The 57671-nt window shown below is 71.3% G+C and carries 12 protein-coding genes (1 of these 12 running past the window's edge); 3 read left to right on the top strand and 9 right to left on the bottom strand.

Annotated elements, in window-relative coordinates:
• The 8 genes from HNQ61_RS10110 to HNQ61_RS10075 all read right to left on the bottom strand — a co-directional run.
• Window positions 1-364 carry the beginning of a non-ribosomal peptide synthetase gene (locus tag HNQ61_RS10110; RefSeq protein ID WP_170040267.1) on the bottom strand. 9311 nt of this gene lie to the left of the window's left edge, so 364 of the gene's 9675 nt are visible here — the first part of the coding sequence; the start codon lies at window positions 362-364; its stop codon lies off the left edge, out of view.
• A gap of 100 nt (window positions 365-464) precedes the next feature.
• Window positions 465-13367 carry a non-ribosomal peptide synthase/polyketide synthase gene (locus HNQ61_RS10105; protein ID WP_170040269.1) on the bottom strand — a complete coding sequence of 4301 codons (12903 nt, stop codon included), beginning with the start codon at window positions 13365-13367 and terminating at the stop codon, window positions 465-467.
• A 1230-nt stretch (window positions 13368-14597) separates the two neighbouring features.
• Entirely contained in the window at window positions 14598-25181 is a 10584-nt protein-coding gene (locus HNQ61_RS10100) for a non-ribosomal peptide synthetase (RefSeq protein ID WP_170040271.1), read from the bottom strand.
• Between the two features lie 2 nt (window positions 25182-25183).
• Window positions 25184-31690, bottom strand: coding sequence for a non-ribosomal peptide synthetase (locus HNQ61_RS10095; RefSeq protein WP_170040272.1), 6507 nt, complete (start codon window positions 31688-31690; stop codon window positions 25184-25186).
• A gap of 184 nt (window positions 31691-31874) precedes the next feature.
• Window positions 31875-41783, bottom strand: coding sequence for a non-ribosomal peptide synthetase (locus HNQ61_RS10090; protein WP_183685622.1), 9909 nt, complete (start codon window positions 41781-41783; stop codon window positions 31875-31877).
• Between the two features lie 766 nt (window positions 41784-42549).
• Window positions 42550-43743: a pyridoxal phosphate-dependent aminotransferase gene (locus HNQ61_RS10085; protein ID WP_170035820.1), complete on the bottom strand. Its 1194-nt coding sequence runs from the start codon at window positions 43741-43743 to the stop codon at window positions 42550-42552.
• Window positions 43744-43828: 85 nt separating this feature from the next.
• The gene (locus tag HNQ61_RS10080) at window positions 43829-45202 is read right to left on the bottom strand and encodes a pyridoxal phosphate-dependent aminotransferase (protein ID WP_170035819.1); all 1374 of its coding nucleotides are present in this window, start codon (window positions 45200-45202) and stop codon (window positions 43829-43831) included.
• Window positions 45203-45748: 546 nt separating this feature from the next.
• Complete coding sequence (locus HNQ61_RS10075) at window positions 45749-47041, bottom strand: M20/M25/M40 family metallo-hydrolase (RefSeq protein WP_184430729.1); 1293 nt, start codon at window positions 47039-47041, stop codon at window positions 45749-45751.
• 3613 nt (window positions 47042-50654) lie between these two features.
• Between HNQ61_RS10075 and HNQ61_RS29545 the strand changes: the two genes are divergently transcribed.
• Both HNQ61_RS29545 and HNQ61_RS10065 read left to right on the top strand, forming a co-directional pair.
• A complete protein-coding gene (locus HNQ61_RS29545) occupies window positions 50655-51650 on the top strand; it encodes an AAA family ATPase (protein WP_170035817.1) in 996 nt (331 codons plus the stop codon).
• A 224-nt stretch (window positions 51651-51874) separates the two neighbouring features.
• Window positions 51875-54085 carry a S8 family serine peptidase gene (locus HNQ61_RS10065; RefSeq protein WP_170035816.1) on the top strand — a complete coding sequence of 737 codons (2211 nt, stop codon included), beginning with the start codon at window positions 51875-51877 and terminating at the stop codon, window positions 54083-54085.
• A 532-nt stretch (window positions 54086-54617) separates the two neighbouring features.
• On the opposite strand, the gene HNQ61_RS10060 is transcribed toward HNQ61_RS10065, so the two are convergent.
• A complete protein-coding gene (locus tag HNQ61_RS10060; RefSeq protein WP_170035815.1) occupies window positions 54618-55706 on the bottom strand; it encodes a hypothetical protein in 1089 nt (362 codons plus the stop codon).
• Between the two features lie 259 nt (window positions 55707-55965).
• Between HNQ61_RS10060 and HNQ61_RS10055 the strand changes: the two genes are divergently transcribed.
• Window positions 55966-57666: a DEAD/DEAH box helicase gene (locus tag HNQ61_RS10055; protein WP_170035814.1), complete on the top strand. Its 1701-nt coding sequence runs from the start codon at window positions 55966-55968 to the stop codon at window positions 57664-57666.
• Window positions 57667-57671 lie beyond the last annotated feature (5 nt).

Genomic DNA, 57671 nt, shown 5'->3' with positions numbered 1-57671 from the left:
GCTGGATGCCGCTCCCTTCCACCGGTGCGATGCGCTGCTCGGGCACGCCGTCCACCTCCGCGAACGTGGTGCGCAGGGCCTCGTGGCGGGCCACGATGCCGTCCAGCGCACGCACCAGCGCCGCCCGGTCCACACCGCCCCGCAGCCGCATGCGCACGGGGATGTGGTACGTGCTTCCCAGGTCGCCCAGCTGCTCCACGAACCACAGCCCCTGCTGCGCAAACGACAGCGGCAGCCGCTCCGTGCGCGGCACCGGCTGGATGGGCGCCAGCTCCGAATCACCCCGCACGAGGTCGCGGGCGCGCGCCATCTGCAGAAGCTTGCGGCGCTCGGCCAGGGTCAGTTCGGTCACGTCGGACTTCATCGGTTGGGCGTCCCGTTCGGTCGGGTGGATCGCAAAGGCATGAACGTTCCCCCGGCCGGGCATGCGGCCGGGGGAACGTGTTCGTTCTTGTCGCGGAGCATCATCCCGCGCCGGACTCGCGGAGCATGGCCATCAGCTGCGCCATCTCTTCCGGGTCCACCTGGGCCAGCTGCGCGTCCAGGATCTCCTGCGCAAAGTCCTTGAGGACGGGACGCGTGAACAGATCGCCCAGGGCCACCTGCACCTCCAGCACCTGCCGCACGCGGGACACGACCTGCACGGCGGAAAGCGAGTGCCCGCCGAGTTCAAAGAAGTTGTCCCACCGGCCCACCCGCTCTACCCGCAGCACCTCCGCCCAGATCTCCGCGAGGGCCTGCTCCGTCTCGTCGGCGGGGGCCTCGTACGCCCGCGTGGCGTACGCATCGCCCTCGGGGGCGGGGAGGGCGCGGCGGTCCAGCTTGCCGTTGGGCGTCCGCGGCCACTGCTCCACCCGCACGTACGCGGCGGGAACCATGTACCCGGGCAGCGACTCGCCCAGGTGCGCGCGGAGCGTTTCCGCATCCACCGCATCGCCCAGCCAGTACGCCACCAGCCGCGGTTCGCCCTCCGCGTCCTCGCCGACCATGACCACCGCCTCGCGCACGGCATCGTGCGCCGCCAGCCGCGCCTCGATCTCGCCCGGCTCGATGCGGTAGCCGCGCACCTTGACCTGCGTGTCCAGACGGCCCAGGAACTCCAGCGTTCCGTCCGCCCGCCACCGCGCCCGGTCGCCGGTGCGGTACAGCCGCGCTCCCGGCTCACCAAAGGTGTCGGGGATGAACTTTTCCGCCGTCTGCCCCGCCGCGTTCTGATAGCCGCGCCCGACGGGCGTTCCGCCGATGTGTACCTCGCCCGCCACGCCGATCGGCACCGGGCTCCCCGTGCGGTCCAGCAGGTAAATGCGCCCGTTCGGGATCGGCCTGCCGACGGGCACCGGCTCCGTCAGGTAGATGGACAGGTCCGGCGCGAGGCGATGGTACGTGACGATCCCGGAGCACTCGGTGGGGCCGTACAGGTTGACCAGTTCTGGCCGCGGCTCCGGCAACTCCATCAGCTTGCGCGGCTGCACCGCCTCGCCCACCAGGACGGCCGTGCGCAGACCCGCCAGCGCGCCATCCGCGTCCGCTTCCACAAGAGCCTGGAATGCGGAGGGCGTGCAGTTCACCAGCCGGATGCCGCCGGACGCGATCTGCCCCACGATCCCCGCCGGGTCGAACGGTTCGGCGGCAAGGTGCAGCTGCCCGCCCGCGAAGAGCGGAGCGAACAGGTTGCGGTACGTGCCGTCGAAGCTGAACGACATCACGAGCAGCACGGCGTCGCGATCGGTGATCCCGAACTCGCGGCCGTACCAGTGGATCAGGTTCAGCGCCTTGTGGTGGATGGACGGAACGCCCTTGGGCCGCCCCGTGGAGCCCGACGTGTACGTCACGTATGCCGGGTGCTGCGGCGTGAGGCCGCCGCGATCCAGATCCGTCTCCGGCGCGTCCGCCCACGCCAGCGCGGCCGCGTCCAGCTCCAGCACGGGGACGTCGCGGCCCAGCGCGGACAGAGTGGCGGCGACGTTCGCCATCACCGAGCCCTGCGCCAGAACGGCCGCGGGGGCGCTGTCCGCCAGCATGTACTCCAGCCGCTCGCGGGGGTAACCCGGATCCAGCGGGACGAACACGCCGCCCGCCTTCATGATCCCCAGCAGCCCTTCCACCATCGCCGTGCTGCGCTCCACGCTCAGCCCCACGCGCACGTCCGGTCCCACGCCGCGCGTCCTGAGATAGTGCGCCAGCCGGTTGGCGCGGCGGTTCAGTTCGCCATACGTCATCCGCTCACCGCGGGCGGAGACGAGGGCGACGGCGTCCGGCGTGCGCGCCGCCTGCGCCTCGAACAGCTCGTGGATGCACGAGTCCGCCGGGTAGGCGGCTTCCGTGCGGTTCCACTCCTCCACCACCAGGGCGCGCTCGGCGTCGGGCAAGAAGGAAATCTGGTCGAGCCGCTGCGACGGGTCCGCCGCCATTTCGCGCAGCACGCGGCCCAGGTAGCCCGCCCAGCGCTCCACGGTGGCCGGATCGAAGAGCGCCGTCGCGAACGTCACGCCGCCGGCGATCCCTCCGTCCGCCTCCCACAGCGTGAGCGACAGATCGTACTTGGACTGCACCTGCACGGCACCTCCGCGCACCCGGCCCGCCGCCACCCCCGCCAGCGACACCCCGTCCCCATCGGGCACGTTCTGCCAGGTGAACATCGCCTGGAAGAGCGGGTTGTGGGCAAGGCTGCGCGCCGGGTCCACCAGGTTCACCACCTGCTCAAACGGGATGTCCTGGTTCTGCTGCGCCTCCAGCGCCCGCGCCTTGGCCGTCTCCAGCAGCTCCGCCACCGTCCGCGGCCCGGACACGTCCAGCCGCAGCGCCAGCGTGTTGACGAACAGGCCGATCAGCCCCTCGATCTCCTGGCGCCCGCGCCCGGCCATGGGAGTGCCGATCACGACGTCCTCCTGCCCGGAAAGGCGGCTGAGCAGCACGGCCCACCCCGACAGCAGCGTCATGAAGAGCGTGGTGCCGTGGCGCCGGCTCAGCGCCTTGAGCGCCGCCGTCTCGTCCGGGTCCAGCACCATCCGCACACGCGCGCCGGCGGGCTCCACCCGGGCCGGCCGCGCGCGGTCGGTGGGCAGCTCCAGCAGCTCCGGGGCGCCGGTCAGTGTGCGCGTCCAGTAGTCCGCCTGCTCGCGCAGCACGTCGCCCTCCACCCAGCGGCGCTGCCACGCCGCGTAGTCCGCGTACTGAAGCGGCAGCGCGGGCAGGCCCGCGTCACGCCCCTCGCGGAAGGCGGCGTAGAGGGCGGAAATCTCCCGGGTGAGCACCTCCATGGACCACCCGTCGCTGACGATGTGGTGCATGGTCAGCATCAGCACGTAGTCCTCATCCGCCAGCCGGGCCAGCCGCCCGCGGATGAGCGGCCCCCGCTCCAGGTCAAAGGGCGCCTCCGCTTCGGCCACCATCAGCCGGTGCAGTTCGGCGTCCGCGTCGGCCGTGCCGGCCAGGTCGTGCTCGCGAAGCAGGAACCCGGCGTCCGGCGGGGCGATGCGCTGCTCCGGAATGCCGTCCGTCTGCGCGAAGGTGGTGCGCAGCACCTCGTGGCGCGCCACCACCGCGTCCAGCGCGCGCAGCAGCGCCCCGCGGTCCAGCGCCCCGCGCAGGCGCAGGCGGTGGGGGATGTGAAAGGTGTTTCCCTGATCGGACAGCTGCTCCAGGAACCACAGCCGCTGCTGCGCGAACGAGAGCGGGATGGCGCCGTCGCGCGGGATTCGCTCGATGGACGGCAGCGCCGTACGCGCGGACCGTCCCGCCTCCAGCGCAAAGTCGCCGAGCACGGGCCGGGCGAACACCTCGCTCAGCGCGATCTCCACGCCCAGCGCCTGCCGCACCCGCGACACCACCTGCACGGCCAGGAGGGAGTGCCCGCCCAGCTCGAAGAAGTCGTCCTGGCGGCCCACCCGGTCCACGCGCAGCACCTCGGCCCAGATCTCCGCCAGCGCCTGCTCGGCGTGTCCCACCGGCGCCTCGTACGCGCGGGCGGACGAAGCGTGGTCGGGCGCGGGAAGGGCACCGCGGTCCACCTTGCCGCTGGGCGTGAGCGGCAGCGCGTCCAGCCGCACGAAGGTGGCGGGAACCATGTAGTCCGGAAGGCGTGCACCCACGTGCGCCCGCAGCGCGGCGTTCTCCACCGCGGCGTCCGCCAGGCAGTACGCCACCAGCCGCCGGTCGCCGGGCGCGTCTTCGCGGACGATGACCACCACCTCGCGCACGCCCGGATGCTCCCGAAGCCGCGCCTCAATCTCGCCCAGCTCCACGCGGAAGCCGCGCACCTTGACCTGGAAGTCGTTGCGCCCCAGGAACTCCATCATTCCGTCCGGCAGCCAGCGGCCCAGGTCGCCGGTGCGGTACAGCCGCGCCCCCGGCTCCGTCCCGAACGGGTCGGGGACGAAGCGCTCCGCGGTCAGCGCCGGGCGGTCCAGGTAGCCGCGGCACACGCTGTCCCCGCCGATGAACAGCTCGCCCGTAACGCCCACCGGGACGGGGCCGCCGGCCGCGTCCAGCAGGTACACGCGCGAGTTGGCGGTCGGGCGGCCGATGGGCACCGTGGCGCGCGCCTGCTCCGGCCCGCAGTGCATGGCCGTCATCGCCGTGGCGGCCTCGCTGGGACCGTACGTGATGTGCAGCGCCGTCCCCGGCAGCCGCTCCAGCAGGCGGGTGAGCCCGATGCCGGGAAGCGCCTCGCCGCCCACCAGAAGCTGCCGCAGCGACGTGCACCGCTCCAGCAGCGGGTGCTCCAGCATCACCAGCAGCATGGAGGCGTTCATGTTCATCGTGGTCACGCCTTCGGCGCGGATCACGTCCACCAGGTAGTCCGGATCGCGCTGGCCGCCCGGACGCGCCATGGCCACCCGCGCGCCCACGCTCCAGGGGAGGAACATCTCGCGGATGTGCCCGTCGAAGCTGAGCGACGTCTTGCACAGCACCACGTCATCCATCCCCAGCGTCCACTCCCGCGCGCCCCAGACCAGCCGGTTCACCAGGCAGCCGTGGTGGTTCATCACCCCCTTGGGCCTGCCCGTGCTGCCGGAGGTGTAGATGCAGTAGACCAGGTGCTCCGGATGAACATCCGTGCGCGCCGGGTTGGTTTCCGGCCGGTCCGCCCATGCGTGCGCGTCCGTCTCGATGCGGATGACGGGGATGGCGCTTCCCTCCGTCAGTCCATCCACCAGCGACTCGGGGACGCCGGACGAAAGAAGGGCGGCGGGATGGCTGTCCTCCACCATGAAACGCAGGCGGTCCGCCGGGTAATCCGGGTCCAGCGGCACGTACGCGCCGCCCGCCTTGAGCACGGCCAGCACGCCGGCGGCCATCTCCAGCCCGCGCTCCATGCACAGCCCCACCAGGACGTCGGGACCGACGCCGAGCCCGATGAGGTGATGCGCCAGCCGGTTGGCCCGCGCGTTCAGTTCCGCGTAGGTGAGCGTCCCGTCTTCTCCGTTGACCGCGATCGCATCCGGCGTGCGCTCCACCTGCTGCTCGAACAGCTGGTGCGTGCACAGCTCGCGCGGATACGGCGCGTCGGTGCGGTTCCACGCCTCCAGCACCCGCGTGCGCTCCTCGTCCGGCAGGAGCGCCAGGCGATCCACGCTCTGGTGTTCATCCGCGGCCATCTCCCGCAGCACGCGCCGCAGGTAGCCCGCCCACCGCTCCACCGTCTCCCGGTCGAAGAGCGCCGTGGCGTACTTCAGGCTGCCGACGACGCGGTCGCCGGCTTCGCGCAGGGTGAGCGACAGATCGAACTTGGCCCGGATGTCCACCATCTCCGCGCCCACGCCGCCCACGTCCAGCCCCGGCAGCGAAATCCCGCCGCCCCGGGGCGTGTTCTGCCAGGTGAACATCACCTGAAAGAGCGGGGCGTGCGACAGGCTGCGCGCCGGGTCCACGCGCTCCACCACCTGCTCAAAGGGGATGTCCTGGTGATGCTGCGCGCCCAGCGTGCGCTCCTTCACCCGCTCCAGCAGCGCGCCCACGGCGGGCGCGTCCGTCATCTCCACGCGCACGGCCAGCGTGTTGACGAAGAAGCCGATGAGCCCTTCGATCTCCCGCCGCCCGCGGCCGGCCGCGGGGGTGCCGATCACCACGTCGGCCTGCCCGGAAAGCCGGCCCAGCACGGCCGCCCACCCCGCCATGAGCGTCATGTACAGCGTGGTGCCGTGCCGGCGGGAAAGCGCCTTGAGCCCCGCCGTGAGTTCCGCGTCCAGCTCCACCCCCAGCACCGCCCCCGCGTGGTCCGTGCGCGCCGGGCGCGGGCGGTCGGTGGGCAGGGCCAGCAGTTCCGGCGCGCCGCCCAGCGTGCGCGTCCAGTACTCCTCCTGGTCGCGCAGCACCTCGCCCTCCACCCAGCGCCGCTGCCACGCCGCGTAGTCCGCGTACTGCACCGGCAGCGCGGGCAGACCCGCGTCCCGCCCGTCGCGGTGGGCGGCGTACAGCGCGGCGAGTTCGCCGCTGAGCACCCCCATGGACCATCCGTCGCTGACGATGTGGTGCATGGTCAGCAGCAGCACGTGGTCGTCGTCCGCCATGCGGATGAGCCGGCCGCGGATGACGGGCCCGTGCTCCAGGTCGAACGTCGCGGCCATCTCCCGCCCCGTCACCCGCCCGAGCTCCGCCTCCGCGTCCTCCCGCCCGCGCAGGTCGTCCTCCGCCACGCGCATCCCGGCGTCCGCGGGCGCGATGCGCTGCTCCGGGATGCCGTCCACCCGGGCGAACGTCGTCCGCAGCGCCTCGTGCCGGGCGACCAGGCCGTCCAGCGCGTGCAGCAGCGCCTCCCGGTCCAGCGCGCCCCGCAGCCGCAGGCGCAGGGGGATGTGGTACGCCGCGCCCATCCCGCCCAGCTGCTCCAGGAACCACAGCCGCTGCTGCGCGAACGAGAGCGGAAGACGGTCGTCCCGGTCCGCCCGGTCGATAGGCGGAAGCTCCGACCGCGCCGCCGTTTCCAGCTCGCGCGCGAAGTCGCTGAGCACGGGCCGCGCGAACAGCTCGCCCAGTTCCACCTCCACCCCCAGCACCTGCCGCACGCGGCTAATCACCTGCACCGCCAGCAGCGAGTGCCCGCCCAGCTCGAAGAAGTGGTCGTGCCGCCCCACCCGCTCCGTGCGCATCAGCTCCGCCCAGATCCCGGCGACGACAGCTTCCGTGTCCGTGACCGGTGCCTCGTAGCCGCGGATGGCAAAGGCGTCGCCCGCGGGCGCGGGGAGCGCCTTGCGGTCCAGCTTGCCGGTGGGCGTCAGCGGCCACGCGGCCATGTGCACGAAGGCCGCGGGAACCATGTACTCCGGAAGCGCCTCGCCCAGGTGCGCGCGCAGCGACTCCACGGGCGCGGGCTCGTCCGCGACGTAGTAGGCCACCAGCCGCCAGTCGCCGGGCGCTTCCTCGCGCGCCACCAGGGCCGCCTCGCGCACGGCGGGGTGCTGCACCAGGCGGGACTCGATGTCGCCCAGCTCCACCCGGAAGCCGCGGATCTTGATCTGGAAGTCGTTGCGGCCCAGGTACTCCACCGCGCCGTCCGGCATCCACCGGCACAGGTCTCCCGTGCGGTACAGCCGGGAGCCCGGCTCGCCGAACGGGTTGGGGATGAAGCGCTCGGCCGTGAGCGCGGGGCGGTTCCAGTAGCCGCGCCCCAGCGCCGTTCCGCCGATGAACAGCTCGCCCGCCACGCCCCGCGGCACCGGCTGGCCCTGCCCGTCCAGCACGTACAGCCGCGTGTTGGCGATGGGAAAGCCGATGGGCACCACGTCGCCCGTGGGCGGCGCCGGCGCGCAGTACCAGTACGAGACCTCGCCCCCCTCGGTGGGCCCGTACCAGTTGAGCAGCGCGGCGTCGGGAAGCAGCTCGCGAAAGCGCCGCACCAGCGCCGGCGGAAGCGCCTCGCCGCTGCAGTACACGCGGCGCAGCCCGGTGCACGACGCCGCCCCCGGCTCTTCCATGAAGAGGGGGAGCATGGAGGGGACGAAGTGGATGTCCGTCACCGCCTTCTCCTGTACGGTGCGCACCAGGTACGCGGGGTCCCGGTGGCCGTCCGGCCGGGCCAGCAGCAGCCGTGCGCCGGTAAAGAGCGGCCAGAACAGCTCCCACACCGACACGTCAAAGGCGTACGTGGTCTTCTGCAGCAGGATGTCGCCGGGGCCCATGCCGTGCTCCGCCTGCATCCACAGCATGCGGTTCACCACGCCGCGGTGCCCCATCATCACCCCCTTGGGGCGCCCGGTGGAGCCCGACGTGTACATCACGTACATCAGGTGATTCGCCGTCAGCCCGCCGCGCGGGGGATCCGTGTCCGGCCGGTCCGTCCAGGCCGCGGCGTCCGCGTCCAGCGAAAAGACGGGAACCGTCAGCCCCGCGAACCGGTCGCGGAGCGCGGACTGGGTGAGGAGCACGGCGGGGGCGCTGTCCTCCAGCATGTAGCGCAGCCGGTCTTCCGGGTATCCCGGGTCCAGCGGCACGTACGCGCCCCCCGCCTTGAGCGCGGCCAGCAGCCCCACCACCATCTCCGGCGACCGTTCCACGCACAGCCCCACGCACACGTCCGGGCCCACGCCGCGCTCCGCCAGAAAGTGCGCCAGCCGGTTGGCGCGCGCGTTCAGCTCGCGGTACGTCATCGTTCCGCCGTCCCACGCCAGCGCCACCACCTCCGGCGTGCGCGCCGCCTGCGCCTGCACCAGCTCGTGGACGGCGGCGTCCGCGGGGAAATCGGCGTCGGTGGCGTTCCATCCCTCCACCACCTGCCACCGCTCCGCCTGGGAAAGCATGGGCAGCCGGTCCACGCGCCCGTCCTCCGCGGCGGCCATGGCGTGCAGAATGCTGCGCAGGTAGCCGGCGTGCCGCTCCACCGTTTCCCGGTCAAAGAGCGCGGTGGCGTACTCCACCTGCCCGGAAATGCGGCCGTCCACTTCGCGCAGGGAAAGCGTCAGGTCGAACTTGGAGCTCCCCGCGGCCGACGGGCCCTTCACCCCGCCCAGCGTGAGCCCGGGGAGTTCCAGCGCCCGCGCGCCCGCGCCCCCGCTCTGCCAGGCGAAGAGCACCTGGAAGACGGGCGGATACGCCATGCTGCGCGCGGGCTGCACCCGCTCCACCACCTGCTCAAAGGGGATGTCCTGGTTCTGCTGGGCCTCCAGCGCCGCCGTGCGCGCCCGCCCCAGCAGCTCTCCCACCGTGGGCGCGCCGGACAGGCCGATGCGCAGCGGGAGGGTGTTGAGGAAAAAGCCGATCAGCCCCTCGATCTCGCGCCGCCCGCGGTTGGCCGACGGGGTGCCGATCACCACCTCCGCCTGGCCGCTGAGCCTGCCCAGCACCGCGGCCCAGCCGGCCAGCACCGTCATGAAGAGGGTAGTGCCGTTCCGCCGGCTCAGCGCCCGCAGCGACTCCGCCAGTTCGTCGTCCAGCTCCACCGGAAGCACCGCGCCGGCAAAGTCCTGCCGCGCGGGGCGCGGGCGGTCGGTGGGCAGCTCCAGCAGCTCCGGCGCGCCGTCCAGCGTGCGCGTCCAGTACGCCGCCTGCCCCTCCAGCACCTCGCCCTCCACCCAGCGCCGCTGCCACGCCGCGTAGTCCGCGTACTGCACGGGGAGCGCGGGGAGGCCCGCGTCCCGCCCGTCGAGACGGGCGGCGTAGAGCGCGGACAGCTCGCCGAACAGCACCCCGCCGGACCAGGCATCGCTGACCACGTGGTGGCGGGTGAGCAGGAGCACGTGGTCGTCCGCGGCCAGGCGCACCAGGCGGCCGCGGATCAGCGGCCCCCGCTCCAGGTCGAAGGGCGTATCCGCCTCCTCCGCCATCACCCGGCGGAGCCCGGCTTCCGCGTCCGGCTCCCCTTCCAGGTCGTACCGCACCAGGTGGAAGCCGGCGTCCGCCGGGGCGATCCGCTGCTCCGGAAGGCCGTCCACCTCCGCGAACGCCGTGCGCAGCGCCTCGTGCCGGGCCACGAGATCGTCCAGTGCGCCCGCCAGCGCGGCGGCGTTCAGCGCGCCCCGCAGGCGCAGGGCCGAGCGGATGTGATAGGTGTTCCCCAGCCCGCCCATCCGCTCCAGAAACCACAGCCGCTGCTGCGCAAAGGAAAGGGGAAGGCGGCCTTCGCGGTCCGCGGGCTCGATGGGCGGCAGCTCCGCCCGCGACCCCGTCTCCAGCCCCCGGGCGAAGTCGCCCAGCACGGGGCGGGTGAACAGCTCGCCCAGCGCGACCTGCACCCCCAGCGCCTGCCGCACGCGCGAGATCACCCGCACGGCCAGCAGCGAGTGCCCGCCCAGCTCAAAGAAGCTGTCCCGCCGCCCCACCCGCTCCACGCCCAGCACCTCGGCCCAGATCGCGGCCAGGATCTCTTCCACGTCCCCGGCGGGCGGCTCGTAGGCGCGCACCACGTAGGCGTCGCCCTCCGGAGAGGGGAGCGCCCCGCGGTCCACCTTGCCGTTGGGGGTGAGGGGGAGCGCGTCCAGCCGCACGTACGCCGCGGGGACCATGTAGTCCGGCAGCGTCTCGCTCACCCGCGCCCGCAGCACGTCGGCGCCGACCTCGCCGCCCACCACGTACGCCACCAGCCGCTGCTCGCCCGGCGCGTCCTCGCGCACCAGCACCACCGTTTCGCGCACGGCGGGGTGCCCCAGCAGCCGCGCCTCGATCTCGCCCAGCTCCACGCGAAAGCCGCGCAGCTTCACCTGGTGGTCGTCGCGCCCCAGGAACTCCAGCGTTCCGTCCGGCAGCCAGCGCGCGCGGTCGCCGGTGCGGTACATGCGCGCGCCCGGCTCCCCCGCGAACGGGTCCGCCACGAAGCGCTCCGCCGTCATGTCCGGGCGGCCCAGGTAGCCGCGCGCCAGCTGCGCGCCGCCGATGCACAGCTCGCCCGCCGCGCCGGTCGGCACCGGCTCGCCGCGGCCGTCCAGCACGTACGCGCGCGTGTTGGCCACCGGCCGGCCCAGCGGCAGGCGGTCGTGCAGCGCCTCCGGCCGGGCGCGGGCCGCGGTGACCGCCACCGTCGTTTCCGTGGGGCCGTACATGTGATACAGGGCCGCGCCCGGCAGCCGCTCGTAAAAGCGCTGCGCCAGCGCGGGCGAAAGCACCTCGCCGCCGCACATGACGCGGGTGAGCGTGGTGCACGAGCCCGCGTCCGGGTGCTCCAGCAGCGCCTGCAGCAGCGTGGGAACGCAGTGGATCACCCCCACGCCCTCGCGGGTGATGATCTCCACCAGCGCGGCCGGATCGTTCGCGCCCCCCGGCCCCGCCATCACCACGCGCGCGCCCACCGCCAGCGCCCAGAACAGCTCGCGGACCGAGACGTCGAAGCTCAGCGAAATGCGCTGCAGCACCGCCTCGTGCGCGCCCAGCGACCAGGTGCGCTGCGCCCACGCCAGCTGGCTGGCCACGGCGCGGTGCGGCACGACGACGCCCTTGGGCGTGCCGGTGGAGCCGGAGGTGTAGATGACGTAGGCCGCGTGCTCCGCCGTGAGCGCGCCGCGCGCGGGGTTGGTGTCCGCCTCCGACGCCCACGCCGGAGCGGGGGCATCCAGCTCCAGCACCGGCACGCCCGCGCCTTCCACGCGGTCGCGCAGGGCCCGCTGCACCAGCACCGCGGCCGGCGCGCCATCCGCCAGCATGTACGCCAGCCGCTCCGGCGGATACGTGGGGTCCAGCGGCACGTACGCGCCACCCGCCTTGAGCACCGCCAGGAGGCCGACCATCGTCTCCAGGCCACGCTCCGCGCACACGGCCACGCGCGCGTCCGGCCCCACGCCCAGCGAGCGGAGGTGGTGCGCCAGGCGGTTGGCGCCCGCGTTCAGCTCGCCGTAGGTGAGGCGCCCGCCTTCGTAGACCACCGCCGTGGCGTCCGGCGTACGTTCCGCCTGCGCTTCAATCAGTTCGTGGATGCACGCGCCGCGCGGGTAGTCCGCCTCCGTACGGTTCCACTCCTCCAGCACCCGCGCGCGCTCCTCGGCGGGCATGATGGCCAGTCGGTCGACGCGCTGACCCTCGTCCGCCGCCATCTGCTCCAGCACCCGCCGCAGGTAGCCGGTGTACCGCTCGATCGTCTCCCGGTCAAAGAGCGCGGTGGAGTAGGTGATGCCGCCGGCGATGCCGTCGTCGTACTCCCACATGGAGAGCGACAGGTCCAGCTTGGCCGTCGTCAGCCGGTCGCCGCCCATCCCCGACACCGCCAGCCCCGGCAGCCCCGGCCCGCCCTCCCCGGAGGAGGTGTTCTGCCAGACGAACAGCACCTGGAACAACGGGTGGTGCGACAGGCTGCGGACGGGATCCACCCGCTCCACCACCTGCTCAAAGGGGATGTCCTGATGGTGCTGGCCGTCCAGCACCCGCGCCTTCACCCGCGCCAGCAGCTGCGCCACCGTCGGCGCGCCGGACAGGTCCACGCGCACGGCGAGGGTGTTGACGAAGAAGCCGATCAGCCGTTCGATCTCCCGCCGTCCCCGCCCCGCCGACGGCGTGCCCAGCATCACGTCCTCCACACCCGCGAGCCGGCCCAGCACCACGGCCCAGGCGGCCAGCAGCGTCATGTACAGCGTGGCCCCGTGCCGCCGCGACAGCGCCTTGAGCTCCGCCGTCAGCGCCGCGTCCAGCATCATGTCCACGCGCGCGCCCGTGTGGTCGATCTCCTGCGGGCGCGGGCGGTCGGCGGCCACCTCCAGCAGCTCCGGCGCACCGGACAGCGTCCGCGTCCAGTAGTCCGACTGCTCGCGCAGAACGTCGCCCTCCACCCACTGCCGCTGCCACGCCGAGAAGTCGGCGTACTGCACCGGCAGCTCGGGAAGCGCCGCCTCCGTCCCGTTCGCGTACGCGCCGTACAACGCGGACAGCTCGCCGAAGAACACTCCGGTGGACCAGCCGTCGCTGACCACGTGGTGCATGGTCACCAGCAGCGCGTGATCGTCCTCCGCCAGCCGGATGAGCCGGCCGCGCACCAGCGGACCGTGCTCCAGGTCAAAGCGCGCGCGCGCTTCCTGAAAGGTCAGCCGGGCGAGCTCCGCATCCGCGTCCGCTTCGGCGAGTCCGCTCAGGTCGTGCTCCTCCAGGCGGAATCCGGAGTCCGCGGGCGCGATGCGCTGCTCCGGAACGCCATCCACCTGCGCGAACGTGGTCCGCAGCACCTCGTGCCGGGCCACGATCCCGTCCAGCGCACGGCCCAGCGCCGCCCGGTTCAGCGGGCCCTGCAGGCGCAGGCGCTTGGCGATGTGGTACGTGCTGCCCAGGTCCCCCAGCTGCTCCAGAAACCACAGCCGCTGCTGCGCAAAGGAGAGCGGAATGCGCTCCTCCCGCGGCGTGCGGCCAATGGACGGAAGCTCCCAACCCTTGCGTTCGAGGTCGCGGGACAGAGCGATCTTCAGAAGCCTGCGGCGCTCGGCCAGCGTGAGGTTGGTCAGGGTCGGATCGGAGCTCATGAGCGCTGCTTTGAGGATGGGTTGTCGTTCCCGGCCGCACGCCGCGGGGGGCGTGGGCGGGGGAGCCGGGCGGGTCCGGTCCGTTGCCGCGACCGGGTGTTGGCGTCGGGGAGCACGGGCGGGCGAACAGGCCGCTCACGGCGGCCTGCCCCGGTCGCGGGGCGGTCTGGGCCAGAAGCAGATCAGCGGGGACGGCGGCGGGAATCCCGTTGCGCGTCCCCGCTCGTCGCGACCCGCCTTCGCATGGGGCTCGGCAGGTGGGTGCCCGCGCGCCTGGATGGCCGGGCGTACCGCGCCTGCCTTGTGTCGTGTGTCTAGATCCGGCGCCAAATGTCAGCGGCCGGGGCGCGCGCGTTTCCGTCGTTCGCGCCGCCTGTTTCCCCCGCTGCGCCGGTCCCCGCGGGTGGCGCGGCAGTCGTGGCAGCCGTCCTGCTCGTGCGTTCGCCTGCCTCGGCGCACAGGGGAGTGCACCGTCGGCCGCGCAACCGGAAGAGGGGGCCACCCTGGAGGAGTGGGTGGATGGAAGCCCAAGTATAACTGGCGGATAACATTACTTCAACCGTCCCCCGCGGCGCGCGGGGCCAGAGCCCGCGCGGCTCCCCGGTCCCCCCGCGCGCGCCGGACCTTCTCCGCACGCGCCAGATGCCGCCTGCCCTCCGCGTCCCCCGCCGGGCAGCCCGAGCGCCTGAAACGAGGCGGAGCCTGCACCTGCGCGGAATTCCGAAGTGCATATACGTGGCGTATAATGAGCGGTAGAAGCGCCGTCTTTCAGGGATCGCGATCAGGTGGATGATGTGCCGGAGCCGGCGTTCGCGCCGTGCGCCGTCATCCCGCCCGCGCTCGCCCCGAACCCACGGAATCGCGAGCCCGGGATGGACGACGCCCCGCGAACACGGGCGAAGCTTCCCCCGCACGGAAGCCTCGCGCCCCGTGTGAGTTCTCCCCCTCTCCGTGCGGCAGTTTTGCACGGGGAGGGGCGGGGGGGAGGGGCCTCCCGGCCTGCCGCCGAACAAGGCTTTCCGCAACAAGCTGCACTCGTCGGTTCAGCGGTTCAGCGGATCGTCGGACATCCGATGTTGGACCACACGACAAAGGGCCGGACCCCGCCACGGGGTCCGGCCCTTTGTCCTGATCCTCACTCCGGAACCGAACCCGGAGCCGGTCTCCCGGGGGAGACGCCAGCGAATCCGCCGTTCACCTCCACCGCACCGCCGTCACGTCATCACGCCGTTACGCCGGGGTGCCGGTCTCCGCCGCCGCCCGCAGAATCCGGGTCAGCGCCTCGCCCAGCACGGCCGCGTTGGGCGCGCCCATCATGGACGAGTGCGTTCCCGGCACGGTCGTCAGCCGGAGCGATCCATCGGGGAGCAGGTCCCGCCAGCCGCGCGACGGGTCATCCATCAACCCCTCCTGCGCGGGAAAGAGGTCAACGGCCACGGGGAGCGGCCGGGGATGATAGCCCCGCACCGCCTCCTCGTTCAGGCGCCCGCGCTTGCGCGTCTCCCGGAAGTGCGCGGCCGTCACGTGAGCGGGAAGCCTGCCCTCCGCCCGCAGCCGGTCCACCTGCGCCTCCAGATCCGCATCCTCCGCCCCATCGGCGGACCCGTCCGCCTCGCTCAGACCGTCCGCCTCCGCCTCCGCCGCGTGCATGAGGCGGAAGTACTCCGGGGCGTACGTATCCAGCATCCCCACGAACTCCACCGTCTCGTTCTGGGCGATGAGCTGCGCGGCGGTCTCGTACGCCAGCACGCCGCCGAACGACCATCCCCCGACGCGGTACGGCCCGGCGGGCTGCACCTCGCGGATCATCCGCACCAGGCGCGCCGCCATCTGCTCCACCGTCCGCGGCTGCCCATCGGAAAAGGCCGGCGCCGGAAGCGCGTACACCGGCACGTCCGGGTGGATGTGCGGATGCAGCACCTGCGCGTAGGCGGTGGCCCCGGCGGCCGTGTACGCCAAGAAGAGCGGGCGCTCCGAACCCGCCGCGCGGACGGCAATGGCCCGGTCCGCCGGATCGGCGGCCTCCGGCGCGGCGATGCGCGCCGCCAGCGATTCCACCGTGGGATGGGAGAATACGTGCGTCAGGGGAAGCTCCACCCCCAGCGCCTGCCGCATCCGCCCGATCACCCGCACGGCCAGCAGCGAGTGCCCGCCCAGCGCAAAGAAGTTGTCCCAGCGGCCCACCCGCTCCACGCCCAGCACCTCCGCCCAGATCGCGGCCAGCGCCTGCTCCGCCTCGCCCACGGGCGCCTCGTACGCGTGGGCGCCCAGTGCCCCGCCCTCGGGGGCCGGCAGCGCCTTGCGGTCCAGCTTGCCGTTGGCCGTGAGCGGCCAGCGATCCATCCGCACGTACACCCCCGGCACCATGTACGAGGGGAGCGTCTCCCCCGCGTAGGCACGCAGCGCGTCCGCGCCGGCGCTCTCGTCGCCGGAAACGTACGCCACCAGCCGCGTGTCGCCCGGCGTGTCTTCGCGGGCCATGACCACGGCTTCGCGCACGCCCGGGTGCTCCGCCAGGCGCGCCTCGATCTCGCCCAGTTCAATGCGGAAGCCGCGCACCTTCACCTGGAAGTCGTTGCGCCCCAGGTACTCCAGCGTCCCGTCCGCCAGCCACCGCCCCAGGTCGCCCGTGCGGTACATCCGCGCCCCCGGCTGTCCGACGGGATCGGGAACGAAGCGCTCCGCCGTCAGTCCGGGGCGGCCCAGGTAGCCGCGCGCCACCCCCGTCCCGCCGATGCAGATTTCCCCCGCCACGCCGGCGGGCGCCGGGTCGCCGCGCCCGTCCAGCACGTACATCCGCGTGTTGGCCACGGGGGCGCCGATGGGCACCTGCGGCCGCGCCCCGGCCGCCGCGCCCACCCGCTGCGCGGACGACCAGATCGTGGTTTCCGTGGGGCCGTACACGTTCCACAGCGCACCCACGCGGTCGCGCAGGCGCCCGGCCAGGTCGGCCGGAAGCGCCTCGCCGCCGCAGAGGGCACGCAGCCCCGGCTGGCCCGTCCAGCCGCCTTCCAGCAGCAGCCGCCACGTCGCGGGCGTGGCCTGCATCACCGTGGCGCCGGACGCGGCGATGGCCTGCCGCAGCAGGACGGGATCCGCCGCCGCCGCGCGCGCCACCACCTCCACCCGCGCGCCGGTGACCAGCGGAAGGAACAGCTCCAGCGCCGAGATGTCGAACGACAGCGTGGTGACGGAAAGAAGCCGGTCGTCCGGCCCCATTCCCACCATCGTCCCCATGGACCAGAGAAGGTTGACGACGCCGCGGTGCAGGTTCATCACCCCCTTGGGCCGCCCGGTGGAGCCGGAGGTGTAGATGACGTACGCCAGGTGGTCCGCCGTCACCCCGGCGCGCGCCGGGTCGGTGGCCGGCCGGTCCGCCCAGTCGGCCGCATCCGCGTCCATCGCCACCACCGTGGGACCGGCGCCCGTGAAGAGCGCCGCCAGCGACGCCTGCGTCAGCAGCACCGCGGGGGCGCTGTCCCGCAGCACGTAGCGGAGCCGGTCTTCCGGGTGATCGGGGTCCATCGGCACGTACGCGCCGCCCGCCTTGAGGACGGCGAGGACGGCGACCACCATCTCCACCCCGCGCTCCACGCAGACGGCCACGCGCGACTCCGTCCCCACGCCCATCTCCCGCAGGTGATGCGCGAGGCGGTTGGACCGCGCGTTCAGCTCGGCACGGGTGAGCGAGCGGTTCCCGCCGGCGACCGCCACCGCGTCCGGCGCTTCCTGCACCCGCGCCTCGAACAGCTCGTGGATGCACGCATCGTCCGGGTACGCCGCGTCCGTCCGGTTCCACTCCTCCAGCACCCGCGCGCGCTCCCCGGCCGGGAGCACGTCGATTCTGCCCACGGCGCGCCCGGGCGCGCGCTCCAGCGCGTCCACCAGCCCCTCGAGCGCCCCGTGCATCAACGCGCACACCTGTGCGGCCTCCACCTGCGCCTTGACCTGCGCGGTGAGCGCCATCGCCTCGCCCAGGTCGTCCACGGACATCGTCAGCGGATAGTTGTTGCGCTCGCCGGAGCTTCTTCCCTTCCCGTCCGCCGCGGCGGGAGGCGCGGCCGCCTGCACGCTGTGGCGGTAGTTGAGCAGCGCGGTGAACAGCGGCGCCGGCGCCTCCACGCCGCTGCACCGCTGGGCCAGCGCCAGCGAGGCGTGCTCGTGGCGCATCAGCCCGGCCAGCAGCGCCTGCGTCTGCCGCACCGCCGCCTCCGCCCCCACTGCGCCGAGGCGAACGCGGACGGGAAGCGTGTTCATGAACGGGCCGATCACCCGCTCGGAGCCCTCGCCGCCCTGCATGCGCCCGAACAGCACCGTGCCGAACACCACGTCGTCCCGTCCCGACACCCGGGCCAGCACCTGCGCCCACGCCACGTGGCACAGCGTGGCCGCGCTCACCCCCAGCGCACGCGCGCGCTCCCGCAGCCGGGCCGCCAGCGCGCCCTGCACGTACAGCCGCGCCTCGTCGATGCCGGACCCGTCGCCGCGCGCGTCCAGCAGCCCGAACGGGGCCGTGGGCTCGTCCACGCCGCCCAGCATCTCCGTAAAGAACTGCCGATGCTCCTCCTGGCTCACGCCCAGCCGGGCCTGCGCCACGAAGTTGCGGAAGGGCAGCGGCGCGGGAAGCTGGTCGCCCCGCCCCTGCATCTGCGCCTGGATCTCCTGGCGCAGCACCTCGATGGCCGTGTGGTCCACCGTGAGGTGGTGGCGCAGCAGCAGAAGCAGCCAGCGCCCGTCCGCGCCGGGCGCGATGCACGCCCGCATCAGCGGCGCCCGGCGGATGTCCATGCGGTGCCAGCGCGGGTCCAGCCGGCGGTACAGCTGCCCGGCCACGTCGCCGTCCGCCGGATCGGCATCCACCTCCTCCACGGAAAGCGGAGCGTGGCGCCACACCACCTGCACCGGCTCCGGAACGTTCTCCCACACGATCGCGGTGCGCAGGATGTCGTGCCGCGCCATCACCGCGCTGAACGCTTCCAGGTACGCGTCCAGCCGCTCCCGGTCGGGAAAGGTGACGGGGTTGCCCAGCAGCAGGTACGGATCACCCTCCGTGGTGGCCAGGTGGTGGAAGAGAAAGCCTTCCTGCAGCGGGGCCAGCGGATAGATGTCCTGCACGTTGGCCGCGCCGCCCGGCACGTCCGCCACGATGCCGTCGATCTCCGCCTGCGTCAGCGACACCAGCGGCAGCATCGCCGGCGTGATGACGGGGCTCCCCTCGGGAATCCCGTTGGGCGGCACCTGCACGCCGGCGTGCTCGCCGCCCACCTCGGCCGCCAGCGCGGCCACCGTGGGCGCGGTGAACAGGGTGCGCACGTCGGCGTGCAGCCCCTGCGCCCGCATCCGCGCGATCAGCGTAACGGCCAGCAGCGAGTGCCCGCCCAGCTCAAAGAAGCCGTCGTGCCGGCCCACGCGCTCCACGCCCAGCACGTCGGCCCAGATCCCGGCCAGCGCCGTCTCCGTCTCCCCCACCGGCGCCTCGTACTCGCGGGACGCGTACGCATCCCCCTCCGGCGCGGGAAGCGCCCGGCGGTCCACCTTGCCGTTGGGGGTGAGCGGAAGCGCGTCCAGCCGCACGTACGCCGCCGGAACCATGTAGTCCGGCAGCCGCGCGGCCAGGTGAGCGCGCAGCACGTCCGCGCCGGCCGCCTCGTCGCCGGCCACGTACGCCACCAGCCGCTTGTCGCCCGGCGCGTCTTCGCGCACCAGCACCACGGCCTCGCGCACCGCCGGGTGCTCCGCCAGCCGCGCCTCGATCTCGCCCGGCTCGATGCGGAAGCCGCGCACCTTCACCTGGTGGTCCGTGCGCCCCAGGAACTCCAGCGTTCCGTCCATCCGCCACCGCACGCGGTCGCCGGTGCGGTACACCCGCGCACCCGGTTCCGCGGAAAACGGATCGGGGATGAAGCGCTCCGCCGTGAGCGCGGGGCGGCCCTGGTAGCCGCGCGCCAGCCCCGCGCCCCCGATGCACAGCTCGCCCGCCACGCCCCCCGGCACCGGCTCCAGCGCCCCGTCCAGCACGTAGACGCGGGTGTTGGAGATGGGACGCCCCAGCGGAATGCCGCGCGCGCCCTCCGACACCGACCGGATCTCGTGCGTGACGGCGAAGGTCGTCGTTTCCGTGGGCCCGTATCCGTTCAGCAGGTGCGCGGGCGCGCCGCCGCGCAGCACCCCGGCAATGACACGCGGGTCCAGCGCGTCGCCGCCCACGATCAGGCAGCGCAGCCGCCGCCACTCGTCGCGCAGCGCCTCCGCGTACTGGTTGAACAGGCCCACCGTGAGCCACAGGACGCTGACCTCGTGCGTCCGCAGCGCCAAGGCAAAGCGGCTCGGCTCCAGCAGCGTGTCCTGATCGATGACGACGATGCACCCGCCGTTCACCAGCGGCGCCCACACTTCCAGGGTGGACGCGTCGAAAGCCGGGTTGGCGGCAAAGGCCACGCGGTCGTCCGGGCCGAACTCCGCATATCCGTTGTTCACCACCAGCCGCCCGATGGACTGGTGCGCCACCATCACCCCCTTGGGCCGGCCGGTGGAGCCCGACGTGTACATCACGTACGCCAGGTGGCGCGACGTAAGTCCATCCACCGCCGGGTTGGTGGACGGACCGGAGGCCCACGCCGGCGCGTCCGCGTCCACCGCCAGCACCGGCACGTTCAGCCCGGCGAAGCGCTCCGCCAGCGCGCGCGTGGTCAGCAGCGCGGCCGGGGCGCTGTCCTCCAGCATCTCGCGCAGCCGCTCATCGGGGTACTCGGGGTCCAGCGGCACGTACGTTCCGCCGGCCTTGAGCACAGCCAGCTCCGCCTGCACCAGTTCCGCGGAGCGCGTCATCACCAGCGCCACGCGCACGTCGGGACCCACGCCCAGCGTGCGGAGGTGGTGCGCCAGCCGGTTGGCCCGTGCGTTCAGCTCCGCGTAGGTGAGCTGTTCATCACCAGAAACCACGGCCGCCGCGTCCGGCGTGCGCGCCGCCTGCCGCTCAAAGAGCGCGTGGACGCACGACCCGGCGGGGAAGTCCGCCTCCGTGCGGTTCCACTCCTCCAGCACCCGCGCGCGCTCGTCGCCCGCCATGAGCGCCAGCCGCGTGACGGGCCGGTTCTCATCCGCCACCATCTCGCCCAGCACGCGCTGCAGGTAGCCCAGCCAGCGCTCCACCGTCGCCCGCTCAAAGAGCGAGGTGGCGTACTCCACGCCGCCCGTGATCCACCCGTCCCACTCGATGAAGCTGAGGGAAAGGTCGAACTTGGCCGTGGTGTCCGCGGCAAAGGCTGAGGGAGCCGCGGGGGCCAGCGCCGGCCCGGAAAGCCCGGAGCCGTCCGCGGGCGCGTTCTGCCAGGCGAACAGCACCTGAAAGAGCGGCGTGTGCGACAGGCTGCGGACCGGGTCCACCCGCTCCACCACCTGCTCAAAGGGAATGTCCTGGTGCTGCTGCGCCTCCAGCGTCCGCTCCTTTACGCGGCCCAGCAGTTCCGCCACCGTGGGCGCGCCGGACAGGTCCATCCGCAGCGCCAGCGTATTGACGAAAAAGCCGATCAGCCCTTCGATCTCGCGCCGTCCGCGGTTGGCCGTCGGCGTGCCGATCACCACGTCGTCCTGGCCGGAAAGACGGGCCAGCACGGCCGCCCATCCCGCCAGAACCACCATGAACGGCGTGGTGCCGTGCCGCTGGGCCAGCGCCCGCAGCCCCGCCGTCAGCGTGCCGTCCAGCTGGATGCCGAACTGCGCGCCGGCGGGGTCCACCCGCGCCGGCCGGGGATGGTCCGCGGGCAGCTCCAGCAGCTCCGGGGCGCCCGCCAGCGTGCGCGTCCAGTAGTCCGCCTGCGCCTGCAGGGCCTCGCCCGCCACCCACGTGCGCTGCCACACCGCGTAGTCCGCGTACTGGATCTCCAGTTCGGGAAGCGGGTCCGGCTCCCCGGCGCGGAACGCCGCGTACAGCGCATCCAGTTCACGCGTAAGCACGCCGCTGGACCAGCCGTCGCTGACGATGTGGTGCATCGTGATCAGCAGCAGGTGATCGTCCGCGGCGAGGCGGATGAGGCGGCCGCGGATGAGCGGTCCCCGCTGCAGATCGAACGGCTCCGCGGACTCGTCCGCCAGCAGTTGGCGGAGTTCCGCGTCCTCGCGCCCCTCCAGATCGTGCTGCACCAGGCGGAAGCCGCTGTCCGCCGGGGCGATGCGCTGCTCCGGAACGCCGTTCACCTGCGCAAAGGTCGTCCGCAGCGCCTCGTGCCGGGCGACGATGCGGTCCAGCGCGCGCACCAGCGCCTCGCGGTCCAGCTCGCCCGACAGGCGCCGGCGCATGCGCACGTGGTAGGTGCTGCCCAGGTTGCCCAGCTGCTCCAGGAACCACAGCCGCTGCTGCGCAAACGACAGCGGGATGGGGCCCTCGCGGGAGGCGCGCTCCACCGGCGGCAGCTCCGCCCGCGACGCCGTCCCCGCTTCGCGCGCAAAGTCGCTCAGCACCGGGCGGGCGAAGACCTCGCCCAGCGCGATCTCCACTCCCAGCGCCTGCCGCACGCGCGAAATCACCCGCACGGCCAGCAGCGAGTGCCCGCCGAGCTCAAAGAAGTGGTCCCAGCGCCCCACCCGCTCCACGCCCAGCACCTCGGCCCAGATCTCCGCGAGCGCTTCTTCCGCCGGCCCGACCGGGGCTTCGTAGCCGTGCCGCGCAAAGGCGTCGCCCTCCGGAACCGGGAGTGCCTTGCGGTCCAGCTTGCCGGTGCGGCCCAGCGGCAGTTCATCCAGCCTGACGTACGCCGAGGGCACCATGTACGCCGGCAGCCGCTCGCCCAGGTGCGCGCGCAGGCTTTCCACGTCCGCGCCCTGGCCCACCCAGTACGCCACGATGCGCGTGTCGCCCGGCGTGTCTTCGCGGATGAGCACCGCCGCGTGCCGCACGCCCGGGTGCTCCCGCAGCCGCTCCTCAATCTCCCCAAGTTCGATGCGGTAGCCCCGCACCTTCACCTGGAAATCGATGCGCCCCAGGAACTCCAGGTTGCCGTCCGCCAGCCAGCGCACCCGGTCGCCCGTGCGATAGAAGCGCGCGCCCGGCTCCCCCGCGAACGGGTCCGGAACGAACTTCTCCGCCGTCAGCTGCGGCCGCCCCAGGTACCCGCGCGCCACGCCGATCCCGCCGATGTACAGCTCGCCCGCCACGCCCACGCCCACCGGCTGCATCCGTGCGTCCAGCACGTAGTGCGTCAGGTTCTGGATCGGCTTGCCGAAGGGGATTCGCCCCTCCGTGTGCCGCCCGACGGGGAGTTCGTAGAGCGAGCACCCGACCACCGTCTCCGTGGGCCCGTACTCGTTCAGCAGCCGCACGCCGGGCGCATGCTCGCGCCAGAACAGCGTCGGCTCCGCCAGCAGATTGTCGGCGCCGATCACCAGCGTGGCCCCGCTCCCCGCCGCGTCTTCCGGCGAGAGCACCTGGTTCAGCAGCGACAGGTGCGTGGGGGTGATCTTGATCATCGCGTACCCCGGCCGCCTGCGGATCACCTCCGCCAGCGCCTCTACTCCGGGGCCTTCCGGCAGCAGCTCGATCGGTTGTCCGGCGAAAAGCGGGACGAAGTTGGCCAGCGTCAGGTCCACCGACATGGACGAGAACACGGGCGCGCCGCTCCCGCCGTTGGACAGGTACTCCTCGCGCGCCCACGCGAAGTAGTTGACGGGTCCGATGTGGTGCATCAGCACGCCCTTGGGGCGCCCCGTGGAGCCGGAGGTATAGTAGACGTACGCCAGGCTTTCCGGCCCGGCGCCGCTCTCCGGCCGCTCGGCGGGCTCAGCCGCGAGCGTCTCCGCCATCTGATCCACGAACAGCGTCTCGGGCCGCGCCTCGGGAAGCCCGTCCGCCAGCCACGACTGGGTGAGCAGCATCCGCGCGCCGCTGTCTTCCAGCGTGTAGGCCAGCCGGTCGGCGGGGTGCGTGGGCTCCAGCGGAACGTACGCCGCGCCCGCCTTCATGATGCCGAAGAAGGCGGGGAGCAGGTCAAGGCTGCGCTCCATGCACAGCGCCACGCGGTCCTCCGCGCCGATGTCCAGCCCGCGGAGATGGTGGGCAAGCTGATTGGCGCGGCGGTCCAGTTCCGCGAACGTGAGCTGCTGCCCCGCGAAGATCACGGCCGGAGCGTCGGGCGTGCGCGCGGCCTGTGCCTCGAACAGGCCGTGGATGGACCACTCGGGGGGAAGCGCCGCGTCCGTCCGGTTCCACTCGTCGACGACCTTCGCGCGCTCCTCGCGGGAAAGCACGTCCAGACGGCCGAGAGCGGCGCCGGGGGCGGTTTCCAGCGCCGACACCAGCGACTCCAGCGCGGTGTGCATCATCCAGCACACCCGCAGCGGCTGCACGGTCACCGGCGCGAGGACGGTAAGCGCGAAGCCGTCGCCCAGGTCGTCCACCGAGATCGTCAGCGGGTAGGTGGTGCGCTCGCCGGCCTGGCTCGTCCTGCCGCCGGGCGCGGGCGCCGCACCCACGGGCGTCCTGCGCTTGCTGTAGCGGTAGTTGAGCATGGAGGTGAAGAGCGGGGCGGACGCGTCCACCGCGCTGCACCGCTGCGCCAGCACCAGCGAGGCGTGCTCGTGGCGCATCAGCCCCGCCAGCACGGCGTGCGTCTGCCGCACGCCCGCCTCGGCCCCCACGTCGCCCAGCCGAACGCGGATGGGGAGGGTGTTGAGGAACGGGCCCATCACCCGCTCCGCGCCTTCGCCGCCCTGCATCCGCCCGAACAGCACGGTGCCGAAGACGACGTCGTCGCGCCCAGACGCCCGCGCCAGCACCTGTCCCCAGGCCAGGTGGCACAGCGTGGCCGCGCTCACCCCCAGCGCCCGCGCCCGCTCGCGCAGCCGCGCCCCGAGCGCCTCGTCCACCTCCAGCCGCCCCTGCTCGATCCCGGAGCCGTCGCCGCGCGCATCCAGCAGCCCGAACGGCGCCGTGGGTTCGTCCACGTCGCCCAGCATCTCGGTAAAGAACGCCTGGTGCTCCTCCTGGCTCACGCCCAGCCGCACCTGCGCCACCAGGTTGCGGAACGGCACAGGCCGGGGGAGAGCGCTTTCGCGGCCGGTGAGATGCGCCTCGATCTCCTCCTTCAGCACGGTGATGGTGGTGTGGTCACCGGCCAGGTGGTGCAGCAGAAGGAGGAGCACCCAGCTCTCGCCATCCGCCTCGCGCGCCACGTGGCAGCGCAGCAGCGGGGCCTGGCGCACGTCGATCCGGTGGCGGCGCGGGTCAAAGCGCCCGTACAGCTGCGCGGCCACGTCGCCCTGCGCCGGATCGATCTCCACCTCCTCCACGGGAAGCGGGGCCCTGCGCCACACCACCTGCACCGGCTCGGGCACGTTCTCCCACACGATCGCGGTGCGCAGGATGTCGTGCCGCGCGATGACGGCGCCGAACGCCTGCACGTACGCATCCAGCATCTCCCGCGTGGCGAAGCGGCTGATGGTGCCCAGCAGGTACGGATCGCCTTCCGTGGTGGCCAGGTGGTGGAAGAGAAAGCCTTCCTGCAGCGGGGCCAGCGGATAGATGTCCTGCACGTTGGCTGCGCCGCCGGGCACGGTGGCCACGATGCCGTCGATCTCCGCCTGCGTGAGCGACACCAGCGGCAGCATTTCCGGGCGGATGAGCGGCGGCGTCCACCAGTCGCCGCCGTCCTCCATCCGCTCCAGGAGCTCCGCCTTGTGCTCGCGCAGGGCGGCCAGCAGCTCGGGATCCAACCGTTCGCGGTTCCCCGCCACGCCCAGCTCGCCCCCGCGGTTGCGGAGCCGGATGCCGGCGGCGCTGATCCGGGCGAATACCGCGTCCAGCGTCATGGGAGCCGCCATCGTCACAGGAACACCTCTACGTCTTCGTCGTCAGGACCGGCCGCGGATATCACGGGCTCGGGAATCAGGTTCTCCGGAACCAGCGCCTCACCGGGCGCGCTCCCGATGGCCGCGGCGAACTCCGCCAGGGTGGGCGCGGTGAACAGGGCGCGCACGTCGGCGTGCAGCTCCCGCTTGCGCATGCGCGCAATGAGCGTGACGGCCAGCAGCGAGTGCCCGCCCAGCTCAAAGAAGCCGTCGTTGCGGCCCACGCGCTCCAGCCCCAGCACCTCGGCCCACACCTCCGCCAGCGCCGTTTCCACCTCTCCCACCGGCGCCTCGTACTCCCGCGCGGCAAACGCGTCGCCTTCCGGCGCGGGGAGCGCGCGGCGGTCCACCTTGCCGTTGGGGGTGATGGGAAACCGCTCCAGCCGCACGTACGCCGCCGGCACCATGTAGTCCGGCAGCGCGCTGCTCACGTGCGCCCGCAGCACGTCCGCCGCGGCCGCCTCGTCGCCCACGACGTACGCCACCAGCCGCTTGTCGCCCGGCGTGTCCTCGCGCACCAGTACCACGGCCTCGCGCACGGCCGGGTGCTCCAGCAGCCGCGTCTCGATCTCGCCCAACTCCACGCGGAAGCTGCGCACCTTCACCTGCGCGTCCACGCGGCCCGCGAACTCCAGTTCGCCCTCCGCGTTCCACCGCGCCAGGTCGCCCGTGCGATAGAGACGCGCGCCCGGCTCCGCGCCGAACGGATCGGGGACAAAGCGCTCGGCCGTCAGCGCGGCGCGGCGCCAGTAGCCGCGCCCCACCGTCGCCCCGCCGATGTACAGTTCGCCCGCGGTGCCCAGCGGCACCGGCCCGCCCGCCGCGTCCAGCAGGTAGACGCGCACGTTGGCCACCGGCCGCCCGATCGGCGGGACGGCGGATCCACCGGGCACGTAGTCGTGCAGCGTGGTGCAGACCGTCGCCTCCGTCGGCCCGTAGCCGTTGATCAGCCGCCGTCCGGCCGACCAGCGCGCCATCAGCTCCGCGGGCGGTGCGTCGCCGGACACGATCAGCGTGCGGATGGACGGCAGCCGCTCATCCTCCGGGAGCGCGGCCAGCACGGCCGGCGGGAGGATGGCGTGCGTGATCCCCGCATCCGCCACGATGCGCACCAGGTCGTCGCCCGCGAGCGGGCCCGGCTGGCCGGACAGGTGCAACGACGCACCGCGCGCCAGCGCCAGGAACACTTCGTAGACGTGTCCGTCGAAGCTGAACGAGGCGAACTGCAGCACGCGGGTGTCCGCTTCCAGCGGCAGCGACCGCTCCTGCGCCGCGACCATGCCGGCGACGTTGCGGTGCTGGACGATAGCGCCCTTGGGGCGGCCGGTGGAGCCGGAGGTGTAGATCAGGTACGCCGGGTGTTCGGGCCGCAGATCGCCCCGATCCGGATCGGTCGCGGGCGCGCCGGACCAGGCCGCATCGTCCGCGAGATCCAGCACCGGCAGGCCCGCATCCGCAAAGCGCGCCGTCAGGGAGCCACGGGTCAGCAGCAGCGCGGGCGCGCTGTCATCCAGCATCCAGCGCAGCCGCTCTTCCGGGTAGTTCGGATCGAGCGGCACGTACGCGCCGCCCGCCTTGAGCACGGCCAGCAGCGCCTCCACCATGGAGGGGCCGCGCTCCACGGAGATCGCGACGCGCGTGTCCGCCCCCACGCCCAGCGAGCGGAGGTGGTGCGCAAGGCGGTTGGCGCGCGCGTTCAGCTCCGCATACGTCAGACGATCGCCGCCCCACGCCAGCGCCAGTACGTCCGGGACGCGCGCGGCCTGCGCCTCGAACAGCTCGTGGGCCAGCGACCCACGCTCGTAATCCGCCTCGGTGCGGTTCCACTCTTCCAGCACCCGCGCGCGCTCCGCCTGCGGCAGCATGGGCAGGCGCCCGACCTGCTGGCGATCATCCGCCGCCATCTCGGCCAGAACGCGCCGCAGGTACTCCATCCACCGTTCCACCGTCGCCCGCTCAAACAGCGACGTGGCGTAGGTCACGTTGCCGACGATGCGCCCGTGCGACTCGCCCAGCGTGAGCCCCAGGTCCTGCTTGGCGACGCCGCGGTCCTGCGTGGCGTCCACGCGGCCCAGCGTAAGCCCGGGCAGTTCCAGCCCGCCGCGCGGCGTGTTCTGCCACGCGAACATCACCTGGAACAGCGGCGAGTGCGACAGGCTGCGCGCCGGGGCCACCCGCTCCACCACCTGCTCGAACGGGATGTCCTGATGATGCTGCGCGTCCAGCGCGCGCTTCTGCACCCGGCCCAGCAGTTCCGCCACCGTCGGCGCGCCGGACAGCTCCACCCGCAGCGCGAGCGTGTTGACGAAGAAGCCGATGAGCCCCTCGATCTCCCGCCGCCCGCGCCCGGCCGTCGGAGTGCCGATCACCACGTCCGCCTGCCCGGAGAGGCGGGAGAGCACCACGGCCCACCCCGCCAGCACCGTCATGAACAGCGTGGTGCCGTGCCGCCGCGACAGCGCCGCCAGCGCCGCCGTAAGCTCCTCGTCCAGTTCCACCCCCACGCGCGCGCCCGCGGGGTCCATCTGCACCGGCCGCGGATGGTCGGTGGGCAGCTCCAGCAGTTCCGGCGCGCCGCCCAGCGTCTGCACCCAGTAGTCCGCCTGCGCCCCCAGGACGTCGCCCTCCACCCAGCGCCGCTGCCACGCGGCGTAGTCCGCGTACTGCACCGGCAGCGCGGGAAGCGCCGCATCCCGGCCCTGGACATTCGCCGCGTACAGCGCCGAAAGCTCACCGGTGAGCACGCCCATGGACCAGCCGTCGCTGACGATGTGGTGCATCGTCAGAACCAGCACGTGGTCGTCCGGCGCCACGCGGATGAGGCGCCCGCGGATGAGCGGCCCCTGCTCCAGATCGAAGCGCGTGCCCGCCTCTTCGCCCAGCAGCCGGCCGAGTTCGGCTTCCGCGTCCGCCCGCCCGGCCAGGTCCTGCTCCAGCAGATGGAACCCGCTGTCCGCGGGCGCGATGCGCTGCTCCGGAAGGCCGTCCACCTCCGCGAACGTCGTCCGCAGCGCCTCGTGCCGCGCGACGAGGCCGTCCAGCGCGCCCACCATGGCCGCGCGGTCCAGCTCGCCACGCAGACGCAGGCGCGCGTGCATGTGATACGTGCTGCCCAGATCGCCCAGCTGCTCCAGGAACCACAGCCGCTGCTGCGCGAACGACAGCGGAAGCCGGCCTTCGCGGTCCGCGCGTTCGATGGGAGGAAGCTCCGCGCGCGCAGAGGTCTCCAGCCCGCGCGCGAACTCCGCCAGCACGGGCCGGGTGAACAGCTCGCCGAGCGCCACCTTCACCCCCAGCGCCTGCCGCACGCGCGAGATCACCTGCACAGCGAGCAGCGAGTGCCCGCCCAGGTTAAAGAACTGGTCCCGGCGCCCGACCCGCTCCACGCCGAGCACCTCGGCCCAGATCCCGGCCAGGATCTCTTCCACGTCGCCCGCCGGCGGCTCGTAGGCGCGCGCCGCGTACGCTTCGCCCTCCGGAGCGGGAAGCGCCTTGCGGTCCACCTTGCCGTTGGGCGTCAGCGGGAACTCCTCCAGCCGCACGTACGCCGCCGGCACCATGTAGCCCGGCAGCGACCCGGCCAGGTGCGCACGCAGCGCGTCCGCCCCGACTTCGTCGCCCACCACGTACGCCACCAGCCGCTTCTCGCCCCCCGTATCCTCGCGCGCGACGACTACGGCCGCGCGCACGCCGGGCAGTTCCGTAAGCCGCGTCTCGATTTCGCCGGTTTCGATGCGGTAGCCGCGCACCTTTACCTGCCCGTCGCCGCGCCCCAGGAACTCCAGCGTGCCGTCCGGACGCCAACGCCCCGCGTCGCCCGTGCGGTAAAGACGCGCGCCGGGCTCCTTCGAGAACGGATCGGCTGTGAAGCGCTCCGCCGTCGCCTCGGGCCGGTCAAGGTAGCCGCGCGCCACCCCCGCCCCGCCGATGCAGATCTCCCCCGCCACGCCCGTCGGCACCGGCTCGCCGCGACCGTCCAGCACGTAGATCTTCGTGTTGCCGATCGGCTGGCCGATGGGCGCGACGGTTCCTTCCACCTCAGGCGTCCATCGCAGGCCGGACGAGGCGACGGTCGTCTCCGTGGGACCGTACATCTGATACAGCGCCGCGTCGGGAAGCAGCTCGCCGAAGCGCCGCGCGATGGAGGGCGCCAGCGCTTCGCCGCCGTTCATCACCCGCACCAGCGACGTGCACGAGGAGGCTTCCGGGTGCTCCACAAAGGCGCGCAGCAGTCCGGGAAGGTGCGCGGTGCCGATCTGCTCGCGGCGGATGAGGTCCACCACGTGGTCGGGATCGCCGTGCCCGCCGGGCCCCGCCATCACGATCCGGGCACCCGCCGTCAGCGGCCAGAACAGTTCGCGCACCGACACGTCGAAGCTGAACGAGATCCGCTGCAGCACCGACTCGCCCGGCTGCAGTTGCCACCTCTGCTGGCTCCACGCCAGCAGGTTGGCCACGCTCCGGTGATGATTGACCACGCCCTTGGGACGGCCGGTGGACCCTGACGTGTAGATGACGTAGCAGGGGCTGTCCGGCGTCAGATCCGCGACGACCGGCGCGGTGCCGGGCAGGTGCGCCCACGGCGAAGTATCCGCCAGATCGACGACGGGGATGCGCTCGGCGGGGAGCGAGGCGGGCGGCCCGTTCGTCAGGAGGACGGCGGGCGCACTGTCTTCCAGCATGTACGCCAGGCGCTCCGCCGGGTACGACGGGTCCATGGGGATGTACGCGCCGCCCGCCTTGAGGATCGCGAGCAGGCCGATCATCATCTCCGGGCCGCGCTCCAGCGAGATCCCCACACGCACCTCCGGACCCACGCCCAGCGAGCGGAGGTGGTGGGCAAGGCGGTTGGCGCGCTGGTCCAGCTCCGCGTACGTGAGATGCTCGCCCACGAACGTCACCGCCACGGCGTCCGGAGTGCGCGCAACCTGCGCCTCGAACAGCGTGTGGATGCACGTCGGGCCCGCGTAGTCGGCTTCCGTCTGGTTCCACTCCTCCAGAACCCGGACGCGCTCCTCCGCCGGCATCAGCGTCAGTTGATCGACGCGCTGGCCATCATCCGCCGCCATCTGCTCCAGCACCCGCCGCAGATAGCCGGTATACCGCTCCACCGTCTCGCGGTCGAAAAGCGCCGTGGCGTACGTGATTCCGCCCACGATCCGGTCCTCCGACTCCCACATCGACAGCGACAGGTCCAGCTTGGCCGTCGTCAGCCGGTCCCCGCCCATCCCCTTTACGGACAGCCCCGGCAGGCCGGGCCCGCCGTCGCCCTGGGACGTGTTCTGCCACGCGAACAGCGCCTGGAACAGCGGATGGTGCGACAGGCTGCGCACCGGATCCACCCGCTCCACCACCTGCTCAAAGGGGATGTCCTGGTGCTGCTGCGCATCCAGCACCCGGTCCTTTACCCGGCCCAGGAACTGCGCCACCGTCGGCGCGCCGGACAGGTCCATCCGCACGGCCAGCGTGTTGACGAAGAAGCCGATCAGCCGCTCGATCTCCGGCCGTCCCCGCCCCGCCGACGGAGTGCCCACCACCACGTCCTCTGCCCCCGCGAGCCGGGCCAGCACCACGCCCCACGCCGCCAGCAGCGTCATGTACAGCGTGGCCCCGTGCCGCCGCGACAGCGCCTTGAGCTCCGCCGTGAGGTCCGGGTCCAGCGCCATGTCCACCCGCGCGCCGGTGTGGTCGATCTCCGCCGGGCGCGCGCGGTCGGCGGGAACCTCCAGCAGTTCCGGCGCGCCCCGCAGCGTCTGCGTCCAGTAGTCCGCCTGGCGCCGCAGCACGTCGCCCTCCACCCACCGCCGCTGCCACGCCGCGAAGTCCGCGTACTGCACCGGCAGCTCGGGAAGGTTCGCCTCCGTCCCGTTCGCGTGCGCGGCGTACAGCGCGGACAGCTCGCCAAAGAACACCCCCGTGGACCAGCCGTCAGAAACCACGTGGTGCATGGTCACCAGCAGCACGTGATCGTCCTCCGCCAGCCGGACGAGCCGCCCGCGCACCAGCGGACCGTGCTCCAGGTCAAAGCGGGCGCGCGCCTCCTGGAAGGTCAGCCGGCCCAACTCCTCCCTGGCGTCGGCCTCGGCAAGCCCGCTCAGGTCGTGCTCCTCCAGGCGGAATCCGCCCGCCTCCACCGGGGCGATGCGCTGCTCCGGCACGCCATCCACCTGCGCGAACGTGGTCCGCAGCACCTCGTGCCGGGCCACGATCCCGTCCAGCGCGCCCCCCAGCGCCGCCCGGTTCAGCGGGCCCTGAAGGCGCAGCCGCTTGGCGAGGTGGTACGTGCTGCCCAGATCCCCCAGCTGCTCCAGAAACCACAGCCGCTGCTGCGCGAACGAGAGCGGAATGCGCTCCTCCCGCGCCGCGCGGCCGATGGGCGGAAGCTCCGAACCCTTGCGTTCGAGGTCGCGGGCCAGCGCGATTTTCAGAAGCCTGCGGCGCTCGGCCAGCGTCAGGTTGGTCAGGGTCGGATCGGAATTCATGAGCAGTGCTGAATATTCGTTAAGGGTCCCGCCGCGCGCCGCCGGGCCGCGCCACGTGGGCACGCCCGGGAGCCGCGCGGGGTCCGGTCCGTTGCTGCGATCGGGCCCGGTCAACCGGCCCGGTCATTCAAAGCCGCGGCGGACGCCCCGCCCCGCGGGCAGAGGCGTCCGTCGCGGGCCGTCGTCAGCCCGCGGGGTCGCGCGCCAGGGCGACCAGCGCGGCGAGCTCTTCGGGATCGAACTGCGCGAGCTGGGCGTCCATGATCTCCTGCGCGAAGTCCTTGAGCACGGGCCAGGTGAAGAGGTCGCGCAGGGCGAGCTCCACCCCCAGTTCCCGCCGCACCCGCGACACCACGCGCACCGCCGACAGCGAGTGCCCGCCCAGCGCGAAGAAGTCGTCCTGGCGGCCCACCCGGTCCACGCGCAGCACCTCCGCCCAGATCTCGGCCACCGCCTCCTCCGTCTCGTCCGCGGGCGCCTCGTACTCCCGCACCGCGTACGCACCGCCGTCCGGATCCGGAAGCGCCGCGCGGTCCAGCTTGATGCTGGGGGTGAGCGGAAAGCGCTCCATCCGCACGAACGCGGCGGGAACCATGTAGTCCGGAAGCCGCTCGCCCAGGTGGGCCCGCAACGCCGCCGGGTCCAGCGACGGATCGCCCGTGTACCAGGCGATCAGCCGGTTCTCGCCGCTGGCGTCGGCACGGGACAGCACCGCCGCCTCGTTCACCCCGGGGTGTTCGCGAAGGCGCGCCTCCACTTCGCCCAGCTCGATGCGGAAGCCGCGGATCTTGACCTGGAAGTCGTTGCGCCCCAGGAACTCAATCATCCCGTTGGGCAGCCACTGCCCCAGGTCGCCCGTGCGGTACAGGCGCGCCCCCGGCTCCGCCGCGAACGGATCGGGGACAAAGCGCTCGGCCGTGAGCGCCGGGCGCTCCAGGTAACCGCGGCACACGCTGTCGCCGCCGATGTACATCTCGCCCGCGACGCCCACGGGTACGGGGTTGCCCAGCGCGTCCAGCAGGTACACCCGCGAGTTGGCGGTCGGCCGCCCGATGGGCACCACCCGGTGCGCGAGTTCCGGCCCCAGGTTGGGGGCCATCATCGCCGTGGCCGCCTCGGACGGGCCGTACAGGTGGTGCAGCGTCGTCCCCGGCAGGCGCTCCAGGAACCGGAGCAGGCCGGTGCCGGAGAAGGATTCGCCGCCCACCAGCATCTGCCGCAGCCCCGCGGCCAGATCGATGCTCGGATGCTCCAGCATCACCATCAGCAGAGAACCGTTGAGGTTCACCATGGTGATGCCGCCGTCGTGAATGGCGTGCAGCAGGTAGTCCGGATCCTTGTGACCGCCGGGGCGCGCCATCACCACCCGCGCGCCCACGCTCCACGGCAGAAAGAGTTCGCGGATGTGCCCGTCGAAGCTGAGCGAGGTCTTGCACAGCACCACGTCGTCCGCGCCCAGGTTCCACGCCCGCGCGCCCCACGCCAGCCGGTTCACCAGGCAGCCGTGGTGGTTCATCACCCCCTTGGGCCTGCCGGTCGATCCGGAGGTGTAGATGACGTAAACGAGGTGGCCGGGATGGACATCCGCCCGCGCCGGGTTGGTGTCTGGCCGGTCCGCCCAGGCATCCGCGTCCGTTTCCAGGCGGATGACGGGAATCCCGGTCTCGCCCATCAGCCCCGCCACCAGCGCCTCGGGGACGCCGGATGCCAGCACCGCGGCGGGATTGCTGTCCTCCACCATGAAGCGCAGCCGGTCCGCCGGATAGTCCGGGTCCAGCGGCACGTACGCGCCGCCGGCCTTGAGCACGGCCAGCAGCCCCACCGCCATCTCCATCCCCCGCTCCGTGCACACGCCCACCAGCACGTCGGGCCCCACGCCCAGCCCGATCAGGTGGTGGGCCAGGCGGTTGGCGCGGGCGTTCAGCTCGGCGTAGGTGAGCGTCCCGTCCGCCCCGGTGACCGCCACCACGTCCGGCGTGCGCTCCACCTGCGCCTCGAACAGCTGGTGTACGCACGCCTCGCGCGGGAACGGCGCACCGGTGGCGTTCCACTCCACCACCACCCGCGCCCGCTCCTCCGCCGGCAGCACCTCAATGCTCCCCACCGGCCGCCCGGGCGCGCGCTCCAGCGCCTCCACCAGCCCCTCCAGCGCGGTGTGCATCATGGCGCACACCCGGCCCGCCTCGCCCTGCGCCCGGATCTTGGCCGTGAGACCCATGGCGCCGCCCAGGTCGTCCACGTTCAGCGTGAGCGGGTAGTTGGACCGCTCCTCCGCCCGCAGCCGCCGCACCCCGTCCTGTGGCGCGTCCACCCCGGCCGCTGCCGAGCCTGAGGGGGTCGCCGCCGCGCTGTGGCGGTAGTTCAGCAGCGAGGTAAAGAGCGGGGCCGGTGCCTCCACGCCGCTGCACCGCTGCGCCAGCGACAGCGGGGCGTGCTCGTGGCGCAGCAGCCGCGTGAGCAGCGCGTGCGTCTGCCGCACGGCCGCCTCCGCCCCCGTGCTCCCCAGCCGCACCCGGATCGGGAGCGTGTTGATGAACGGCCCCATCATCCGCTCGGCGTTCTCCCCGCCCGTCATGCGGCCCAGCAGCAGCGTGCCGAACACCACGTCATCGCGCCCCGACACGCGGGCCAGCACCTGCGCCCACGCCACGTGGCACAGCGTGGCCGCGCTCACCCCCAGCGCCCGCGCACGCCGCCGCAGCCGGGCCGCCAGCCCCGCCTCCACCCACATCCGCCCCACGTCCATTCCGGACCCGTCGCCGCGCGCGTCCCGCAGCCCGAACGGCGCCGTGGGCTCGTCCACGTCGCCCAGCATCTCCGCGAAGAACGCCCGGTGCTCCTCGCCGCTCACCCCCAGCTGCGCCTGCGCCACCAGGTTGCGGAACGGCACCGGCGCGGGCAGCAGGTGCGCGCGCCCGGCCAGGTGCGCATCGATCTCCGTCTGCATCACTTCCAGCGTCGTGTGGTCGCTGATCAGGTGGTGACGCAGGATCATCAGCAGCCAGCGCCCGCCCGCCGCGTCATGGGCCACGTGGGCCCGCATCAGCGGGGCGTGCCGCACGTCGATCCTGTGGTGCCGCGGATCAAACCGCGCGTACAGCCGCTCCGCCGCGTTCCCGTCCGCCGCGTCCCCGTCAATCGCGTCCCCGTCCGCCGGATCAAGCTCCACCTCGTCCACCACGAGCCGGGCCTCGCGCCACACCACCTGCACCGGCTCGCGCACTCCCTCCCACACCACGGCCGTGCGCAGGACGTCGTGCCGGTCCATCACCGCCTGCAGCGCGCCCAGGTAGCGGTCCAGCTCGGCCCGGCTCCCGTAGCTGTACAGCGTGGCCAGCAGGTACGGATCGCCCTCGGTGGTCATCAGGTGGTGGAACAGGATTCCCTCCTGCAGCGGCGCCAGCGGGTAGATGTCCTGTACGTTCCCCGCCCCGCCCTCCACGCCCGCCACCACCGCGTCGATCTCCGCCTGCTCCAGCGACACCAGCGGCAGCATCTCCGGCACGATGCGGGTGCACCCGGCCGGGATCGCGTTGGCCGGCACCGCCACCTCGGCGGACTCGCCCCCCACTTCCGCCGCCAGCGCGGCCAGCGTGGGCGCGGTGAACACCGCCCGCACCTCGGCGTGCAGCCCACGCTGCCGCATGCGCGCGATCACCCGCACCACCAGCAGCGAGTGCCCGCCCAGCTCAAAGAAGCCGTCGTGCCGCCCCACCCGCTCCACGCCCAGCACCTCGGCCCAGATCTCCGCCAGCGCCGTTTCCGTCTCACCCACGGGCGCCTCGTACTCCCGCGACGCGTACGCGTCCCCCTCGGGCGCGGGGAGCGCGGGGCGGTCCAGCTTGCCGTTGGGCGAAAGCGGAAGCCGCTCCAGCCGCACGTACGCCCCGGGCACCATGTACTCCGGCAGCGTCTGCCCCAGGTGCGCCCGCAGCACCTCCGCGCCCGCCGTCTCGTCGGCCACCACGTACGCCACCAGCCGCCGGTCGCCCGGCGCGTCCTCGCGCACCAGCACCACGGCCTCGCGCACGCCCGGGTGCTCCCGCAGCCGCGCCTCGATCTCGCCCGGCTCAATGCGGAAGCCGCGCACCTTGACCTGAAAGTCCGTCCGCCCCAGGTACGCGATGGTCCCGTCCGGCAGCCACCGCGACAGGTCGCCCGTGCGGTACATGCGCGCGCCCGCCTGGCCGGAGAACGGGTCGGGGACGAAGCGCTCCGCCGTCATTGCCGGACGGTCCAGGTAGCCGCGGCCCACCCCGTCGCCCCCGATGCACAGCTCGCCCGCCACCCCCGCCGGCACCGGCTCGCCCGCCCGGTCCAGCAGGTAGGCGCGCGCGTTGGGCATGGGCCGGCCGATGGGCACCGGGCCGTTCATCTCCTCCGCCACCCGCACCGGTCCCGCCACCGCCGTGGCGGCCTCGGACGGGCCGTAGCGGTTGTACAGCGTGGCCCGCGGAAGCCGCTCGTACAGGCGCCGCACCAGCGCGGGCGGAAGCGCCTCACCGCCGCACGGCACGCGCACCAGCGACGTGCACTCCTCCACCCCCGGCTCTTCCAGAAACAGCTGCAGCGACGAAGGGACGAAGCTGGCCGTCCCGATCCCGTAGCGCCGGATCAGTTCCACCAGGTACGCCGGATCGCGGTGGCCGTCCGGGCGCGTCATCACCACGCGGGCGCCCAGCATCAGCGGCCAGAACAGCTCGTACGCCGAAACGTCGAAGCTGAGCGACGCGTTCTGCAGCACCGACTCGCCCGCCGCGAGCTGCCAGCGGAGCTGGATGCCCGCGATGCGGTTGACCACGTTGCGGTGGATGTTCATCACCCCCTTGGGGCGGCCCGTGGAGCCCGAGGTGTAGATCACGTACACCAGGTGGTCCGGCCCCACGCCCACGCCCTCCGGGTTGGTGTCCGGCAGCGCCGACCACCGATCCGCGTCCGCGTCCACGGCGAGCACGGGAACGTCCATTCCGCCCAGCCGCACCGCGAGCGACGCGTTGGCCAGCAGCACGGCCGGACGACTGTCCTCCAGCATGGTCCGCAGCCGCTCGTCGGGCAGGTCGGGGTCCAGCGCCACGTACGCGCCGCCGGCCTTGAGGATGCCCAGCAGGCCGACCAGCAGCTCCAGGCTGCGCTCCACGCAGATCGCCACCCGCACGTCCGGTCCCACGCCCAGCGCGCGGAGGTGGTGCGCCAAGCGGTTGGCCCGCGCGTTCAGCTCCGCATAGGTCAGGCTCTCGCCCTCCCAGACCACCGCCTCGGCGTCCGGCGTGCGCTCCGCCTGCTGCTCGAACAGCTCATGGACGCAGGCGTCGCGCGGGTAGTCCGCCTCCGTCCGGTTCCACTCGTTCACCAGCCGGGAGCGCTCGTCCGCGGACAGCAGCGCCAGCCGGTCCACGCTCACACGATCGTCGGCGGCCATCTCCTGGAGCACGCGCCGCAGGTAGCCCGCCCACCGCTCCACCGTTTCCTGATCGAAGAGCGCCGTCGCGTACGTCACGCTTCCCACGATCCGGTCTTCCGTCGCACGCAGCGCCAGCGACAGGTCCACCTTGGCCTGCACCTGCGAGGAAGGCGCGCCCACCCGGCCGACCTGGAGCCCGGGGAGCGAAAGACCGCCGCCGCGCTGCATGTCCTGCCAGGTGAACATCGCCTGGAACAGCGGGGCGTGCGACAGGCTGCGCGCCGGATCCACCCGCTCCACCACCTGCTCAAAGGGGATGTCCTGGTGGTGCTGCGCGCCCAGGGCCCGCTCCTTTACCCGCGCCAGCAGCTGCGCCACCGTGGGCCCGTCGGACAGCTCCACGCGCAGCGCCAGCGTGTTGACGAAGAAGCCGATCAGCCCCTCGATCTCCCGCCGCCCGCGGTTGGCCGCCGGCGTGCCGATCACCACGTCGCCCCGCCCCGCGAGCCGGCTCAGCACCACGGCCCATCCGGCGAGGAGGGTGATGAACAGCGTGGTCCCATGCCGCCGCGACAGTGCCTTGAGCGCCGCCGTCAGCTCCTCGTCCAGATCCACCACCAGCAGCGCCCCCGCGTGGTCCACCTGCGCGGGCCGCGGATGGTCCGTGGGCAGCTCCAGCAGTTCCGGCGCGCCGCCCAGCGTCTGGGCCCAGTAGTCTCCCTGCGCCCGCAGCACGTCGCCCTCCACCCAGCGCCGCTGCCACGCCGCGTAGTCCGCGTACTGAACCGGCAGCTCGGGAAGGTGCGCCTCCGCGCCCCGCGCATGGGCGGCATACAGGGTGGCGAGCTCGTCAAACAGCACGCCCATGGACCAGCCGTCGCTGACGATGTGGTGCATCGTCATCAGCAGCACGTGGTCGTCGTCGGCCAGGCGGATGAGCGCTCCGCGGATGAGCGGCCCGTGCTCCAGGTCGAACGGCGCATCCGCCTCTTCGGCCAGCCGCAGGTCCAGTTCGGCGTCGGACCCGCGCAGGGCCAGGTCGTGCTCCACCAGCGCGAAGCGGGACGACGACGCCGGCGCGATCCGCTGCTCCGGAACGCCATCCACCTCGGTGAATGTCGTGCGCAGCGCCTCGTGCCGCGCCACGATCCCGTCCAGCGCGCGAACCAGGGCCTCGCGGTCCAGCGCGCCCCGCAGCCGCAGCGGCGCCTGGACGTGGTACGTGCCGCCCAGGTTGCCCAGCTGCTCCAGGAACCACAGCCGCTGCTGCGCGAACGACAGCGCCAGCCGGCCCTCCCGCGATGCGGGCTCGATGGGCGGCAGCTCGGAGTGCGCCGCCGCTTCCAGCTCCCGCGCAAAATCCGCCAGCACGGGGAGGGCAAACAGCTCGCGCAGCGCGATCTCCGCCCCCAGCACCTGCCGCACCCGCGAAATCACCCGCACGGCAAGCAGCGAGTGGCCGCCCAGCTCAAAGAAGTCGTCGAAACGGCTCACCCGGTCCACGCCCAGCACGTCCGCCCAGATTTCCGCCAGCGCTTCTTCCGTTTCCCCGGCCGGCGCCTCGTAGCCGCGCCGCGCAAAGGCGTCGTCCTCAGGAGCCGGGAGCGCCTTGCGGTCCAGCTTGCCGTTGGGGGTGAGCGGCATCTGCTCCAGCCGCACGAACGCAGCGGGAACCATGTACGCCGGCAGCCGCTCGCCCAGGTGCGCACGCAGCGCCTCCGCTCCGGCCGTCTCGTCGCCGACCACGTAGGCGATCAGGCGCGTTTCTCCCGACGACTCCTCCCGCGCCACCACCACCGCCTCCCGCACGCCGCCGTGCTCCGCCAGCCGGGCCTCGATCTCGCCCGGATCGATGCGGAAGCCGCGCACCTTGACCTGGTGGTCCACCCGGCCCACGAACTCCAGCGTCCCGTCCGCCGTCCACCGGCACAGGTCGCCGGTGCGGTACAGCCGCGCACCGGGCTCGCCGCCGTACGGGTCGGCCACGAACCGCTCCGCCGTCTGGTCCGGCCGTCCCAGGTAGCCCCGCGCCACCTGCACGCCCCCGATGTACAGCTCGCCCGCCACCCCGAAAGGCGCGGGCTCGCCGCGGGCGTCCAGCACGTAGACGCGCGTGTTCGCGATCGGCCGGCCGATGCCCGGCGTTTCCGCCGTTTCCACCAGCCCCGACGTGGCCACCACAGTCGTTTCGGTGGGACCGTAGTTGTTCACCAGCTGGAAGGGAACGGGACCCTCGGGCACCCGCCGCAGCCGGTCGCCGCCCACCAGCAGCGTCCTGGGCCCGCCCTCCGGCACCCCGCGGCTGAAGGCGTACTCGGCCATGGGGGTGGGAAGGAAGCTCACGTCCAGCGCCTGCCCGTCCCACCAGTCCAGGATCGCCTCGGGGTCCACGCGGTCGCGGCCGGGCATGGCCAGCACGCCGCCGCCGGCCAGCGTGGGCCAGATCTCCCACGCCGCCGCGTCAAAGCCCAGGCTGGCCACGCTCGATGACCGGCTCCCCGGCCCCACGCCGAACGCCTCGCGGTGCCAGTGCACCAGGTTCACCAGGCTGGCGTGCGCCACCATCACGCCCTTTGGACGCCCGGTGGAGCCGGAGGTGTAGATGACGTACGCCAGGTGGGCCGGCGTCAGGCCGCCGCGCTCCGGGTCCGTGGCGGGCTGGTCCGCCCACGCCGGCGCGGCCGCGTCCAGCTCCAGCACCGGCGCGTCCGTGCTCCCGGCCCGGTCCCGCAGGCCCCGCTGGGTGAGCACCGCCGCCGGCGCGCTGTCGGACAGCAGGTACGCCAGCCGCTCCGCGGGATAGGCGGGGTCCATGGGCACGTACGCCCCGCCCGCCTTGAGCACGCCCAGCAGCGCCACCATCAGCTCCGGGCTGCGCTCCATGCACACCGCCACGCGCGCGTCCGGACTCACGCCCAAGGCGCGAAGGTGGTGCGCCAGGCGGTTGGCCCGCGCGTTCAGCTCGCCGTACGTCAGCTGCTCGCCCTCGCACACCACCGCCACCGCGTCCGGCGCCTCCGCCGCGCGGGCCTGAAAGAGCTCGTGGATGCACACGCCGGCGGGATAGTCCGCCTCCGTCTGGTTCCACCCGCGCAGCACCTGGGCGCGCTCGGCTTCCGGAAGCACCTCGATGCTCCCCACCGCGCGTCCCGGCGCCGTCTCCAGGGCCTGCACCAGCCCTTCCAGCGCCCGGTGCATGAAGCCGCAGACCCGCTCCGGATCCAGCGACGCGTGCATCACCTGGCCCTTGAGCCGGAAGCCCTCGCCCAGGTCGTCCACCGACAGCGCCAGCGGATAGTTGGTCCGCTCCTCGGCGTAGATCATCCGGGTCACGTCCGCCGCGGGGGCCGGCGTGGCGTGCGCGCCCGTCTTTCTGGCGCTGTGCCGGTAGTTCAGCAGCGTGGTGAACAGCGGCGCGGGCGCCTCCACGCGGCTGCACCGCTGCGCCAGGGCCAGCGAGGCGTGCTCGTGGCGCAGCAGCCCGGCCAGCACCGTCTGCGCCTGCCGCACCGCCGTTTCCGCCCCCACGGCGCCCAGGCGGACGCGGATGGGGAGCGTGTTGATGAACGGCCCCATCACCCGGGCCGTCCCCTCGCCGCCGTGCATGCGGCCGAACAGAAGCGTGCCGAACACCACGTCGTCGCGCCCGGAGGCCCGCCCCAGCACCTGCGCCCACGCCACGTGAAAGACGCTCGCCGCGCTCACCCCCAGCGCCCGCGCGCGTTCCCGCAGCCGCGCCGCCAGCGGGGCGTCCACCTCCAGCCGCGCCTCGCGCATGGCCGATCCGTCGCCGCGCACGTCCAGCACGCCGAACGGCGCCGTCGGCTCCTCCACGTCGCCCAGCATCTGCGCAAAGAACGCGTGGTGCTCCTCCGGGCTCACCCCGGTGCGCGCCTGCGCCACGAAGTCGCGGAACGGAAGCGCCGCGGGAAGCGTGTCCGCGCGCCCCGCCAGGTGCGCCTCGATCTCCGACTGCAGCACCTCCAGCGTGGCGTGGTCGCTGATCAGGTGGTGGCGCAGCAGCAGAAGCAGCCAGCGGCCGTTGGCCGCGTCGGCGGCCACGTGGGCGCGGATCAGCGGGGCCCGCCGCACGTCCATGCGGTGGTGGCGCGGATCGAAGCGCGCGTACAGCTGCGCGCCCGCGTCGCCGCCCGCCGGGTCCAGCTGCACCTCTTCCACCTCCAGGCGCGCCTTCTTCCACACCACCTGCAGCGGCTCCGCCAGCCCCTCCCACACCACGGCCGTGCGCAGGATGTCGTGCCGGTCCATCACCGACTGCAGCGCGCCCAGGTACCCGTCCAGGTCGGCCCGGCTCTCAAAGCCGTGCAGCGTCCCCAGCAGGTACGGATCGCCCTCCGTGGTCATCAGGTGATGAAAGAGGATGCCCTCCTGCAGCGGCGCCAGCGGATACACGTCCTGCACGTTGTCCGCGCCGCCCGGCACCCCCGCCGCGATCGCCTCGTTCTCCGCCTCTGTCAGCTCCACCAGCGGGGGCCGCGGCGGCGCCACCATGGCCGCCGCGTACCCGCCCGACCGCACCAGCTCGCGCAGCGCCGGCTTGTGCGCCCGCAGCGCGTCCACCAGCGGCGCGTCCAGCGCGCGCTTCATGGAACGCACGAGCAGCTCGTCCCCCTCGCAGGCGAGGACGATTCCGCGGTCGCGCAGCTGGTCCAGAAGCTCGGAAATGCTCATGTGCGGGGGTGCCGAAATCACACCCGGCGCGGGACTCAGCTCGTTCGTGGCAGTCGACATGGCACTTCAGGCGCAAGCGGTCGGGAAGGGTGGGTTCCGCGATGACACGGCAACCAGCAGAAATGACAAGTCCGGCCGGCGCTCGCGGTGCGTGGAGCGCTCGCCGTTCTCGCGGGTCCGCATCAGGCGTACGGGACTCCGCGGCTCGCCGCTGAACACCGCGGGCGACCCCTCATTCTCCGGCGGAAAACAATCATCAGGGAAGGCGTTGAGTATACACCCCCGACCGCCGTATTTCAAGTGACGGAACCCCGTCAGAAATCGATATTCTGGTGCTGCTTGCGTCCTTCGGGGGATGGCGGAAACGGGCCGCCCGGCCACCCGCGGCGAGCAGCAGGCCCGCCAGATTTTCCACATCCAAGGCGTAAAACGAGCGCCCGGAACGGGGCCGCCACGCTGTCTCTCTTTCGCCGGTTTCCGCCGGAGGCCGGCCCCGCCCGCGAGCGCGTCCGGCGCCTCGTTCAGCACCGGATTCCGCTCCCGCCGTCGCCCGGTGCCGGCCGGGTCGCCGACCCTCCAGAACTTGTCGCCGGCCCCCGGCCGCTGACCTTGTGCCCGAGCGGCTTTCGGGCGCGCTCCTTGGAGGCGCGAGCGTCCACGGACCACGGCTCGAAGCAGGCGCGCGGCTCGCCCATGCGCCGAGCCCCCCTGCCGCGCGGGGCGGCAGGGGGGCTCGGGGACGGACGGCCGTGTCCAGCGGCGGGCGTCAGGCCGCGGATGCCGCCAGGCTGGCCGGCTCCGCCGCGCGTTCGGGGTCCTGCGTGGCGTCGATCAGGGCCTTGATGGCGCGCAGGGCGGCCCGCATGCGGTCCATGCTTTCCGTGCCGATGCCCACGCGGATGTGGCCGTCGCACGACTTGCCGTATCCCACGCCCGGCACCGCCACCACCCTGCTTTCCGACAGCAGGCGCATGCAGAACGCCTCGGAGCCCAGGGTGGAGCCGTCCAGGCTGACGAAGAAGTAGAAGGTGGCGCTGCCGTCCATGTGGCGCAGCCCGATCTCGTCCATGTACAGGGCCAGCTCGGCGCGCTTCGCCACCACGTCGCGGATCTGCGGCTTGGTGACCTCCAGAATGTCGTAGAAGTGCCGCTCCAGGTACTGCTCCAGGATCGTGGCCGGGCACGTCATCAGGTGCTGGCTGATCTTCAGCAGCTGCTCCATCACCTTGGCGTTGGAGATCAGGTAGCCGATGCGCCACCCCGAGAGCCCCCACCCCTTGGACATCGTGTTGCAGATGATGGTGTGCTCCTTCTCCGGGTCGTCCAGCCCGGCCGAAACGAACGGCTCGGTGGAGACGAAGTCGCTGTACGCCTCGTCGGAGATGAGGTAGATGCCGCGCTCCCGGGCCACCTCGTGCAGGTACTTCAGCTCCTCACGCGTGTACACGCGGCCCGTGGGGTTCTGCGGCGAGCAGATGACGATGGCGCGCGTGCGCGGCGTCACCCAGTTGCCCAGCTCCGTCACCGGCACGTCCAGCGGAACCATGACGGGGTTGGCGTGGCACAGCCGGGCCTGCTCGCTGTAGCTCACCCACGCCGGCTCCGGCACCACCACCTCGTCGCCCGGCTCCAGCAGCGTCATGAAGCTCATGTGCACGCCCAGCTTGGAGCCGGCCGTGACGATGATCTCGCTGGCCGCGTCCACCGGCACCCCGTACTGGCCGTCGTAGTACGCCGCCAGCTTCTTGCGCAGCCCGGGAAGCCCGCGCGAGTCCGAGTAGTGGTACAGCGAGGGGAACGGGAGCGTGTCGAACGGCTGCAGCGGAATGTCGAAGTACGCTTCGCCGAACGAGCAGATGGTCACATCCTCACCCGCCGCCTTCAGAGCGTTGCCGTAGCCGTTGAACCGAATCGACATCGCCGTGGCCACGTCTTCTACATATTTCGCGTGCCGGGCCATTGCTTCTCCTTGGTGATTTTGCAGAACCATCGGGTAAGAACCGCACGAGCACCTCGTTGTGCTGCGCGGGGCGGAACAGCGGCGGTCAGAGCGTGAGCCTGGCGCCCGACGCCACGAACCGCTGGAATCCCGCCTCGTCGCCGGCGGCCGCGGCCATGCGGCGCACCGCCTCCTCCAGGTCCGCTTCGGAGGTGGCGGTCGAGATCCTCAGAAAATGCTGGCCTTCACTGCCGTGCCTGCTGAACGAGCGCCGGTCCACCGTGGCCACGCGGTGCTCGTGCAGCAGAAACAGCTGAAAGAGCGTGGCGGGGCTCGTGTTGCCCCGCACCTCTTCCGGCAGGCGCGCGTGGGCCTCCAGCGCGCCCAGCCGCTCCAGCGCCCCGCCCACGTTGGGAAAGGCGTAGAACGCCCCCTTGGGCATGTGGCAGCGGAACTCGGGAACCGCGTTCAGCCCGGCCACCACCAGGTCGCGCCGCCGCTGAAACCCCTTCACCATCTCCTGGATGGCGGGAATGCTCAGCGGCGAGGTCAGCGCCTCCACCGCCGCCCACTGGTTGTACGGCGGAATGGACGCGAAGTGGTTGATGGAAAGCCGCCGGGCCACCTGCGCCTCGCGCACCGTGGGGTACACCGCCCACCCCACGCGCCCGCCGGTCCACGCGTACGTCTTGCTGCACCCGGACGACAGGATGGTGCGGCTTTCCATCCCCGGAATGGAGGCGATGGAAACGTGCTCGTGCCCGTCGAAGTTGATGGCCTCGTACGACTCGTCGGAAAAGACGCGCGCGTGCGGGCCCGTCCGCTCCAGGATCAGCTCCGCCAGGTCCTCCAGCTGCGCGCGGGTCGCCACGCTCCCCGTGGGGTTGGACGGAAAGTTCAGAAAGATGAGCGCCGTGCGCTCCCCCAGCAGCGGCTCGAACACCTCGCGCGTCAGGCCGAACCCGTCTTGCTCGCGCAGCACCGCCGGCACGGGCACGGAGCCGAAGTACGGGATGAAGGACTCGTACAGCGGGTAGCCGGGCGAGGGATACACGACCTCGTCCCCCGCCTCCACGTAGGCCAGGTGCGCAAAGCCGATGGCGGGACGGTGCCCGGGGTACACCACCACGCGGTCCGGGTCGATGTCCATCCGGTGCCGCTCGCTCAGCGACTCCGCCACGGCGCGGCGCAGCTCCACGATCCCCTCGGGCGCGCAGTACGTGGTAAGCCCGCGGTCCACCGCGCTCTTCAGCGCGTCGGCGATGTGCTGGGGAAGCGGATAGTCCGGCTGGCCGATGTTGCAGCGGATCACCCGTTCGCCCAGCGCCTCCACCTCCGCGACCCGCGCGCCCAGGTTGAACGCCTCCTCCGTCCCGATGCGGCCCGCGCGCTCGGTGAACAGCCCGGACCGGGGCGTAAAGGCCGGGATGTTCAGCTCCGGCTGCGCCAGCCGGGGCGCGGAGGGGAGGACGTGGACCATGCTTGAATCCTGTGGCGTAAAGGGCGGGCCGGCGTTCTCCGGGGCCGTTGGAGCGGCGTTCCGGCGAACCGGGGCGAAACCCGCTGGGGGATGCACTCCCGCTCGCACCAGCGGTGCGAGCGGTCCCGCGTTCATGGGTGCGGCCGGGTGGGGCTTGGAAGTAGTGGCGGATGGAGACGGGTGAATCCGGCGCGGCGCCGGGCTGGTGGCGAAAGTCGCGATTCCCGGGTCCGCCGGGGCCGAACGCCCTTCCGCGGATCACACCGGCGCGTCGTCCGCGCGGACGTCATCACCGCGGGCGGAGGATGCGCGAGCGCCCGTATCAGGCCACCGCATCCGCCGGAACGAACGCCGCCAGCTCCCTTTCCGCGACGCCGCGGCCATGCGTGTCGTCCGGTGGCCGCTTCCCGGCGCTGGTGTCGCCGCGGACGATCGGCGGCTCCCTTGGAATCGACCAGGAGAAACGCCGGATGCGCGGAGTCCCGTTCGGGTTCTCCGCTCCCGCGAGCCGGTCCTGCCCGCCGCATTCCGAGCGCGGGGGGCGGGTCAGTGGGTGGCGGCCAGCGGCGGGTGAATGCCGCGGACGGGAACTCCCTGCGCGGCCACCAGCGCCGCCTGCATCCCGCGGATGAGCGCGGGATAGGCATCGAACGCCAGGCGTGCCTCGTCCAGATCCAGCCGCTCGCGGTTGGTGTGCGCCAGCGCCTCGCGTCCCGGCGCGAACCCGATGGTGGGCACGCCGTGCGTCCCGCAGCTGTGCCCGCCGTCCGTGCCGAACTTCCACGGGCGGATCTCCGGCGTCCGCCCCAGCACCTCGCGCAGCGTCTCCGCCGCCGCAACCACCAGCGGGTGGTCGTCTTCCATCAGGAAGCCGGGCGTGAAGTTGCTGTTTTCTTCTTCGTAGCCCGTCCACGCCTGAAAGCGCGCTCGGCCGGGAAGCACCTCCACGCGCATTCCCTCCACCTCGGGCACGCGGGCGGCGACGGCGTCGCGGATCTGCTCCAGCGCGGCGGCCTCGTCCCACCCCGGAAGCACCCGCCAGTCGAGCGTGACGCGCACGCGGTCCGGCACCACGTTGCCGCTGCGCGGCCACACCTCGATGACGGTGGGCGTCAGCGTGGCCGCGCCCAGCACCGGGTGCGACGGCTGCGCGTCGGACAGGTCGCGGACGGCCAGCAGCACGTGCGGAAGGAGGTCGTTGGGGTTGCGGCCGCGCTCCGGCGTGCTGGCGTGGGCGGCGACGCCGTGGATCTCCACGGCCAGCTCCGCGTGCCCGCGGTGGCCCGTGCACAGGTCCAGCCCCGTGGCCTCGCCCAGGATGACGGCGCCGGGGCGGATGCCGGAGGTGTCCATGAAGTGCATCATCCCCCATCCGCCCTTCTCCTCGTACACGGAGAACACGCAGAGCAGGTCGCCCTCCGGCCGGTCCTCCACGAACCGGGCGGCCGCGTACAGCTGAAGCGCCAGCGGGCCCTTGAGGTCCATGGCGCCCCGGCCGTGCAGAAAGCCGTCCTCCACCACGCCGCGGTACGGCGGATGCTCCCACGCCGCCGGGTCGCCCACGTCCACCACGTCCATGTGGGAGCAGAGAAGCACGCTTGGCGCCCCGCTCGTGCCCGTGATGCGGCCGATGGCGTTGCCCGCGTTGTCCATGTACGCCTCGTCGAAGCCGAGCATCTTCAGCTCGTCCACGATGCGCCTGGCCGCCGCTTCTTCCTCGCCGGGAAGCGAGGGGATGCGGATGAGGTCCGCGGCAAACTGGATGCACCGCTCGAACGACAGGTCCCGCGCCGGCGCATCCTCCTCCGGGGAGGGCAGCGTCATCTCCGGAAGCCGCACGTCAGAGTCTCCCGCCGACAGCGCCGGCCCATGCCAGAGTTTTCGTCTCGCGCCGCCGTCTCCACAGGCGGTCCGCACTGCGTGGCGCTCCGCCGCCCCGCATCTCCGCGAAGGCGCGGCGGAGCCGCAGAAATAACCCGTAACGACATTTTATTCGGTACTGGATGAGGATAGCCGCGTCGATCCGTTCCGTCAAGGCATGCTTCCCCATTCCGCCGCCCGCATTCAACACCTTTCCCGCGCGGCGCCCGCTGCCCGGCGGATGCCGGGCGCCGGGAGGTCCGCGGCCGCGGGCCGGGGGCGCTCCGAACGCGCTCGGCACTCACGGACCGGCCGCTCGTCTTCTGCCCGCAAGTACCCGCGGAGCCGCTGTCCAGATCGGCTGCCCGGGCGGGAAACGGGTCCGCGCGCGCCCTGAGCGGTCCGGCTGGCGGGTCCCGGTGAAGGCCCGCCGGACCGGGCTTGGCAGCCGCGGCGAGGCACCGTGAGCGGGCGCAATGAGTGACGCGATCGAGCGGTGCGCGCGAAAAATACGCTATTGCGTAAAGAGAGCGCCTTGAAATGGAAATTCCGGAAACCGGAACTGATTGTTTACGAAGTGGATACGCAGGAACTGCTTGATCCGCACGGGGATGCGGTGCACCGCAGGTGGAGGCATGCCGCACGTCACAATGGCGCGATGATTCCAAGCGGCCATTCACATGCTCGAATGCGCACATGACGCACGATCGCCCGTATCACGCCACCGCGAGCCGCACCGTGCCGCCGCCTCCATCCTCCCTCCCGGCGCACGGCGTCATCCGCGGAAGACTGCGGCCGGAGACACCGCCATGCCGGGCAACCCGTCCGGATCGGCCGCCTCGCCGGCCGGCCGCACCGCGTCGGAGATCGGCCGCGTCTCGGCTAAGCGCGCCAGCCGGTTGTGATGCCGTGTCATCGCGAGGGTCAGAACGCAAAGAGGCCCCGCAACGTTGACCGTTGCGGGGCCTCTATCCATCTCAGTAGCAGGGGGGGGACTCGAACCCCCGACCTTACGATTATGAGCCGTTGAAGCAGCATAAAGCTGGCTCTAGTCAGTGGTCCACGAGTCGGAGGCCGAGGCATTTCGCAGGTGCGCGCTGAAATCTGTCCCGTCCCTACGGATTCGCACAAAGGAGCGCTGGAGGGCGCAGATAAGCGCCAAGCACTGTTTCTAACACTGCTTTTCCCAAAATTTTGAGCGGATCGAGACGATCGAAGTGGACATCCGACCAAGAGTGACCCAAGCGGGAATTGCTGGACGTTTTGTCAAGCGTGCACCTATGCTCCACGCACGCTGGCCTTGGTCAGGAGATGAACCATTCGGCGTTGGGAACAGCCCGTTCTTCGACGCAATGCACTCTCCCTCGCGGGTTCGAACTCGTCCCCGACCTCATGAAATGGGGTATCATCGTGCAGACGCGGAACCCAAAATACGAGAGAGCGAATGCCCGCCGCTACTCATTTGTCTGTTGCGATGAAGCTTTGTGGCAACCCGTCGATTAACCCGCAGCGCTGGCGTCCGGAGTTGAGCCGATGAGCGGTTCCATGCCTCCTGCGCTGGATCTCTGCCGTGGCCTTCTGGCGTATTCCGCACCCGGAGTACCGGTTGCTGTGCCACATGCGGCCCTCGCCGAATTAGTTGCGATGGCGTCAGCCGGCACGACAGCTCCAAAGGCTGCAGAAGAGCCGCTGCAGAGGCTTCATGACGTAGCGGCACTAGGGCTCCGCTACAACCGAGCTCCGGCAACGGTACGCCAATGGTTCCATGATGGTCTGTTCGGACCACCGCAGGCGCGCCGGTTCCGCGGCCGCGGTTATGTGGCATCCGACGACGCAGTCCGAGACTTCGAAGCTCGTACGGGGCTCGGGCCCGTTCGCGTCGAGTCGGGTATCCCTGACTCCATGAACAAAGCCGCAGATCCTGCGGAGACAGGAACTCAGACGCCGGGCTCTGCCGAAAGCGCGAAAGGCGCGGCGACCTCGCGGACACTGAAACGCAGCAGCGCGGCACGAGAGGCCGATGAGCGTCAGCAATCAACCAAGCGGATCGAACACCGGACTCACAAGGCAGCTCCTGCACGGGGAAGGATTGGCGACCAGATCAGGGCGATCGGCACTAAGCAGCATTCGCCATAGGCCCGACAGGTCCTGATGCATGATGCTTAAGTGGTTACCTGCGAACCGAGGGTTTGGCTGCGGGAACGGAGCAGCAGGCCCGCCCGAAACGTTTCGTGGTTCCCATATAGCCAACATTTCCATTTGTGGGCACAGTGTCCGCCAACACCGGATCAAGCATCTCACACGAATGGACCGGAGCCATGAAGCCCGGACACGCGCCCCTTGGCCGGGCGAGGTGCGCGTCGAGCGGTGGCTCCTGGTCCCCTTGGAGCGCATCCCGGCCCGTTCCCCCCTCGGGCAGATCCGCTTCGAAAAGGTGAACGACCGGCTGACATCCCTGCGTCAGCCGGTCGTTCACCCTCATCCGTTCCCGCGGCCGCTCTTCCGGCGCGCGCAACTCCGCGCGCGCCAAGTCCAGCCACCGCTCGCCCTCCAGCCTGCGCCGGCGCGCTCGGTGGATTCCGTCCCTGAGCTCGCGCAGCCGCTAATCCTCTCTTTGGTTTCATCGATTCGAGCGACCTACTCAGCCGGGTCGGCTCAGTACTCGTTGCCCGTCTACGCTTCGTCACAGCGCAGCCGGTGAACCGCCTCCGAATCACTGCCGCTGCGGACTGTTACGATACCTGACCAACCTTACACCATCTCTCCAAAACACCGTTTTGGGCACTGTTTCGGCGGTAGACCTCCCGGTATCTCCGCGATATGGCGAAGATTACCCTGTGAGGCATCTGGGTGACCAGCAGGTTCTCGACCTCCGCCTGCACCAGGGCCGGTAGATCGGCCTCCCCGCCACGCCCCCCCCGGGCCGAGCACCGCAGCACAGCCTCCTCGTCCCGGTCGTTGGCGTACCGCAGCAACGGAGGTAGGAGCGCCTCGCCGCCCGAAGGCTTGCGCCCGCCGCATTTCGAGTGCCATGCGGGAGCTCCCGCCCCAACCCGCAATGGGCCGAAGTTGGCCTTATGAGCGGGGTTGCGAAATCCTTGATTTCCGCGCATGGACGCAGATGAACGCCTCTGGACGCCTGCGCAGTACACCGAACAGTACACCACAGCACGGGAGGAAATATCCAATCCTGGGTTCGGACGTACTGAGACGTTCCAGCGCTCCTGGAGTACACTGAAGGCGATGGTTATCCTGGTCACCTCCAAGCGTTAGAGTCGTGGGTGGTTTGTTCTGCGACAGCGGTGAGAGTGATGCGCGACGGCCCCCGATTGGAGCAGATGCCGCTTTGAGGTGAGACAAGCTTCTTCCGTTCAGCGGAACCGTGTGCTCGACGTTCGCCGGCTCCAAGCTCATGGTCGGCGGGTCGAAATAGATTGGCTACCGGGGTACCTGATCCCCGCTGGGGTGGATAGCCAGCCCTTGCCGCTACTCGGACTCAAGCCCCATCTTTCACAAGCTCGATCCCCCCATCCAATTCCGCAGATCGCGAGCTCCGCTCCCACGTTCGTGCGCGTTCTCACATAAGGTTGCCGTGAAAGCTGACATCCTCAAACGGCTCCTGCAGGCGCACGCGGAGGCTGATGATCCCAGCTTCCGCAAAGCTGCGATCCAGCTTGCCGCAGCCGAGAGCGCGGCGGGGCACACGCGCGTTGCGGCCGAGTTGCGAGAGATCATTCAGCGACTCCCGGCCGTCGAACGCGGACGGAGTCCTGCGACGGACATTGCCGCTCCCCGTGGCGAACTTGCCGGCCTACTGGCCGGCGGCCACTGTGAGGAGCGGCTGAAGGACATCGTTCTCCCCCCCGAATCGCATGCGCGCCTTCTCCGCGTTCTCAGCGAGAACCGGGCGCGCTCGGAACTGCAGAGCTGGGGCGTCGGTCCGAGTCGCCGTCTCTTGTTCCATGGGCCGCCCGGATGCGGGAAGACGCTAGCCGCCAGTGTTCTCGCGGGGGAACTGGGCGTGCCGCTGATGACAGTGCGCTTCGACGGGCTCTTCTCCCGGTTTCTAGGCGCCACGGCAAGTCATCTGAAAGTGATTTTCGATGAAATGCCGCGTCGTCCGGCCGTCTATCTCTTCGATGAGTTTGACGCAGTTGGGAAATCCCGCGGCGACGGCCAAGAAGTTGGCGAGGTCCGGCGGGTCGTGACGTCGTTCCTCCAACTGATGGATGCGGACCGAAGCGGAAGCGTGATCATCGCGGCCACAAACTACGCAGAGCTCCTGGACCACGCCGTCTTTCGACGCTTCGACGTCCTGATCCCGTTTGCCCTTCCAGACCGGGACCAGGTCATCCGGCTGTTGTCGCTCCGCCTGAAGGCATTCAAGACGTCCTCAAAGCTGCTGCAGCAGCTGGCCGCGAAGACGGAGGGATTGAGCTTCGCCGATGTTTCCCGGGCTTGTGACGACGCGATTCGCTCGATGATTCTGAGCGGCCGCAAGGAACTGACGAAAGCGGACATGACGGACGCCTTTGAGGTCGCGGCCCACCGGAACCGGGAACTGCGTTTTGATTCACTCGGAAGATAACCAATTCAATGGCCGAGGGTGACCGACTGAGGCTTCTCCGCGGACGGGTGGCCCGGGAGGAATTCTTTCAAGCACCACAGCGGGGCGGAGGCGAACGCCCTCCCGTCCCGGCTCGTGACGCACCCCGCCATTCGGCCGAGCTCGCCGCCCAACTGGACGCAATCGTCAATCAGACGTCCGCCCGCCCGCCGGATGCTCGGGATCCGGAAGCGACCCGGGAGATCGTGGCCTTTCGTGCCGAGCCCGAGTTCAATCTGGCTGCCGGGAGCCTTGCCGACCGGCGGTCGGACGCGCGCCTCGTGTCCGACGACCGCGCCTCTGGTATTGTGCTCGTAGATGTACCCCACCCTGATCTCGAGTACTTCCGCCGAAAGCTCGAAGCCTACTCCGAGGAGCCGGCTGAAGGGACGCGACGCTCGAACGAACGGGGCATCGCTCCCGTTCGGGAGATCGCGCTTGCCACGGGCAACGATCGCGCAGGCCCGCGGCTCCGGGCCAACCGGCCGGGTTTGGAGGAGGTTCGCTGGTTTGAGGTCGCTTGCCGCGGGGGTGAGCGCGTGGAGACGGCGGAGACCGACGGCTCACGCCGGCAGATCGTCCGTGCCATGGCCCGCATCGGTCAAACGGCGCCGCGGGAATTTCTCGGCACTGAACGGATCGTCTTCTTCTTGCGCCTTCGCCTCAGCGAACTCCGGGACCTTCTCGCCGCAACGGACTGCATCTACGAGTTCGACTTGGCCACGCCCGACGTGCGGGATTGGTTGATGGTGAACGATCCGAACTTCCCCGTCCGGGAGCTGCGCGGATTCCGCTGGTCCACTCCCCGGCCGGATGCCCCCGCCGTCGTCACCTTGGATACCGGCGTAGTTTCTGAACACCCGATGCTTTCGGCGGCCATTCTGTCCCGGGACAGCGTCGTCCCGGGAATGCCATCCGCCGAGGATGAGCACGGTCATGGAACCATGATGGCCGGCATCGCACTCTTCGACGATGTCGGCCATGCCGCGGAGCGAAACGAAGCGGCCGGGACGCACTGGCTGCAGAGCGTGAAAGTAATCCAGACGGACGGGGCAGGCGCTGCGCGGGAAGAAAATCGTCCGTTCTGGCCCGCGATCACCCGTGCGGCGGTGGAACTCGCGGACGCATATGACGTGCGGGCGCGCGTGTTCGCGCTCGCAACGACCGCCCCTCTCTGGGATCCGGCAGCGCCGACTTGGTGGAGCCATGCGGTCGATCGCCTCGCGTTCGCCGGTGGTCGCGGCCGGGTGATCTGCACCTCGATTGGCAATGTCGACGAGGTGAACCCCGCCTTGGTGCAAGGCTATCCGCACCTGAACCTAGAGCACCGCCTGGAGGACCCCGCGCATGCGGCGAATGCGCTGACCATTGGCGCGTACACGGGGAAGTCGGAGATTCCGCCGGACCGTCTCTATGCGGGTGCCCGCTGCGTTGCTCCGGAGGGCGGGGTCGCGCCCTGCACCCGCGCGGGACTTATCCATCCGCGGGGAGACGCGATCAAGCCCGAGGTCGTCTTCGAGGGCGGCAACTACGTCGAGGACGGCGGGATGGTTGCCACCGACCTGGATTCGTTGGGTAGCCTAACCACCGGGCGCAGGTTTCTCCAAAGCCCGCTGGTCACGCATCGGGAAACGAGTCTCGCAACGGCGAACGCGGCCCGTTTCGCTGCGCAATTGTGGGAAGCGAACCCGGACCTACGTCCGGAAACCATCCGCGGGCTAGTCGTGCACTCCGCGTCTTGGACGCCCCAAATGGTCAGGCAGCTTCCCAACCGCGACGAACGACTGGCGCTCTGCGGGTACGGGGTTCCCGATTTCCGCTTCGCCGCATCTTGCGCGCGCGAACGAGCGACGGTCGTTGTGGAAGATCGCCTGCCAAGCGCGGTTCGGAACGAGACACCTGGCGAACCCCGCTTCCGCCGGACGATGAAGCTGTTCCGGCTCCCCGTACCAGACGGGCTCTTGCTGGACACCCCCGAGGCCGAACTTCGCGTCACGCTGTCGTACTTCCCGGAGCCGAACAAGCTCGCCCGGACCCAGTACCGCGGACTGGACCTACGGTGGGAGATGCAAGGACCCACAGAGACCGAGGACGAGTTCCATAGCCGGGTCAACGTGCTCAGCCGTGGTGGCGCCCCGCGGCCGCGGGCGGGCGGGGGCTTCCCGTGGATGATCGGGAAGCAGCGCCGAAGCAAGGGTACGGTGCAGAGCGATCGGTGGACCGGACCGGGATCGTACCTCGCAGGTTCCAAGTGGTTGGCGGTCTACCCCGTCTTGGGCTGGTGGGAACGCCGCGGCCTGCGGTACGTGGAGATGCCTTTTTCCCTTATCGTCACCGTCCGCGTGGGAGCGGGCATTGACGTCTACACCCCCATCGAAACCGCCATCAACGTCGAGGTCCAGGTGCCCGCGATCTGAACCGGGCACGCCCCCAGATCCTCTGCAACGCAGCTCGGCCGCCGTGAAAGTATCACGGCGGCCGAGCTGCGTTAGGGTTAACCAGTTCCAAGCCTCGGTTTGCCGCTCGTCAGGCCGTCCCGCTCTGAGCCACCCAGCGTTGCATCGGTTCTGAACCACTCCGCTCGGCGAGACAACCGTCTGTAATCACGGCCAGCGCACTTGGCTAAAGCCCAATTGCGAAGCGCGAAGTTACTCCACCAGCGACGAGCGCCCGATGCATTCAGTGGGTGATTGTTTCCGCTTGTAGACAAAGTGGCCAAGGAACACCAGGGAATCCCGCTTCCTCCCTGACGGCGTGCTCCACTGGTAAAGAGCTATGTCGAGTTCTGGGGCCCACTATGCGGACGAACTACGTCCAGACGCAGCTGACTGGTTCTGCCAAATAGACGAATGGGTCCCAGAACCAAACGGATGTCCGTGTACCGTGAGGCCAGATTCAGACAACTCCGTCGTCCGTCCGGGCCAGTTTTCAATCCGGGTCGCAGGAGGGTCACTGGCCGCCTGGTCCTTCGATTCCTTCTCGGAACGTGCGAGCAACCATTTGGATGCTCTGGAGATGACCGATCGCTGCCCCGATCCGGTCCCCGCCGGACATTCGCGCGGCACCGAGCACCCGCTCCCGGCTCTCGGGTGGAAGCGATTCGAGATTCTTCTGCACCGCCCGTTCGAGTCGGCTCGCTTCGCGGCTGGGATGCGGGGGTGCGACCCGGCTTCGGTCCAGATCCTCCCGCGTGCGATTGATCCCGCTCGTGCCGAGGATTCGCGCCTCCTCGTGATCCAGTGCGGCACGGACGTTCTTTGCACCCTGGACCGGCGGCCCGCTCTCCGGCTCGAACCGGCTCCATTTCCCCAGATCACCTTCGTAGTACCCGATGGTCTCCACCCGCTTTGCGAGGCGTTCGAGGACCTCCGCCTCCGCTTCGCGGTCCCGCCGAGGAAAGATCCCGAACCGGGGACTCGCCGCGATCGGCTTCAAATCGCCCTTCAACAGCGCTCCCGAGCGAATACGTTCGGCCGTGCGAACGGGTCCGTCCCGGGCGAGATCAGCTTCAATCCGCTTCACGGCGCTATTTCCTTCGCGGCAGGCAGCTGACACTTCCTCCCGCATTGCCGTCCGCGCCCGAGGAAGGTTCTGCTCCGCCACATCGAGGTGAGCGCGATGATCTTGGATTCCGTGCAGCCGCGATTCCGCCTCCTGCCACTCACGCGCTTTCGCCCTTGCATCGGCGTACGCCGCGATCTGGTCGTACGCGAGCTGCTCGTCTACCGTCAGCGGCTCCCTGAACTTTGGTTGGGGCGAATCCCATCCGCGGTCCACGGCGTTCGGTGGAGGCTCCGCCGAAGGCGCCTGCATCACCTGCTCGATCTCCTTGTCCGTGGGCACCTGCAGCGGCGGCGCGGTATGGTCCAGCGACAGCCATCGCTCAACATCGAGGGCCACCCCCTCACGCAGAACGTTCTGGGCCCGCTCCCGCGCCGGTGCTCCAATGGCCTGTTTCGCGGCTCCATAATGGGTGAAGTCGCGCTCCAGGTTCCGCCGTACGGCTTCTGCACCCTCCAAGTGCGCATCGTAGCGCATGGACCGGAGAGCCGCCGTGGGATCTTCATACAGTCCGCGAGCTACATGTTGAAGCTGCGCTCGCGCGTTGATCCGTTCGTCCAAGGGACCGGTACTCACGTCACCCTCCAACGGGAGAGAACAGTCGGGGCTGGGCGCTTCTTGTACCCCTCCCATTCGGTCCGGGACCGGTCCCGGCCGCAGGCGGCGGGGTACTATCGCACGCTCGGAAAACTGTCCTCCGGTTCGGTGGAGAGGGCTGATTGGCCCACGGACATCCATGAGAGAAGCAGACTCGCATTCGATTGCTGGCTCACGCTCACAGTCAGTGCGCGGGCCCGCAGTGTTGCGGCCGTGGCAGCGGGAAGCGGTCCAATGCTGGGACTCAGCCGGACGCCCCGCTGACTATCTGGCCGAAGCCACACCGGGCGCCGGCAAGACCCACTTCGCGCTCCACCTTGCCCGGCGGGAGCTGGAAAGCCGCGCAGCCGGGTCGGTAAGCCTCATCTGCCCCACCACCCATCTACGGAGCCAGTGGCAGGCGGCGGCTCATCGTGCAGGAATCGAGGTGTGTACCGAGATCGCGGGATCCTATCTGGACCGCGCGTACCAGGGTGCCGCACTCACCTATCAGCAGGTGGTTGCTGAGCCGTCCCGCTACCGCCGCAGCCTCGGCGGCGGGTTTGCCGTGCTAGACGAATGCCACCACATGGGCGAGGGCAAGAGTTGGGCAGACGCCTTAAACGAGGCGTTCGGGGGAGCGAGTCACAGGCTGTCCCTGTCAGGGACAGCCTTTCGGAGCGACGGGTGCAGAATCCCGTTCGTTCGTTACGACGAGAACGGCGTCTCCATCGCGGACTACCGCTACGGGTACGCCGAGGCCCTGAGGGATTGCGTGGTCCGGCCAGTGTACTTCGTGAGCTTCGGAGGTGAGACGATCTGGTACCGGGGCGGCAGGAAGATGCAGGCGGAGTTTGGGCAAGCCCTCTCCCGCGAAGACGCGGCCGCGCGACTCCGTACGGCGCTGGATCCCGCCGGGGGGTGGATGGCGCACGTACTCCGCCGAGCACATCAACGGCTCACCAGTATCCGACACCACGGTCACGACGATGCCGGCGGGCTGGTCGTCTGCATGGACCAGACTCACGCTCGCCGGGTCGCCGAGCTCCTCCGGCGACTGACCGGGAGCACGCCGGCCATGGCTCTGTCCGACGACCCACATGCCTCAGCCGTGATCGCGGAATATGCTGGCGGACGGAAAGAGTGGATCGTGGCGGTTCGGCAGGTAAGCGAGGGAACGGACATTCCCCGGCTCCGCGTGGGCCTCTGGGCCACCAACACGACTACGGAACTCTTCTTCCGGCAGGTGGTGGGGCGCCTCGTGCGAGTCGTCCCCGGGCTACTCGAGCAGGACGCCTACCTTTATCTGCCGGCCGACCCTCAACTCCTCCGTCATGCCCGGAGCTTGGCGGAGGAGCGGTCTCATTCCATTCCGGGTCCGCAGGGCGAGGAGAACGATCTCCCGCGCGTTCCCGCGGCACCCACTACCGAGCCGGACTTTCGTGCGCTCGGTTCGACAGCGGGTGAGGGCGAAGTCGTGGCTGGAAGTCATGTGATCGCTCCCGCGGAGCTGACGCGAGCAGTCCAGATCGCGGGAAGCTGCGGCCTTGCCTTAACCGACCCCCTGCCCTTTGCTCTCGCTCTCCGCGAAGCGGCGCACGGCGGCGCAACATGTGACCTACCAGTCGAGGCGATCCGGCGTGGCCTCCGAAGCTTCCTTTCTCGACGCGTAAGAGAATTCTGCGCAAGAAGCGGCTCGTCACACAAGGAAGCGTACGCACGCCTGAAACGCCAGACCGGCAAGCCGGTCAGTCGGCTAAACGAGGCTGCGCTCTGCCGCCACGTTCAGACGGTGAACGGGTGGATCGAGCGTCATTGCGGTTCGGCGTCCGAACCCGAGCAGACAGCCAACTCAGCATAGGGCCG

The sequence above is a fragment of the Longimicrobium terrae genome (assembly GCF_014202995.1).
Taxonomy (GTDB): domain Bacteria; phylum Gemmatimonadota; class Gemmatimonadetes; order Longimicrobiales; family Longimicrobiaceae; genus Longimicrobium; species Longimicrobium terrae.
Note: the sequence above shows the minus strand (reverse complement) of the source record. Positions and strands in the feature narration are given on the sequence as shown.

Excerpts from the sequence above, each read along its gene's own strand:
- HNQ61_RS10080 (WP_170035819.1), bottom strand. The coding sequence starts at position 45,202 with ATGGTCCACGTCCTCCCCTCCGCGCCCCGGCTGGCGCAGCCGGAGCTG.
- HNQ61_RS10090 (WP_183685622.1), bottom strand. The coding sequence starts at position 41,783 with ATGAGCATTTCCGAGCTTCTGGACCAGCTGCGCGACCGCGGAATCGTC.
- HNQ61_RS10105 (WP_170040269.1), bottom strand. The coding sequence starts at position 13,367 with ATGAGCTCCGATCCGACCCTGACCAACCTCACGCTGGCCGAGCGCCGC.
- HNQ61_RS10055 (WP_170035814.1), top strand. The coding sequence starts at position 55,966 with ATGAGAGAAGCAGACTCGCATTCGATTGCTGGCTCACGCTCACAGTCA.
- HNQ61_RS10085 (WP_170035820.1), bottom strand. The coding sequence starts at position 43,743 with ATGGCCCGGCACGCGAAATATGTAGAAGACGTGGCCACGGCGATGTCG.
- HNQ61_RS10095 (WP_170040272.1), bottom strand. The coding sequence starts at position 31,690 with ATGAATTCCGATCCGACCCTGACCAACCTGACGCTGGCCGAGCGCCGC.
- HNQ61_RS10100 (WP_170040271.1), bottom strand. The coding sequence starts at position 25,181 with ATGGCGGCTCCCATGACGCTGGACGCGGTATTCGCCCGGATCAGCGCC.
- HNQ61_RS10060 (WP_170035815.1), bottom strand. The coding sequence starts at position 55,706 with ATGCGCTACGATGCGCACTTGGAGGGTGCAGAAGCCGTACGGCGGAAC.